Annotated in this window: 61 protein-coding genes, 1 tRNA gene and 1 riboswitch (2 of these 63 running past the window's edge); of the genes, 30 read left to right on the top strand and 32 right to left on the bottom strand. The window is 68.0% G+C overall.

Annotated elements, in window-relative coordinates; genetic code table 11:
- The 5 genes from nusB to MWU52_RS16330 form a co-directional block, all read right to left on the bottom strand.
- Window positions 1-181, bottom strand: partial view of a transcription antitermination factor NusB gene (gene nusB / locus MWU52_RS16350; RefSeq protein ID WP_246954126.1) — the 5' portion only. Its footprint begins 302 nt before the window's first position; the window shows 181 of its 483 coding nt (coding positions 1-181); its start codon is at window positions 179-181; the stop codon falls past the left edge of the window.
- Window positions 182-212: 31 nt separating this feature from the next.
- Entirely contained in the window at window positions 213-758 is a 546-nt protein-coding gene (locus tag MWU52_RS16345) for a 6,7-dimethyl-8-ribityllumazine synthase (protein ID WP_246954124.1), read from the bottom strand.
- 1 nt (window position 759) lies between these two features.
- Complete coding sequence (gene ribB / locus MWU52_RS16340) at window positions 760-1,881, bottom strand: 3,4-dihydroxy-2-butanone-4-phosphate synthase (RefSeq protein ID WP_246954122.1); 1,122 nt, start codon at window positions 1,879-1,881, stop codon at window positions 760-762.
- Window positions 1,882-1,944: 63 nt separating this feature from the next.
- A complete protein-coding gene (locus MWU52_RS16335; protein WP_246954120.1) occupies window positions 1,945-2,712 on the bottom strand; it encodes an SDR family oxidoreductase in 768 nt (255 codons plus the stop codon).
- Window positions 2,709-3,266 (bottom strand): hypothetical protein, encoded by a 558-nt coding sequence (locus MWU52_RS16330; RefSeq protein ID WP_246954117.1) that lies wholly within the window; start codon window positions 3,264-3,266, stop codon window positions 2,709-2,711. Before MWU52_RS16330 ends, MWU52_RS16335 begins: the two co-directional genes overlap by 4 nt.
- Window positions 3,267-3,322: 56 nt before the next feature.
- Here MWU52_RS16330 and MWU52_RS16325 point away from each other — a divergent pair, with 56 nt between their 5' ends.
- Window positions 3,323-3,829 carry a GNAT family N-acetyltransferase gene (locus MWU52_RS16325; protein ID WP_246954115.1) on the top strand — a complete coding sequence of 169 codons (507 nt, stop codon included), beginning with the start codon at window positions 3,323-3,325 and terminating at the stop codon, window positions 3,827-3,829.
- 30 nt (window positions 3,830-3,859) lie between these two features.
- Here the strand turns inward: MWU52_RS16325 and MWU52_RS16320 are convergent, their stop codons facing one another.
- A complete protein-coding gene (locus MWU52_RS16320; RefSeq protein ID WP_246954113.1) occupies window positions 3,860-4,237 on the bottom strand; it encodes a MarR family transcriptional regulator in 378 nt (125 codons plus the stop codon).
- Between the two features lie 184 nt (window positions 4,238-4,421).
- Between MWU52_RS16320 and MWU52_RS16315 the strand changes: the two genes are divergently transcribed.
- The gene (locus tag MWU52_RS16315) at window positions 4,422-4,790 is read left to right on the top strand and encodes a hypothetical protein (RefSeq protein WP_246954112.1); all 369 of its coding nucleotides are present in this window, start codon (window positions 4,422-4,424) and stop codon (window positions 4,788-4,790) included.
- A 193-nt stretch (window positions 4,791-4,983) separates the two neighbouring features.
- Here the strand turns inward: MWU52_RS16315 and MWU52_RS16310 are convergent, their stop codons facing one another.
- Window positions 4,984-5,217 (bottom strand): hypothetical protein, encoded by a 234-nt coding sequence (locus MWU52_RS16310; RefSeq protein ID WP_246954110.1) that lies wholly within the window; start codon window positions 5,215-5,217, stop codon window positions 4,984-4,986.
- The gene (locus MWU52_RS16305; protein ID WP_246954109.1) at window positions 5,214-5,813 is read right to left on the bottom strand and encodes a riboflavin synthase; all 600 of its coding nucleotides are present in this window, start codon (window positions 5,811-5,813) and stop codon (window positions 5,214-5,216) included. Before MWU52_RS16305 ends, MWU52_RS16310 begins: the two co-directional genes overlap by 4 nt.
- A gap of 134 nt (window positions 5,814-5,947) precedes the next feature.
- Between MWU52_RS16305 and MWU52_RS16300 the strand changes: the two genes are divergently transcribed.
- The 3 genes from MWU52_RS16300 (at window position 5,948) to MWU52_RS16290 (ending at window position 10,438) form a co-directional block, all read left to right on the top strand.
- Complete coding sequence (locus MWU52_RS16300) at window positions 5,948-7,231, top strand: capsular biosynthesis protein (protein ID WP_246954108.1); 1,284 nt, start codon at window positions 5,948-5,950, stop codon at window positions 7,229-7,231.
- 83 nt (window positions 7,232-7,314) lie between these two features.
- Complete coding sequence (locus tag MWU52_RS16295) at window positions 7,315-8,451, top strand: polysaccharide biosynthesis/export family protein (protein WP_246954107.1); 1,137 nt, start codon at window positions 7,315-7,317, stop codon at window positions 8,449-8,451.
- Window positions 8,441-10,438, top strand: coding sequence for a capsular polysaccharide biosynthesis protein (locus MWU52_RS16290; RefSeq protein WP_348645528.1), 1,998 nt, complete (start codon window positions 8,441-8,443; stop codon window positions 10,436-10,438). The genes MWU52_RS16295 and MWU52_RS16290 overlap by 11 nt, the downstream gene beginning before the upstream one ends.
- Here the strand turns inward: MWU52_RS16290 and parA are convergent.
- From parA to MWU52_RS16255, 7 genes are all read right to left on the bottom strand, one after another.
- Complete coding sequence (gene parA, locus MWU52_RS16285) at window positions 10,435-11,073, bottom strand: ParA family partition ATPase (protein WP_246954106.1); 639 nt, start codon at window positions 11,071-11,073, stop codon at window positions 10,435-10,437. The two genes, MWU52_RS16290 and parA, sit on opposite strands and share 4 nt — an antisense overlap.
- 135 nt (window positions 11,074-11,208) lie before the next feature.
- Window positions 11,209-11,284, bottom strand: a tRNA-Ala gene (locus MWU52_RS16280).
- Between the two features lie 48 nt (window positions 11,285-11,332).
- A complete protein-coding gene (locus MWU52_RS16275; protein WP_246954105.1) occupies window positions 11,333-11,554 on the bottom strand; it encodes a hypothetical protein in 222 nt (73 codons plus the stop codon).
- Between the two features lie 35 nt (window positions 11,555-11,589).
- Entirely contained in the window at window positions 11,590-14,415 is a 2,826-nt protein-coding gene (gene gcvP / locus MWU52_RS16270; protein ID WP_246954104.1) for an aminomethyl-transferring glycine dehydrogenase, read from the bottom strand.
- A 300-nt stretch (window positions 14,416-14,715) separates the two neighbouring features.
- Window positions 14,716-15,072 carry a glycine cleavage system protein GcvH gene (gene gcvH, locus MWU52_RS16265; protein ID WP_246954102.1) on the bottom strand — a complete coding sequence of 119 codons (357 nt, stop codon included), beginning with the start codon at window positions 15,070-15,072 and terminating at the stop codon, window positions 14,716-14,718.
- A gap of 15 nt (window positions 15,073-15,087) precedes the next feature.
- Window positions 15,088-16,209, bottom strand: coding sequence for a glycine cleavage system aminomethyltransferase GcvT (gcvT, locus tag MWU52_RS16260; protein WP_246954100.1), 1,122 nt, complete (start codon window positions 16,207-16,209; stop codon window positions 15,088-15,090).
- Between the two features lie 109 nt (window positions 16,210-16,318).
- Window positions 16,319-16,407, bottom strand: a riboswitch (glycine riboswitch).
- A gap of 40 nt (window positions 16,408-16,447) precedes the next feature.
- Window positions 16,448-16,852: a hypothetical protein gene (locus MWU52_RS16255; RefSeq protein ID WP_246954097.1), complete on the bottom strand. Its 405-nt coding sequence runs from the start codon at window positions 16,850-16,852 to the stop codon at window positions 16,448-16,450.
- 46 nt (window positions 16,853-16,898) lie between these two features.
- Here MWU52_RS16255 and MWU52_RS16250 point away from each other — a divergent pair, with 46 nt between their 5' ends.
- Both MWU52_RS16250 and MWU52_RS16245 read left to right on the top strand, forming a co-directional pair.
- Window positions 16,899-17,213, top strand: a complete 315-nt coding sequence (locus tag MWU52_RS16250; RefSeq protein WP_246954094.1) for a metalloregulator ArsR/SmtB family transcription factor — start codon at window positions 16,899-16,901, stop codon at window positions 17,211-17,213.
- Complete coding sequence (locus tag MWU52_RS16245) at window positions 17,210-17,734, top strand: gamma-glutamylcyclotransferase (protein WP_246954092.1); 525 nt, start codon at window positions 17,210-17,212, stop codon at window positions 17,732-17,734. Before MWU52_RS16250 ends, MWU52_RS16245 begins: the two co-directional genes overlap by 4 nt.
- On the opposite strand, the gene MWU52_RS16240 is transcribed toward MWU52_RS16245, so the two are convergent.
- The gene (locus MWU52_RS16240) at window positions 17,709-19,715 is read right to left on the bottom strand and encodes a protein-disulfide reductase DsbD domain-containing protein (RefSeq protein ID WP_246954090.1); all 2,007 of its coding nucleotides are present in this window, start codon (window positions 19,713-19,715) and stop codon (window positions 17,709-17,711) included. The genes MWU52_RS16245 and MWU52_RS16240 overlap by 26 nt on opposite strands.
- A gap of 142 nt (window positions 19,716-19,857) precedes the next feature.
- On the opposite strand from MWU52_RS16240, the gene MWU52_RS16235 reads away from it, so the two are divergent.
- Window positions 19,858-20,586 (top strand): DsbA family protein, encoded by a 729-nt coding sequence (locus MWU52_RS16235; protein ID WP_246954089.1) that lies wholly within the window; start codon window positions 19,858-19,860, stop codon window positions 20,584-20,586.
- A 10-nt stretch (window positions 20,587-20,596) separates the two neighbouring features.
- Here MWU52_RS16235 and MWU52_RS16230 read toward each other — a convergent pair whose 3' ends face one another.
- The 3 genes from MWU52_RS16230 to metF are packed head-to-tail and all read right to left on the bottom strand — an operon-like array spanning window position 20,597 to window position 22,392.
- On the bottom strand, window positions 20,597-21,007 hold the full coding sequence (locus tag MWU52_RS16230; RefSeq protein WP_246954087.1) for a PaaI family thioesterase: 411 nt from the start codon (window positions 21,005-21,007) through the stop codon (window positions 20,597-20,599).
- Between the two features lie 2 nt (window positions 21,008-21,009).
- Window positions 21,010-21,483: a PaaI family thioesterase gene (locus tag MWU52_RS16225; RefSeq protein ID WP_246954085.1), complete on the bottom strand. Its 474-nt coding sequence runs from the start codon at window positions 21,481-21,483 to the stop codon at window positions 21,010-21,012.
- A 45-nt stretch (window positions 21,484-21,528) separates the two neighbouring features.
- Window positions 21,529-22,392, bottom strand: a complete 864-nt coding sequence (gene metF, locus MWU52_RS16220; RefSeq protein ID WP_246954083.1) for a methylenetetrahydrofolate reductase [NAD(P)H] — start codon at window positions 22,390-22,392, stop codon at window positions 21,529-21,531.
- A 94-nt stretch (window positions 22,393-22,486) separates the two neighbouring features.
- On the opposite strand from metF, the gene MWU52_RS16215 reads away from it, so the two are divergent.
- Window positions 22,487-23,398: a LysR family transcriptional regulator gene (locus MWU52_RS16215; RefSeq protein ID WP_246954642.1), complete on the top strand. Its 912-nt coding sequence runs from the start codon at window positions 22,487-22,489 to the stop codon at window positions 23,396-23,398.
- Window positions 23,399-23,410: 12 nt separating this feature from the next.
- Here the strand turns inward: MWU52_RS16215 and MWU52_RS16210 are convergent, their stop codons facing one another.
- Window positions 23,411-23,575, bottom strand: a complete 165-nt coding sequence (locus MWU52_RS16210) for a hypothetical protein (protein WP_246954081.1) — start codon at window positions 23,573-23,575, stop codon at window positions 23,411-23,413.
- 22 nt (window positions 23,576-23,597) lie between these two features.
- Complete coding sequence (locus tag MWU52_RS16205) at window positions 23,598-24,242, bottom strand: hypothetical protein (protein ID WP_246954079.1); 645 nt, start codon at window positions 24,240-24,242, stop codon at window positions 23,598-23,600.
- Window positions 24,243-24,422: 180 nt separating this feature from the next.
- Between MWU52_RS16205 and MWU52_RS16200 the strand changes: the two genes are divergently transcribed.
- The 3 genes from MWU52_RS16200 to MWU52_RS16190 all read left to right on the top strand — a co-directional run bounded on the left by MWU52_RS16200 (window position 24,423) and on the right by MWU52_RS16190 (window position 28,581).
- Window positions 24,423-25,217: an inositol monophosphatase family protein gene (locus tag MWU52_RS16200; protein ID WP_246954077.1), complete on the top strand. Its 795-nt coding sequence runs from the start codon at window positions 24,423-24,425 to the stop codon at window positions 25,215-25,217.
- Window positions 25,218-25,306: 89 nt separating this feature from the next.
- Window positions 25,307-26,266, top strand: coding sequence for a deoxyribose-phosphate aldolase (deoC, locus tag MWU52_RS16195; RefSeq protein ID WP_246954076.1), 960 nt, complete (start codon window positions 25,307-25,309; stop codon window positions 26,264-26,266).
- A 5-nt stretch (window positions 26,267-26,271) separates the two neighbouring features.
- On the top strand, window positions 26,272-28,581 hold the full coding sequence (locus MWU52_RS16190) for an aldehyde dehydrogenase family protein (RefSeq protein WP_246954075.1): 2,310 nt from the start codon (window positions 26,272-26,274) through the stop codon (window positions 28,579-28,581).
- 13 nt (window positions 28,582-28,594) lie between these two features.
- Here the strand turns inward: MWU52_RS16190 and MWU52_RS16185 are convergent, their stop codons facing one another.
- On the bottom strand, window positions 28,595-29,515 hold the full coding sequence (locus tag MWU52_RS16185) for a hydrogen peroxide-inducible genes activator (protein WP_246954074.1): 921 nt from the start codon (window positions 29,513-29,515) through the stop codon (window positions 28,595-28,597).
- A 101-nt stretch (window positions 29,516-29,616) separates the two neighbouring features.
- Here MWU52_RS16185 and MWU52_RS16180 point away from each other — a divergent pair, with 101 nt between their 5' ends.
- From MWU52_RS16180 to mnhG, 7 genes are read left to right on the top strand one after another with little or no spacing between them, the layout of a single operon-like run.
- On the top strand, window positions 29,617-31,854 hold the full coding sequence (locus MWU52_RS16180) for a putative monovalent cation/H+ antiporter subunit A (RefSeq protein WP_246954073.1): 2,238 nt from the start codon (window positions 29,617-29,619) through the stop codon (window positions 31,852-31,854).
- The gene (locus MWU52_RS16175; protein WP_246954072.1) at window positions 31,851-32,270 is read left to right on the top strand and encodes a Na+/H+ antiporter subunit B; all 420 of its coding nucleotides are present in this window, start codon (window positions 31,851-31,853) and stop codon (window positions 32,268-32,270) included. The genes MWU52_RS16180 and MWU52_RS16175 overlap by 4 nt, the downstream gene beginning before the upstream one ends.
- Before the next feature lies 1 nt (window position 32,271).
- Window positions 32,272-32,634, top strand: a complete 363-nt coding sequence (locus MWU52_RS16170) for a Na+/H+ antiporter subunit C (protein WP_246954071.1) — start codon at window positions 32,272-32,274, stop codon at window positions 32,632-32,634.
- Window positions 32,631-34,130: a Na+/H+ antiporter subunit D gene (locus MWU52_RS16165; RefSeq protein WP_246954069.1), complete on the top strand. Its 1,500-nt coding sequence runs from the start codon at window positions 32,631-32,633 to the stop codon at window positions 34,128-34,130. Before MWU52_RS16170 ends, MWU52_RS16165 begins: the two co-directional genes overlap by 4 nt.
- Complete coding sequence (locus MWU52_RS16160; protein WP_246954068.1) at window positions 34,127-34,606, top strand: Na+/H+ antiporter subunit E; 480 nt, start codon at window positions 34,127-34,129, stop codon at window positions 34,604-34,606. Before MWU52_RS16165 ends, MWU52_RS16160 begins: the two co-directional genes overlap by 4 nt.
- Complete coding sequence (locus MWU52_RS16155; RefSeq protein WP_246954066.1) at window positions 34,603-34,938, top strand: cation:proton antiporter; 336 nt, start codon at window positions 34,603-34,605, stop codon at window positions 34,936-34,938. Before MWU52_RS16160 ends, MWU52_RS16155 begins: the two co-directional genes overlap by 4 nt.
- Window positions 34,935-35,282 (top strand): monovalent cation/H(+) antiporter subunit G, encoded by a 348-nt coding sequence (gene mnhG / locus MWU52_RS16150; RefSeq protein WP_246954064.1) that lies wholly within the window; start codon window positions 34,935-34,937, stop codon window positions 35,280-35,282. Before MWU52_RS16155 ends, mnhG begins: the two co-directional genes overlap by 4 nt.
- A gap of 2 nt (window positions 35,283-35,284) precedes the next feature.
- Here the strand turns inward: mnhG and MWU52_RS16145 are convergent, their stop codons facing one another.
- The 3 genes from MWU52_RS16145 to MWU52_RS16135 all read right to left on the bottom strand — a co-directional run bounded on the left by MWU52_RS16145 (window position 35,285) and on the right by MWU52_RS16135 (window position 36,649).
- Window positions 35,285-35,935 (bottom strand): DUF1523 family protein, encoded by a 651-nt coding sequence (locus tag MWU52_RS16145; protein ID WP_246954062.1) that lies wholly within the window; start codon window positions 35,933-35,935, stop codon window positions 35,285-35,287.
- A gap of 11 nt (window positions 35,936-35,946) precedes the next feature.
- Window positions 35,947-36,213, bottom strand: a complete 267-nt coding sequence (locus tag MWU52_RS16140; RefSeq protein ID WP_246954061.1) for a hypothetical protein — start codon at window positions 36,211-36,213, stop codon at window positions 35,947-35,949.
- A 130-nt stretch (window positions 36,214-36,343) separates the two neighbouring features.
- Window positions 36,344-36,649 carry a hypothetical protein gene (locus MWU52_RS16135; protein WP_246954060.1) on the bottom strand — a complete coding sequence of 102 codons (306 nt, stop codon included), beginning with the start codon at window positions 36,647-36,649 and terminating at the stop codon, window positions 36,344-36,346.
- A gap of 165 nt (window positions 36,650-36,814) precedes the next feature.
- Between MWU52_RS16135 and MWU52_RS16130 the strand changes: the two genes are divergently transcribed.
- Complete coding sequence (locus MWU52_RS16130) at window positions 36,815-38,089, top strand: acetylornithine deacetylase/succinyl-diaminopimelate desuccinylase family protein (RefSeq protein WP_246954059.1); 1,275 nt, start codon at window positions 36,815-36,817, stop codon at window positions 38,087-38,089.
- A 180-nt stretch (window positions 38,090-38,269) separates the two neighbouring features.
- On the top strand, window positions 38,270-39,391 hold the full coding sequence (locus MWU52_RS16125; protein WP_246954058.1) for a Hint domain-containing protein: 1,122 nt from the start codon (window positions 38,270-38,272) through the stop codon (window positions 39,389-39,391).
- 135 nt (window positions 39,392-39,526) lie between these two features.
- Here MWU52_RS16125 and MWU52_RS16120 read toward each other — a convergent pair whose 3' ends face one another.
- Window positions 39,527-39,937, bottom strand: coding sequence for a response regulator (locus tag MWU52_RS16120; RefSeq protein WP_246954057.1), 411 nt, complete (start codon window positions 39,935-39,937; stop codon window positions 39,527-39,529).
- Entirely contained in the window at window positions 39,912-43,829 is a 3,918-nt protein-coding gene (locus MWU52_RS16115; protein ID WP_246954056.1) for a chemotaxis protein CheB, read from the bottom strand. The genes MWU52_RS16120 and MWU52_RS16115 overlap by 26 nt, the downstream gene beginning before the upstream one ends.
- A gap of 91 nt (window positions 43,830-43,920) precedes the next feature.
- Between MWU52_RS16115 and MWU52_RS16110 the strand changes: the two genes are divergently transcribed.
- The 7 genes from MWU52_RS16110 (at window position 43,921) to MWU52_RS16080 (ending at window position 49,179) form a co-directional block, all read left to right on the top strand.
- Window positions 43,921-44,901, top strand: coding sequence for a chemotaxis protein CheB (locus MWU52_RS16110; protein ID WP_246954055.1), 981 nt, complete (start codon window positions 43,921-43,923; stop codon window positions 44,899-44,901).
- Between the two features lie 63 nt (window positions 44,902-44,964).
- Window positions 44,965-45,402 (top strand): hypothetical protein, encoded by a 438-nt coding sequence (locus tag MWU52_RS16105; protein ID WP_246954053.1) that lies wholly within the window; start codon window positions 44,965-44,967, stop codon window positions 45,400-45,402.
- Between the two features lie 165 nt (window positions 45,403-45,567).
- The gene (locus tag MWU52_RS16100; protein WP_246954051.1) at window positions 45,568-45,945 is read left to right on the top strand and encodes a VOC family protein; all 378 of its coding nucleotides are present in this window, start codon (window positions 45,568-45,570) and stop codon (window positions 45,943-45,945) included.
- Between the two features lie 104 nt (window positions 45,946-46,049).
- On the top strand, window positions 46,050-46,499 hold the full coding sequence (locus MWU52_RS16095; RefSeq protein WP_246954049.1) for a hypothetical protein: 450 nt from the start codon (window positions 46,050-46,052) through the stop codon (window positions 46,497-46,499).
- Window positions 46,496-47,059, top strand: coding sequence for a hypothetical protein (locus MWU52_RS16090; protein ID WP_246954047.1), 564 nt, complete (start codon window positions 46,496-46,498; stop codon window positions 47,057-47,059). The genes MWU52_RS16095 and MWU52_RS16090 overlap by 4 nt, the downstream gene beginning before the upstream one ends.
- Window positions 47,059-47,637: an SCO family protein gene (locus tag MWU52_RS16085; RefSeq protein ID WP_246954045.1), complete on the top strand. Its 579-nt coding sequence runs from the start codon at window positions 47,059-47,061 to the stop codon at window positions 47,635-47,637. The genes MWU52_RS16090 and MWU52_RS16085 overlap by 1 nt, the downstream gene beginning before the upstream one ends.
- 84 nt (window positions 47,638-47,721) lie before the next feature.
- Window positions 47,722-49,179 (top strand): ABC transporter substrate-binding protein, encoded by a 1,458-nt coding sequence (locus tag MWU52_RS16080; protein ID WP_246954043.1) that lies wholly within the window; start codon window positions 47,722-47,724, stop codon window positions 49,177-49,179.
- A 40-nt stretch (window positions 49,180-49,219) separates the two neighbouring features.
- Here the strand turns inward: MWU52_RS16080 and MWU52_RS16075 are convergent, their stop codons facing one another.
- Window positions 49,220-49,612 (bottom strand): VOC family protein, encoded by a 393-nt coding sequence (locus tag MWU52_RS16075; protein WP_246954041.1) that lies wholly within the window; start codon window positions 49,610-49,612, stop codon window positions 49,220-49,222.
- An 84-nt stretch (window positions 49,613-49,696) separates the two neighbouring features.
- Between MWU52_RS16075 and MWU52_RS16070 the strand changes: the two genes are divergently transcribed.
- A complete protein-coding gene (locus MWU52_RS16070; RefSeq protein WP_246954038.1) occupies window positions 49,697-50,395 on the top strand; it encodes a tryptophan-rich sensory protein in 699 nt (232 codons plus the stop codon).
- On the opposite strand, the gene MWU52_RS16065 is transcribed toward MWU52_RS16070, so the two are convergent.
- A complete protein-coding gene (locus MWU52_RS16065; protein WP_246954036.1) occupies window positions 50,392-51,171 on the bottom strand; it encodes an SDR family oxidoreductase in 780 nt (259 codons plus the stop codon). The two genes, MWU52_RS16070 and MWU52_RS16065, sit on opposite strands and share 4 nt — an antisense overlap.
- A gap of 155 nt (window positions 51,172-51,326) precedes the next feature.
- On the opposite strand from MWU52_RS16065, the gene MWU52_RS16060 reads away from it, so the two are divergent.
- A complete protein-coding gene (locus tag MWU52_RS16060; protein ID WP_246954034.1) occupies window positions 51,327-52,319 on the top strand; it encodes a Hint domain-containing protein in 993 nt (330 codons plus the stop codon).
- Here the strand turns inward: MWU52_RS16060 and MWU52_RS16055 are convergent.
- The 3 genes in view from MWU52_RS16055 to pgsA are tightly spaced (at most 10 nt apart) and all read right to left on the bottom strand, a layout consistent with a single transcriptional unit that may run on beyond the window.
- Complete coding sequence (locus MWU52_RS16055) at window positions 52,316-52,759, bottom strand: molybdenum cofactor biosynthesis protein MoaE (protein WP_246954640.1); 444 nt, start codon at window positions 52,757-52,759, stop codon at window positions 52,316-52,318. The genes MWU52_RS16060 and MWU52_RS16055 overlap by 4 nt on opposite strands.
- Window positions 52,760-52,769: 10 nt before the next feature.
- Complete coding sequence (gene moaD, locus MWU52_RS16050; protein ID WP_246954032.1) at window positions 52,770-53,021, bottom strand: molybdopterin converting factor subunit 1; 252 nt, start codon at window positions 53,019-53,021, stop codon at window positions 52,770-52,772.
- Window positions 53,018-53,275 carry the final stretch of a CDP-diacylglycerol--glycerol-3-phosphate 3-phosphatidyltransferase gene (gene pgsA / locus MWU52_RS16045; RefSeq protein ID WP_246954030.1) on the bottom strand. The gene runs 411 nt beyond the window's last position, so only the last 258 of its 669 coding nucleotides appear in the window; its start codon lies beyond the right edge, outside the window; its stop codon occupies window positions 53,018-53,020. Before pgsA ends, moaD begins: the two co-directional genes overlap by 4 nt.

Below are 53,275 nucleotides of genomic sequence, written 5' to 3'. Positions count from 1 at the left end.
CGGAGAACTCGCCCTCCTCGGTCACCATGCCGAACCGGTGATCCTCGAACTCGACGCGCACCTTGTCGACGGTCTGGCCCACCGCCTCCATCTGGAACAGTGCCTGAACGGCATAGAGCCGCGCGGCGGACTTCATCCGGCGCTTCAGAAGGCGTTTCTCGTCCTGGGTCATCTCGGCCATGGGCGCGACCTAGGGGGGCCGCCGGTTGCGGTCAAGCGACCGTCGGACCTTTCCGTGCGGCATCGTGCCGAAAGCTGCCGGGCTTGAACCCGACGCCGGACTCGGCCTTCCGCATCGACCGCCCCAGCGCGATCAGGTGCAGCGTCGCCGCCGCGGCCCCGCCCGCCGTGTCCAGGCGGTCGGCATCCGCGCGTTCCTCGGCCTGCTCCATGTTCTCGACCGTGATGATGCCGTTGCCGATGCACGCCCCGGCCAGGCCCAGCGTCGCGAGGGCCCGCGCGCTTTCGCCCACCACGACGTCGTAATGCGAGGTCCGCCCCCGGATCACGCATCCGAGCGCCACGTAGCCGTCGAACTCCGCCTGCCGATGCGCGATGCCGATGGCCGTGGGAATTTCCAGGGAACCGGGCATTTCCACCGTCTCGTGCTCGGCACCCGCGCGTTCCAGCACGCTGCGCGCCGAGGCCAGCTGCGCCGCCGAGATCGCGCCGTAATAGGGTGCGATCACGATCAGCACGCGGGGTGCGTCGCCGTCGAATGACGGCAGCGGAAGCACATTGTCGGAATGTCCGGCCATGTCAGGCCCCCTTCGGAATGGGCCGCGTGCCCGTGATCGACAGGCCGTATGCCTCCAACCCGACGATCCGCGGCGTGCCGGAATTGGTGACAAGTTCCATCTCGTGGATCCCCAGCGCCGCCAGGATCTGCGCCCCCAGCCCGTATTGCCGCAACTTCTGCGGCGAGACGCCGCCGGGATCGAGCTTCATCTCGGTGTCGCGCAACAGGACGACCACGCCCCGCCCCTCCGACGCGATCACGCCCATCGCGCCCGCCAGATCGCTTTCGCCGATACCGAGCGCATCCTCCAGCGGGTTCATCGCATGCATCCGCACCAGCACCGGGCCCGGCGCCGTCAGGTCGCCCTTGGTCAGCGCGATATGCTCGGCCCCCATCGTCTCGTCGGTGAAGACCCGCATCAGCCAGTCGCCCCCGACCTTCGACGTTACCGGCTGCGACGTGGTCTGGTTCACCAGGTTGTCATGCCGGCGGCGGTAGGAGATGAGGTCGCTGATCGTGCCGATCTTCAACCCGTGCCGCTGCGCGAAGGCGATCAGGTCGGGCAGGCGCGCCATCGACCCGTCCTCCTTCATGATCTCGCAGATCACGCCCGAGGGGTTCAGCCCGGCCAGTCGCGCGATGTCGGTCGCGGCCTCGGTATGTCCGGCGCGCACGAGGACGCCGCCGTCTCGCGCGCGCAGCGGAAAGACATGCCCCGGCGTGGCGATGTCGGCCGCGCCGCGGGACGCGTCGATGGCCACGCTGACGGTGCGGGCGCGGTCATGCGCGCTGATGCCGGTGCTGACCCCTTCGCGCGCCTCGATCGACACGGTGAACGCGGTCTCGTGACGGCTGGAGTTCTGCGACGCCATCAGCGGCAGGCCCAGCGCGTCGATCCGTTCGCCCGGCAGCGTCAGGCAGATCAGGCCGCGCCCATGCGTCGCCATGAAGTTGATCGCGTCCGGCGTGGCCATCTGCGCGGGAATGACCAGGTCGCCCTCGTTCTCCCGATCCTCGTGATCGACCAGGATGAACATCCTGCCGTTGCGGGCATCCTCGATGATGTCCTCGATGCGCGAGATCACCTCGGCATTCTCACGTTCCACCGGACCGGGCGTCTCGAAGGGGATGGGGTCTGCCATGTCGCACCTCGCTTTGCGCCCCCGTCTAGCGCCCCGGGCCCGGTCATGCCAGTGGCGCGCGCCTCACTTCGTCTGCATCCGACGGATCATCTTCATGACCATTCGGCGCGGCAGGAACGGGATCACCCAGTTCGTCGCCAGCGACAGCATCGGCTCGTTCACCACGTGCAGCTTGCCGGCCATCATCGCATCGTACCCGACCTTCGCGACCGTGTCCGGCGTCCGCCCCGCACCCTTCGTCAGCGGCGTACCGTCCAGATCGGCGCGGTCGGCGAAATCCGTCGCGACATAGCCCGGCGCCAGCACCGTCACGGTGACGCCCTTGGCGCGCAATTCGTCGTCCAAGGCCAGGCTGAAGCTCTGCATGAAAGCCTTGGTGGCGAAATAGGTCGCCTGCAAAGGCCCCGGCATCATGCCGGCGGTGGACCCGACGTTCAGGATCCGCCCGCCGCCCCGCGCGACCATGCCGGGCGCGATGGCGTGGCACAGCGTCATCGGGGCTACGACGTTCAGATCGACCATGGCAAGGTCCTCGGTCAGGTCGCGGGATATGAATTCGCCCCGCCCGCCGAAGCCCGCGTTGTTGATCAGGATGCCGATCTCGCGGCCTTCGGTCGCCGCCAGCAGCGTGGCCAGCCCCTCGGGCGTGCCCAGGTCGCAGGCGACGGGGGTGACGGCGACGCCATGCGCGCCCTCCAACTCCGCTTGCAACGCCTCCAGCTCGGGCAGGCGGCGTGCCGTCACGATCAGGTCGCCCCCCTTCGACGCGTGGTACTCGGCCAGGGCCCGGCCGATACCGCCCGACGCGCCCGTGATCAGCGCCAGCGTCATGCAGGCGTACCGAAATAGCGCGCGCCGGTCAGGTACCCGGCGGCACGGGCAGCGGCGCACCAACTCGCCTCGTACGAGGTCTCGCCGATCAGCAGCACACCTTCCGGCGGCAGGTTCCGTGCGGCCAACGTATCGCGCAACCGGTCACGCATGGCGGCCCAACTGTCGGTGAAAGGCGGGGCCTCGGCGGCCCAGTCCAGCGGCGGCAGGGCGTCGGGCGCCAGCGGAAGATGCACCAGCACGCCGCGTTCGGCGACGACCTCCGCCAGCTTGGCCGCACGGGCCGCGTCCATCTCGGCCCGCCGGATCATGCCCAGCGCGTTGGACGAGAACAACAGCGCCACGATGTCCCGCCCCGTCGCCGCCCGCACGCCGGCATAGGTGCGATAGTCGAGGCCCAGCGCCGATGCCCGCCGAACGCGCATGCGGACCACCTCGACGGGCATCGTCTTGGGAATCAGATCGGCCCGCGCCTTCCGCCATTGATGCAGGCGGCTGGAATAGCCGTGGAAATCCTGTCGCGAGTTGTGGCCGATGCCGGGGCTATGGGTCATGGGACGCTCCTGCGGGATGGGGTTGATCCAGCCACGGGACGGGGACAGACACAACCATGATCCTTCGCCGCCATCCCCGCCTCACCCTTCGGCGTCTGTCGCCGGACGACCTGTCCGCGTTCCAGGCCTATCGCACCGAGCCGGAACTCGGGCGCTATCAATCATGGGAGGTGATGGATGACGACAGGGCCCGCACCTTCCTCGCGGCCGTCGCCACCGCGCCGCTGTTTGAGGACGGCGAATGGAGCCAAATCGGCATCGCGCAAGAGGACCGTTTGATCGGCGATATCGGTCTCTGCCCGCGCGGCGACGACGTGGAATTCGGCATCACGCTCGCCACGACCGCGCAGGGCAAGGGTTTGGGGCTGATCGCGCTTTGCGAGGTGATGGCGCTTGTCTGGGCCGAAACGGACGCCCGCCGGATCATCGGGATCGCGGATGCGGAGAATGTCGCCTCGACCCGGCTGATGGAACGCGCGGGCATGAATCTGATCGTACGAGAGGACACCGTCTTCCGCGGCGAACCCTGCATGGAGATCACCTACGCGGCGTCCCGTCCCTGATCAGCCCACCGACGGTCCCCAAGGCGACAGTCAGGTAATGGCGTGCTCGGCGTTGGATTGCATCCGGCGAAGCAGATCGAAGGCCCTTTCCCGATCATCCTTCGAAAAGCCGGCGAACAATGCCTCGTTTATCCTCTCATGAAAGTCAGAAAGGTGATCCAGTCCGCGCCCCTTGTCCGTCAGTGTAACGAGCGTGGCGCGGCCGTCTGCTTGATGTCTCTGCCGAACCAGCAGACCACGGTCTTCCATACGGTCAAGTATGCGCGACGTTGCGGGCAATCCTGTTCCGACAAGGTCGGAAAGTGCACTGACGGTGAGCGCGCCGTCGCGCCACAGGCACGACAGGATCGCCCATTGCGGCAGCGACAAGTCATGTGGGTCAAGGAGTTGCGCGCAGAGCGCGTTCATCCGACCCGTCGTGAAGTTCAAAAGCCTGCCGATGGATCGAGGCGGGGCCCTCATTTTTGTTGCCATGTAAACATAACCGCAATATAGTTTACTTGTAAATCACCATACGATGCGCGGTATCAGGAAACAACACGCGGCGATCTCGCGGCGCAGGGTGTCGCGCGTCTTTGCGGGAGAGGACGAGATGGCGAAGAAGGTGCTGATGATCGGCTGGCATCCGACAGTCGTGGATTACGCGAAATATCCGGGTCTGACCTCCGAGAAATTGGAAAGCGCGCTGCGGGCGGACGAAAGGCGGCTGAACGAAGAGGGGTACGAGGCGTCGATCGGGTTCATCTTCGATGGCGACACGGCGACGGATCAGCTGACCGAGAACCTGAAGGAGAGCGCCTATGACGTGATCCTGATCGGGGCAGGTGTCCGCAAGGACGACGATCATTTCCTGATCTTCGAGAATCTGATCAACGTCGTCCACCAACACGCGCCGAACGCACGCATCGCGTTCAATACCGGACCAACCGACTCGCACGCCGCGGTCCGACGATGGACGTGATCCTCTTGGAAGCGGGGCCCCGGCTATTTCCGAGCGCGCTTCTGGATCCTGTCTTGGGGCCGGTACGAGAGACCAGCCATCCCGCGCAGCCGCGGCATTTGCCTTTTGGGCTCGTCTCAGCTGATGGAACGGGCGGGGATCGGCTTGGCCGCGCGCGAAGGGACGGTCTTCTGCGGTGAACCCTGCACCCAGATCACATATGCGATGCCCCGTCCCTGACCAGCCAGCCGACCGTCCGCGTGGCGTCATCGCGTGCGGCATCCTCGGTCGCGAAGCCCAGGCGCGGCGGATGCAGGTGCCGCCAGCCATGCGCATCCTCGGGGTCGCGGCGACATTCGACCCATCCGAACGCGGCCCCGCCGCGCAGGATGTCGACGCAGCGGTCTCCGAACCGATCCTCCAGCGAGGCGAGGACCAGCGGCTTCACGATGCCTCCGCCAGCCGCGCGACATAGCGGGCCAGCGTGTCGATCTCCAGGTTCACCGCGTTGCCGGGGGCCGCGGTGCCCCAGGTCGTGACCGCCTGCGTGTGCGGGATCATGTTGACCCCGAAGATGGCGCCGTCGACCTCGTTCACGGTCAGCGAGGTGCCGTTCAGAGCCACCGATCCCTTCGGCGCGATGAAGCGGGCAAGCGCCGGGGGGGCTTCGAACCGGAAGCGCATGGAGTCGCCCTCGGGCGTGATCGACACGATGGTCGCGACGCCATCGACATGGCCCGATACGATATGGCCCCCCAACTCGTCGCCCACCCGCAGGCTCCGCTCCAGGTTGACGCGGCGGCCTTCCGTCCAGGCCCCCAGCGCCGTGCGCGCGAGGCTCTCGGCGCTGACATCGACGTCGAACCAGCCCCCATTGGCATCCGTCCCGCGGTCCACCACCGTCAGGCAGCAGCCGTCGCAGGCGATCGACGCGCCCAGGTCGATGCCGTCCGTATCATAGGCCGTTCCGATCCGCGCGCGCAGGTCGCCCCTGCGGTCCAATGCGCGGACGGTGCCCATATCGGTGACGATGCCTGTGAACATTCGGGCCTCCGCAGATGTCGAATCCGGCCTAGCCCTGTGGGCAATCTGCCGCAAGTGCCCCAATAGTGACACAATGGGGCCTTTCCCCTGACGAAGCGCCGCCCGATAAACGTCGCGACAAGCCCGAGGTCGACATGCGTTCGGACCGCCGATTTCTGTTCCTGCAAGGGCCCCACGGGCCCTTCTTCCATCGCCTTGGCGTGCTGCTGCGCGCTGCGGGGTGCGAGGTCTGGCGCGCGGGCTTCAACCGGGGGGACGAGGCGTTCTGGCGCGACCGGGACAGCTATATCCCGGTGACCTGTCCGCCCGCGGAATGGCCGCGGACCTGCGCGGACATCCTGGACGGCAAGGGCATCACCGACCTCGTGCTCTATGGCGACGTGCGCGAGATCCATGCCTCCGCCGTCGATCTGGCGCGCGAACGGAACCTGCGCATCCACGTCTTCGAGGAGGGATACCTGCGCCCCTGGTGGGTCAGCTACGAACGCGACGGGTCGAACGCCAATTCCCGGCTGATGGACAAGCCCGTGGCCGAGATGCAGGATGCGCTTGCGCAGCATGACCTCGACCTGCCGGACGCACCGGCGCATTGGGGCGACATGCGGCACCACGTCTTCTACGGCATGCTGTATCACTGGCTCGTCCTCACGCAGGGCCGCAAATACCGCGCCTACCGGTCCCATCGCGACATCACCGTCGCGCGGGAATTCCGCCTGTACCTCCGGCGCATGCTGACAATGCCATTCGCGGCCATGCAGCGAAAGCTCGCCACCTGGCGCATCACGCATGGCGGCTTTCCCTATCACCTGTGCCTGATGCAACTGGAACACGACGCCAGCTTCCGGGCCCATTCGCCCTTCGCCTCGATGACCGAGTTCCTGGAGGTGGTGATCGACGGTTTCGCCCGCGGCGCGCCGACGCATCACCATCTGGTCCTCAAGACCCATCCGCTGGAGGATGGGCGCGCCCCGGTCCGCGAAGCCATCCGGCGCCTGATCGCACGGTATGGCCTGGACGGGCGGGTGCATTATCTGCGCGGCGGCAAGCTGGCCCATCTGATGAACGAGGCGCGCAGCGCGATCACCGTCAACTCCACCGCCGCGCAGCAGGCGCTCTGGCGCGGATTGCCTGTCAAGGCGCTGGGCCGGTCGGTCTATGCCAAGCCGGAATTCGTCAGCGATCAGCCGGTCGCGTCCTTCTTCGCCGATCCCGAACGGCCCGACAGCCGCGCCTATCGGGACTATCGCCACTACCTTCTGGAGACGTCGCAGGTGGCGGGCGGCTTCTATTCGGCGCGCGGGCGGCGGCAACTCCTGCGCCAGGTGGTCGACATGATGCTGTCCGATCTCGACCCCTATGACCGCCTGGCCACCGGACGACCGGCGCCCAGGCAGAACCTCAAACTGGTGTCCGGCTAGGACATCGCAAAACCGACCCGTGACCCGGATGGGGGCAAACCCCCGCAGGATGGACACGGGCAGATGGAAAGGCAGAGCAAGTGATGACACAGGCAACCCGGGGCGCGAAGGCGGTCGCCCTCCTCCTCGCCGTGACCCTGGTGGCGTCTTGCGGGACGCTGCCGCGATCCGGCCCCAACAAGCGCGAGATCTATGCGGGCTCCGTCCTCAACGAGGGGGACGCCTTCATCGTCGCGGTCAATTCCCGCGTGACGGCCACGACGGCCGTGACCCCGGCCCTCGGCTTCAGCGCGGCGTTCCGCAATGCCGGACCCATCGGCGCCGACACGATCCGGCCGGGCGACACGCTGGGCCTGATCATCTACGAGAATGTCGAGGATGGCCTGCTGACCAACACCGGCGCCTCGGCGTCCCTCATCGACGAGGTGCAGGTCGACAGCGCGGGCATGATCTTCATCCCCTATGCCGGCCGCATCCGCGCCGCTGGCAACACGCCCGAGGCGCTGCGCCGCATCATCACCACCCGGCTGGACGAGCAAACGCCCGATCCGCAGGTCGTCGTCCGGCGGCTGGCGGGCGACGGCGCGACCGTCAGCGTGGTCGGCGGTGCCGCGGCGCAGGGCGTGTATCCCATCGAACGGCCCACCCGGACCCTGACGGCGATGATCGCGGCGGCCGGCGGCATTGCCGTGGAACCCGAAGTCGCGCTGGTCACGGTGACCCGCGGCCACCGGGTCGAGACGGCATATCTCTCCGATCTCTACCGCGACCCGTCGCTCGACATCGCGCTGCGCGATGGCGACACGATCTTCATCGAGGAAGACACACGCGCCTTCACCGTCCTCGGCGCGACGGGCACGCAGAACCGGCTGGAGTTCGAGACCGAAGTCATCTCGGCGATCGAGGCGCTGGCCCAGGTCGGTGGTCTGAACCCGCTGATGGCCAACCCAACCGGCGTCTTCGTCTTTCGCAACGAGCCCGAACCCATCGCCGAGGCCGTGCTGGGCCGCGACGACCTGCAGGGGGCCCAGCGCATGGTCTATGTTCTGGACCTGACCGAGGTGAACGGCATGTTCAACGCCCGCGACTTCGTGATCCGGGACGGCGATACCGTCTATGTCACCGAGGCCCCCATCGTGGCCTGGAACCGCTCGGTCGCCGCGGTCTTCGGCTCGCTCGGCCAGTTCCGCCAAGCCAGCGCGGCGGTCGGTGTCAGGTAACGAACCTGCGGTTCCCGACGGGGGCCGCATCACCGCGCGCTACGTCTCGGGCGGGTTCCTTTCGCGCCGCATCCGACGGATCGCGTCGCTGGCCGGCATGGACCTGCGGCCCGGACTGCCGCGCCCCGGCGAGTACGTCGCCGCCTGGGGCCATGCCGGAACCTCGGCCCGGGCCGAGGCGGTCGCCGCCCGTCGCGGCGCCCCGATCCTGCGGTTCGAGGACGCGTTTCTTCGCTCCCTCCACCCCGGCCGTACGCGGGGTGGCGCCCGCGAGGCGCCGCTTGGCCTGGTCATCGACGACCGGGCCGCCCATTTCGACAGCCGCACGCCGTCGCGGCTGGAAGTCCTGCTCGCCACGCATCCATTCGACGATGGCGACCTGATCGCGCGCGCACGGACCGCGATGCTGGAGATGACGATGACCGGCGTGACGAAATACGCCGCCACCCGGACCGACATCGCGCCCCCCGACCCCGGATACGTCCTGGTGATCGACCAGACCCGCGGCGATGCCTCCATAGGTTTGGGCAACGCCTCCGAGACGACGTTTCGCGAGATGCTGCTGATCGCGCGGGAGGAGAACCCGGGCGCGCGGATCGTCATCAAGACGCATCCCGACACGGCCGCCGGCCACCGCCCGGGCCATTACGGCCCGGTCAACGCCGTGCATGGCGCGGTGCTGGAGACGCGCAACCTGCCGCCCGTCGACCTGCTGTCCGGGGCCACGCGCGTCTATACCGTCAGCAGCCAGCTCGGCTTCGAGGCGATGCTGCATGGCCACCGGCCCGTCACCTTCGGCCAGCCCTTCTATTCCGGCTGGGGCCTCGACGACGACCGCAATCCGCTGGACCGTCGCCAACGCAAGCTGACCCGCGTTCAGCTTTTCGCGGGGGCGATGGTCCTCTATCCGAAATGGTACGACCCGCATGACGACAGGCTGTGTGACCCGGTCGACATCATCCGCATCCTCGACGCCCGCGCGCGGGCCTGGCGCGATGACCGCGAAGGATGGTCGGCGCCAACCATGCGCCTGTGGAAGCGGGCACCGCTGCGGCAATTCCTGTCGAACGACGTGACGTTCCGCGACGCGGCGGGCCGGCGTCGGCTGGGCTGGGGCGCCGATGACGCCTCGGTCACGCCGCCGGCGGATGCACGGCTGGAGGACGGCTTCCTGCGCTCGCGGGGTCTGGGCGCGGATCTGGTCGCGCCGCTCTCGCTCGTCCTCGACCGGCAGGGCATCTATTACGACCCGACCCGCCGCTCCGACCTTGAGGATCTGATCCTCGCCGCGGCCGAACTGCCCCCCGAGGCGTTGCAGCGGGCCCGCGACCTGCGTGCGGCGATCCGGGACGGGGGCCTGACCAAGTACAACCTGGGCGGCGCAGTGCCCGACCTGCCCGACGGCCCGGTGGTCCTGGTCCCCGGGCAGGTGGCCGACGATGCGTCGATCCGCCTGGGCACATCGGACGTGGCCGACAACGCCGCCCTGCTGCGCGCGGCCCGTGACGCGAACCCCGATGCCTTCGTGATCTACAAACCCCATCCCGATGTCGAGGCCGGACTGCGCGACGGTGCGATCGACGCCCGCGAAGCCGACCTGGTCGCCGCGCGCGCCGATCCTCTGGCATTGATCGCACGTGCCGATACCGTCTGGACGATGACGTCGCTGCTGGGGTTCGAGGCCCTGTTGCGCGGGACGCCGGTGGTCACGCTGGGCGCACCGTTCTATGCGGGTTGGGGTCTGACGCGGGACCTGGGCCGGGTGCCCGCGCGGCGCAGGGCGGCACGCCCATCACTTGACGCGCTCGTCCATGCCGCGCTGATCGCCTATCCGCGCTATCACGACCCGGTGCTGCAGGCCCCCTGCCCGCCGGAGGTCGTGGTGCGGCGGCTGGCCGAGGGGTCCCTGCCCCGGCGCGGCGCGGCGAACCGCCTGCTGGCCAAGGCGCAGGGTCTGCTGGCCAGCCGTGCCCATCTCTGGCGTTAGCCGTCCAGCCGCTGCAGGATCTCGTCCGTCAGGGCCGCGATCTCGGCGGCAGCAGGCTTGGCGCCGGCGAACTCCCGAACGGCCAGCCCGGCACCCATCGCCTCAGCGAAGGCCACGCGGTTCGAGATGGCACAACCGGCCGCATCCGCATCTAAGCCCGACAGCGCCGCGCGGATCGCATGGGTCAGCCGCGTTGCCGCGCGACCGCGGTTCAGCACGGCCAGCGGCCGCTTGCCCTCCCGCGCGGCCATCTCCAGCACACCCTCCGTCGCCCAGAGATCGACCTGGCTGGCCGAGACCGGCACCACGATCAGGTCCGACGCCTTTAGCGCGGGGCGCAGGTCGCTGTCGATCTTTGGAGGCGTGTCGATCAGCACGAAATCATGACTGTCGCGGTACTTGCCCGCCTCGTACCCGATACCCCAGGCCGAAGAGGTCGAGAATGTCAGATCGCCCTGCACCCCCTTTTCGCGTTCGAACCGCGTCATGAACCAACGACCGAGCGAGCCCTGCGGATCGCTGTCCAGCAAGGCCACGGCACGGCCTCGTGCGGCCAGTTCGACCGCGATATTCGCGGTCAGGGTCGTCTTGCCCGAACCGCCCTTTTGCTGGGCGAAGGTGATGACGGTGGCCATGGGTCGCTCCGATGCTGCGATGCGGCACGAGGCATGCGCGAAATCGGACGCGGCGTCAACGCGACCGCGCCCGGTTCCGTGCGATCGGCTTTCGCCTGGGGCGGGTGCATCCGGACGGTTCGGTCAGAGGATTGATGGTGGAGCCGAGGGGAATCGAACCCCTGACCTCGTCATTGCGAACGACGCGCTCTACCAACTGAGCTACGACCCCAACGGCGCCCCATATGGCCGGGGGGCCGGGCGGCGTCAAGGACCGCGGTCACTCATCGGGCGTGTCGACGGGGGCGCCCGATGTCTCGAGCAGATCGAGCAGTCGCCGCATGTCCTCGGGCGCGATCGCCCCCTCGATCCGGACCTTGCCGATAGCGATCGAGACCTCCTCCAACTCGATCACCAGACCGGCCGCTGGCAGGTCCCCCGATGCGTCCTCGGCGACGGCGGGACCTGCGGCGAGGGCGGAGAGGAGGACGGCGCGTATCATACACAGCCAACCCCTTGCAGAAGCAGAGGTTCCGCCTATTCCGCCGCCTGGGCGTAGTCCTCCACCGGCGGGCACGTGCAGATCAGGTTCCGGTCCCCCGCCACGTTGTCGACGCGGTTCACGGGCGGCCAGTATTTGTCGACCCGGAACGCGCCCGGCGGAAAGCACGCGGCCTCGCGACCGTAGGGTCGGTCCCAGTCGCGGACCAGATCCTCCATCGTGTGCGGCGCGTTCTTCAGCGGATTGTTCTCCGCGTCGATGCGCCCCTTGGCGATGTCGCGCACCTCCTCCGCGATGGCCAGCATGGCGGTGATGAATCGGTCGAGCTCCGGCTTCGGCTCGCTCTCGGTCGGCTCCACCATCAATGTGCCGGACACGGGCCAGGACATAGTCGGCGCGTGGAAGCCGTTGTCGATCAGGCGTTTGGCCACGTCGTCCACGGTCACGCCATGCTCGGCGAAAGCGCGGGTATCGAGTATGCACTCATGCGCGATCCGCCCCCGCCGCCCCCCGTAGAGGACGTCGTAGCTGCCCTTCAGGCGCGACGCGATGTAGTTCGCCGACAGGATCGCGACCTTGGTCGCCTGCGTCAGCCCGGCACCGCCCATCATCATCACGTAGGCATAGCTGATGGGCAGGATCGACGCGCTGCCATAGGGCGCGGCACTGACCGGGCCGTCGGTGCCGAGGTCGGGATGGCCCGGCAGGTACGGCGCCAGATGCGCCTTGACGCCGATCGGCCCCATGCCGGGGCCGCCGCCGCCATGCGGAATGCAAAAGGTCTTGTGCAGGTTCAGGTGGCTGACATCCGCGCCGATCTCGCCCGGTTTCGCCAATCCCACCAAGGCGTTGAGGTTGGCCCCGTCGAGATAGACCTGACCGCCATGCGCATGCGTGATCTCGCAGACCTCGCGCACCGTGTCCTCGAACACGCCGTGGGTGGAGGGATAGGTGATCATGCAGGCGGCGAGGTCGTCGCCCGCCGCCTCGGCCTTGGCCCGAAAGTCGTCGAGATCGATATCGCCGTTCTCGGCCGCCTTCACCACGACCACCTTCATCCCCGCCATCTGCGCGCTCGCCGGGTTGGTTCCGTGGGCGGAGGTGGGGATCAGGCAGATGCGGCGGTCGTCGCCATTCGCCCGGTGATATGCAGCGATGGTCAGAAGGCCCGCATATTCGCCCTGCGCGCCGGAATTGGGCTGCATCGACATCGCGTCGTAGCCGGTGATGACACACAGCCGGTGGCTGAGTTCGTCGATCATCTCGCGGTAGCCGGTCGCATCCTCGGGCGGGGCGAAGGGATGGATGCGTCCGAATTCGGGGAAGGTGACGGGCATCATCTCGACCGCCGCGTTCAGCTTCATCGTGCAGGAACCCAGGGGGATCATCGCACGGTCCAGCGCCAGATCGCGGTCGGCGAGGCGACGCATGTAGCGCATCATCTCGGCCTCGGCCCGGTTCATGTGGAAGATCGGGTGGGTGAGGTAATCCGTCCGGCGGCGCAGCGCGTCGGGGATGTCGATGCGGGTGGCGGCCACCTGCCCCTCGATCCCGAAGGCGCGCAGGATGCGGGTCAGGACATCGCCGTCGGTCAACTCGTCGCAGGCGATACGCAAGTCGCCGTCGCCCGTTCGGCCGAGCGTGATGCCTTCGGCCCGCGCAGCGTTCCAGATCACGCCCTGCATCGCGCCGACGCGGACAGTCAGCGTGTCGAAGACCGGGCCGTCGGTCACGTCGAAGCCCGCGCCGGCAAGCGCGTCGCGCAGGGCGACGGCATGGGCGTGGACATGGGTGGCGATGTGGTGCAGGCCCTTCGGTCCGTGGAACACGGCGTAGAAGCTGGCCATCACGGCCAGCAGTGCCTGCGCGGTGCAGACGTTGCTGGTGGCCTTCTCGCGCCGGATATGCTGCTCGCGCGTCTGCAGCGACAGGCGGTAGGCCTTGTTGCCATGCGCGTCGACGGACACACCGACCAAGCGCCCGGGCATGTGGCGCTTCATGGAATCCGCGCAGGCGAAGAACGCGGCATGCGGGCCGCCATAGCCCAGCGGCACGCCGAAGCGCTGCGCCGAGCCGACAGCGATGTCGGCGCCCATCGCGCCCGGTTCCTTCAACAGACAAAGCGCCAGCAGATCGGTCGCCACGATGCCGAGCGCGCCGGCGCCGTGCAGCGTCTCCATCTGCGGGGTCAGGTCGCGCAGGCCGCCATGCGTATCCGGATACTGGAAGATCGCGCCGAACACGGAGGCCGGATCGAGGTCATCGACCGCGCCGACGATCAGCTCGATCCCCAGCGGCTCCGCCCGGGTCCGCATGACGGCGATGTTCTGCTCGTGGCAGCGTTCGTCGACGAAGAAGCCCTTGGCCTTCGACTTCGCCACGCGCTGCGCCATGACCATGCCTTCGGCACAGGCCGTCGCCTCGTCCAGAAGCGACGCATTCGCCACCGGCAGTCCCGTCAGGTCGGACACCATCGTCTGGAAGTTCAAGAGCGCCTCCAGACGCCCCTGCGCAATCTCGGGCTGATAGGGGGTGTAGGCGGTATACCAGGCGGGGTTTTCCAGGATGTTCCGCTGGATCGCCGGGGGCGTCACCGTATCGGAATAACCCTGCCCGATCATCGAAACCGTCACGCGGTTCTTGTCGGCCAAGTCGCGCATGCGGGTCAGAATCGCGTGCTCCGTCATCTGCGGCCAGGGCAGCGGATCGGCCTGCCGGATCGATTTCGGCACCGTTTCATCGATCAGCGCGTCCAGGCTGTCGGCGCCGACGGCCTTCAGCATTTCGGCCATCTCGTCGGGGGACGGGCCGATATGGCGGCGATGGGCGAAATCGTAGGTGTCGTAATCGGTCAGGGGCATGGGGTCGCTCCGATGTTTGGCGGGGACGCGGACGTGTTGGCGCTTCGCGGTCTGGGGTGCGGCCGTGACGCCCTCGCGGGCATCACCTTGCCGCCGTCGCTTTCACCTGCACGGTGAAAGCACGGGGCCGATATGGCGGCGATGGGCGAAATCGTAGGTGTCGTAATCGGTCAGGGGCATGGGGTCGCTCCGATGTTTGGCGGGGACGCGGACGTGGTGGCGCTTCGCGGTCTGGGGTGCAGCCGTGACGCCCGCGCGGGCATCACCTTGCCGCCGGACCGGTCCGCGCCTTCGCGCGGCCTAATCCACGAATTCCTTGTAGGCATCCTCATCCATCATGCCGTCCATCTCCTCGCGGGTGGTGGTCGTCATTCGGAAGAACCAGGCCGCCTCGGCATCCTCGTTCACGAGACCGGGATTGTCGGCCAGCTTGTCGTTTATCTCGGTGATCTCGCCGTCCAGCGGGGCCAGGATATCGGACGCGGCCTTCACGCTTTCGATGACGACGATCTCCTCGCCCTTGGTGACGGTCTGGCCGACCTCGGGCAGCTCCACGAAGACGACGTCGCCCAGCTGGGTCGCGGCGTGTTCGGTGATGCCGACGGTGATGACGCCGTCATTGTCGTCGAGCCATTCGTGTTCTTCGGTGTATTTCATGCTGGGCCTCTGGTTTCAGCGTTTGTAGCGGGGCTGGTGAAAGGGAAGATCGGCCACCGTCACCGGCAGCCGCTTGCCGCGCACGTCCCCATAAAGCGTGGTGCCGGCGGCGATGCCAACAGGAACGTAGCCCATGGCCACGGGCGCGCCCACCGAAGGGCCGAAGCCGCCCGATGTTACCGTGCCCACAGGGGCGGTCGCGTCTTCGGCCTCATAGAGCATGACGCCCATCCGCATTGGCGCGCGGCCCTGCGGCAAAAGGCCGGTCCGGCGGCGGTCGGCGCCGTGGTCGAGCTGTTCAAGGACGCGCGCGGCGCCGGGGAAGCCGCCCGCGCGGTCGCCACCGGTCCGGCGGACCTTCTGGATGGCCCAGGCGAGGTCGGCCTCCACCGGCGTGATCTCGGCCGTCAGGTCCTGCCCGTAGAGTGGCATCCCCGCTTCCAGCCGAAGGCTGTCCCGCGCGCCGAGGCCGATGGGCATGACCGCGTCCGACGCCAGAAGCGCCCGGGCGAAGGCGTCGGCGTGACCCACGGGAACGCTTATCTCGAACCCGTCCTCGCCGGTGTAGCCCGACCGGCTGATCCAAAGCGCGGCGCCCTGCCAGTCATGGGTGGCGACATCCATGAAACGCATCGCGGCCACGCCGGGCACGAGGGCTTCCAGCACGGTCTCGGCCGACGGCCCCTGCAGCGCCAGCAGCGCGCGGTCGTCCAGCAGCGTGACATCGTGGTCCGGCAGACCGGCCTCTAGGATCTCCATGTCGAGATGCTTCATCGCACCGTTCACGACCAGAAACAGGTGATCGCCGCGATTGGCGAACATCAGATCGTCGGCCACGCCGCCATCCGGCAGCGTCAGAAGACCGTAGCGCTGCCGCCCCTCGGCCAGGCTTACGACGTTCATGGGGATCAGCGATTCGAGCGCGGCGGCGGCGTCCGGACCGCGCAAGATCACCTGCCCCATATGCGAGACGTCGAAAAGGCCGGCCTTGGTGCGGGTGTGCAGGTGTTCGGCCATGACGCCGGCAGGGTACTGGACCGGCATCGCATAGCCGGCGAAGGGCACCATCTTGCCGCCGAGTTCGGCGTGAAGCGCCGCAAGCGGCAGGGGGATCGGGTCGGACGCATCGTCGGTCATGGCACCTCCTCGGGGCAGTGTGGCCCGCGTTTCGATGCCCCCTCTGTCCCGTTCGCCTGAGATCGCTATCCCTTCGGCGGACCCGTCCGGGCCTCTCTCCAGAGTGTCGTGGCGCGGCAAGGTCCGTTTTGCCTGAGAGTTTACCGGGGCGGTTGCTCCTTCGGCCCTGCGGATAGCAGAGTCTCCCGTGTCGCGCGCCTTTCGCGATACGGGAATTGCCCCCGCCGATCAAGACGGATCAAGCCGGGCAGCACTGGCCCGCGGGACGGCATCGCGCGCTGTCGGGGCGAAGGGTCACCACGGCACCCGGCCCGACCCCCTCGACGACATGTTGCGTCGCATTCAGCAGGATGCGCAGCGGCGCATCGGCCAGGTCGGGCACGCGCGCCCCGGATTTCAGGGCGATCTCGCGGAACCGGGCCACCGACATCGGCTTGCCGATGCCGAGGTCCAGAAGCTCCAGCACGGTGGCGTGGCCGTCGCTGGTTCGGCCGTCGCAGTCGATATGCGCCAGGGTCGCATGGGTCAGCCGCGTGACATGCCACGCACCCCGCGTGGCGCCGGCGGGCCCGGCGAAGGTCAGCAGCGCATCGGGGGGCAACCCATCCAGATCGGTCAGAAGGGTGGACAGCGTGTTAGACATGGGGAAACCTCGGCGAATGATGATTCAATATTTCAACGATGGTTGAATGATTACGGAAACGCAAGCTGTCGACCGCTTTTCGGCGCTGTCCGATTCCTCGCGCCTGTCGATTCTGCGCATCCTGGTGCGGGCCGGTCCGAAGGGGATGGGGGCCGGCGACATCGCACGCGCGGTCGGGGCATCGCCGTCGCGCGCGTCGTTCCACCTGACCGCGCTGGCCCGTGCCGACCTGGTGGCGTCGCGGCGCGAGGCGCGGCGGATCATCTATACCGTCCGCTTCGACGCCTTGGGCGAATTGCTGCGTTTCCTGGTCGAGGATTGCTGCGCCGGGGATGCCTCGCTGCGGGGGTGCTGCGGATGATTCCGCGCTTCTTCGGGTATGGCAGCCTCGTGAACCGCCGGACGCATGCCTATCCCGGCGCCGAACGGATCACCGTGACCGGATGGCGGCGGGCCTGGCGACACACGCCCCTGCGCCCCGTCGCGTTCCTGACGGCGGTGCCGGATGCCGGGGCCCGGATCGACGGGCTAACGGCGGAGGTGCCGGGCGGGGACTGGGCCGCGCTCGACCTGCGCGAGGCGGCCTATATCCGCGCGGCGCTGCCGGATGGCGCGCAGGTCTATCACATCCCCGACGGGCATCATGGCCCTGCGACGGACGCGCATCCGATCCTGCTGAGTTATCTCGACGTGGTGGTGCAGGGCTATCTGGCGGAGTTCGGCACGGATGGCGTCGCGCGGTTCTTCGAGACGACCGATGGCTGGAACGCGCCGATCCGCGACGACCGGGACGACCCCGCCTATCCGCGCGCGCAGACCCTGACGGCGGCGGAGACGGCGCTCGTCGACGATTGGCTCAGCCGGGTGCGCCCGCGCGCTTGATGGCGTCCAACACCGCCGCCTCGGTCAGAAGCTCCGGTAGGACGATGCCCTCCGGTACGCCGGGGCCATAGACCGCGTTGAACGGAATGCCGAAGCGGCCGTTCGCGCGCAGGTAGTCGGTAATGTCCGCATCGGGCCGGGTCCAATCGGCCTGCAACGCGACGGTCCCGGTCAGGGCGGCGGCGACATCGACGTCCTGCAGCACGAGGCGCTTGTTCGCCTTGCAGGTCAGGCACCAATCGGCGGTCACATCGACGAAGACGACGCGCCCCCCGGCCACCTCGGGGGCGATGCGGGCCCGGTCGAAGACGTCCCATCCGGCATCGGCGGTGGCCGCGACCGGCGCGGCCGGCAGCAGCAATGCGGCGGCCAGCATCGCGGCCAGCCCCGCGCCGCCCACCAGCGGCGCCCGCCGCCGCCAGGCCAGTCCGGTCAGAAGCGCCACTGCAAGTCCAGCGACAATCAGCGCCGTCCGTGCACCGGCCGTCGTCGCAAGCACCGTCACCAGCCAGATCGCCGTTAGCAGCAGGAGGCCGCCCAGCACCGTCTGGACGATCTTCATCCACCGACCCGGCCGCGGCAGGCGCCGGACCAGACCGGGGCGCGCGGCGACCGCAAGGTAGGGAAGCGCCAGGCCAAGCCCCATTGCGCCGAAGATCGCGGCGACCTCGACCGGCCCGTGGGTCAGCGCGTAGGTCACGGCGGTTCCGATGAACGGCGCCGAACAGGGGGTGGCCATGACGGCGGCGAAGGCCCCGGTGGCGAAGTCGCCGCCCCAGCCGCCCCGCGCTTCGGTGCGCGCCATGCCGGTCATGGCGCCCTGCCCCAGGTCGAACGCGAAGAAACCCAGCATGTTGGCCGCGAACAGGACCATCAGTCCGATCATCAGTGCAAGAAAGGCGGGATTCTGGAATTGCACGCCCCAGCCGACGGCCACGCCGGCGGTGCGCAAGGCGATCACGACGCCGGCGAGCGCGGCGAAGAAGGCCAGGACCCCCGCCGCCGACGCCAGGAAACCCGTGCGGATGCGGGCGGGGGACTTGTCGCGGGCCTGCAAGGCCGAGGCGAGCTTGATCGACAGGACCGGCAGGACGCAGGGCATGACGTTCAGGATCAGGCCGCCCAGAAGCGCCACCAGCAGCATGCCCCAGATCGCATCGCCAGGTGCGGGCCGGGGCGGCGGGGCATCCGCGAGCGTGGCGGTCATCGTGGCGGCACGGTCGCCGTCGACCAGCGTGACGTCGAGCGGACCCTCGCCGCCCGAAAGGACCGGCAGCCGGGCCCACAGGCCGCGGCCACCATCGGACAGTACGATCTCGGGCGCGTCGAAGGCGGCGAAGCCACCCTGTTCGGGGAACAGGTCGGGCTGGGCGAAGGGCGTGTCCGAACGTGCCGTCAGGGTCAAGGCGGCCTCGTCCAGGTGGACCTGCCCAAGGGTCATCCCCGCCTCGTCCCCCGTTCCCGGCACGCGCGCGATCCAGTCGGACAGCAGCGCCGCCGAGGCCGCGTCGATGCCGCCTCCGGCGGGCAGGTCGAGGGTCAGCAACAACGTCTCGGGCACGCAGATTTCGGCGCAGACGAGGAGATCCGCCGTCAGCGCCAGACGCGCCGGCTCGCCCGGACGTTCCAGCACCACGGTCAGCGGATGCACGACCCGGTCGGCATAGCCGAAGTTCTGGATCTCGAACGCCTCGAACCGTTCGGGCGCGGGATAGGCCATATCAACCGAGGCGACGTTCTCGGACCCGTCCCAGGAAAGCGCCGGCGGAAGGCCGACCTCGCCGGGAGACCGCCAATAGGTCTTCCAGCCGTCTTCCATGTCGAGCTGCAGCCCGGCGGACACCGTGCCCCGCCCTGACCCGATCCCGTTCTCAACGGTCAGAAGGCGCGCGGTCACGGCATTGCCCGACACCGGGTCGGACGTCGCACCCCAGACGGGCGCGGCCATCAAGGCGGCAAGACAGGCGAGGATCCGCAACATCGCACCCCCGATACCGCCGTCACAGGGCGAACGACAGACCCCGCATGCCGGCTGACGGGAACGTGACCGCGCCGGTCGCTTGCGCCGGCCCGCCGGGCACGGCACCCTGCGGACGACCGCGCCTTCCCGACAGGAGCTTCCGATGCGCCCGATCGCCGTCCTACCCACTGCCGCGCTGCTGGCTCTGATCGCCCTGCCAGCACCCGCCGAGACGTTCACCGAGGCCGAGATCAAGCAGCTCGCCCTCGACGCCATCCTCGAGAACCCGCAGATCGTGATGGAGGCGGCCGCCATCCTGCAGGAGCGCGACGCCGCCCGGGCCCAAGCCGAGGCGCAGTCGACCATGACCGAGAACCGCGACCTGCTGGAGCGGGACGCGAACGCCCCCGTCGTGGGCAACCCGGACGGCGACGTGACCGTGGTCGAGTTCTTCGACTACAACTGCCCCTATTGCAAACGCGCGGGCGACGAGGTCGGCAAGCTGCTGGCTGAGGATGGGCAGGTGCGGGTCGTCTACCGCGAATGGCCGATCCTGGGCGAAGGGTCGGTCTTCGCCGCGCGCGCCGCGTTGGCCGCGCGCGAACAGGACGGATATGCCGAGATGCACGAGGCGCTGATGGGCGCCCGCGGCAGGCTGGATGAATCCACGGTGCTGGAGATCGCCGAGGAGGTCGGGCTCGACGTCGCGCGCCTGCGCCGCGACATGGACGCCCCCGAGGTGCAGGCCCATATCGACACGTCGATGGAACTGGCCCAGTCGCTGGGCTTCACCGGCACGCCCAGCTTCGTGATCGGCGAGACGCTGGCCCCCGGCCTGATCGACGCGGACCAGATGCAGGACATCGTGAAAGGCGTACGCGAAGGCGGCTGATCCGACCCCGCTATCCCGCGCCGACGGGCACCATCGTGCCGAGGGCCGTGGCCACATGGACGCGACCGCCCCTGTCGTCTCCCCCCCAGACATCGGCCGCGACCGCGACGAGGCGCCGCCCGGGCCGGACCACGCGCCCCTCGGCCAACAGTCGACCGCGGGCGGGCGCCAGCAGCGAGATGCGGAATTCGGACGTCACGACCTCCGCCCCTTCGGACAGGATCGTGAGCGCGGCATAGCCCGCGGCGGAATCGGCCAGGGCGAAGGTCAGGCCAGCATGGCCCACGCCATGCTGCTGCGCGGTTTCTGGACGCACGTCGGCGACCACGCGCACGATGCCATCGCCGATATGATCGAGTGTGGCCCCCAGCGTGACCATCAGGCCCTGGCGCGCGAAGCTCTCGGTGATCCGGTCCCGCATCCCTAGCCCGCCATGATCAGGCAGGTCGTCGACCCGGTCGCGTAAAGCCTGCCATCCGCCACGCCGCGGATCACTCCCTCGGCCACACCGGTCGAGCGGCCGGCATGGCTGACGGTGCCGATGGCCTCGATCCCGGTGCCGATGGGCAGGGGGCGGACCACGTTCACCTTGTATTCGAGCGTGGTGTAGACGCTGCCCTTCGGCACCTTCGTCATCACCGCGCAAGCCATCGCCGAGTCGAGCAGCGTCCCGTACCATCCGCCATGCACGGTGCCCAAGGGGTTCGTATGATCGAAACCCGGCGTCCCGGCGAAGGTGACGCGCCCGTCCTCCACCCCGGTCACGGCATAGTTCAGGACGCGCCCGATCGGCGGGTGCGGCAGTGTCCCCTCGAGCATGGCCTGCATAAAGTCCAGGCCGGACATCGAAAGGACGACCTCGCGCGACGGAAGGTCGTCGGGTTTCTCGGTAAACATCGGCACCCCCGCTTTTCGCCGGGGAGCCTAGCGCCGCCCGCCGGGTCAGGCCACCCGGCTCAGCGCCGGGCGGGGGGCGAGGCCCAGCGCGGTGCAGACGTCGCGCGTCAGTTCGGGACGGTTGAGCGTGTAGAAATGCAGGTGATCGCAGCCTTCCTCGACCAGGCGATCGGCCAGCTCGGTCGCCTGCGCGATGGCGAACAGGTCGGCCCGGTCGTCGCGCGCGGCCACGTCGAACCCGGCACGCAGGTCGTTCGGAATGAACGCCCCGCAGGCATCGGCGAATTTCGACGCCTTTTCCCAGTTCTCAACCGGCAGAAGGCCCGGTACGATCGGGGCCGCGATCCCGGCATCCGCGCAACGATCGCGAAACCGCAGGAAGGTGTCGGCGTCGAAGAAAAACTGCGTGATCGCCTCGGACGCGCCGGCATCGATCTTGCGCTTGAGCCAGTCGATATCGGCCTTTGCGGAGCCGGCCTCGGGGTGGGTATCGGGATAGCATCCAACCCGCACGTTGAAGCCGTTGCCCGCCAGCGCGGTGATCAGTTCGACCGAATCGGCGAAACCGTCGGGATGCGCGGTGAAGTTCTTCTCCCCCTCGGGCGGGTCGCCGCGCAGAGCCACGATGTCCTCCACCCCGGCGCGGCGGAACTCGCGCGCCACCTGCATCGTCTCCTCGCGGCTGGCATCGACGCAGGTCAGGTGGCCGGCCACGCGCAGCCCGAACTCGCGCCCGATGGCCGCCACCGCGTCGCGCGTCAGTTCACGTGTGGTGCCGCCTGCGCCATAGGTGACGGACACCCAGTCCGGGGCCAGCGGCGCCAGCGTCTGGATGCAATCCCACAGGCGAAAGCTGCCCTGCAGAGATTTCGGCGGAAAGAATTCGAGCGAGATGGCAGGGCTGGGCATGGCGGGATCCTTCGATGTCACAACCCTTGTGCCGCATCCCGGTTTCGTGAGACAGGCTCATAATCCTCAATATCAACATGAGGCGTGCATGAAGCTGCACCTGGAATTTCGGCACCTCCGCACCATCAAGGCCATCAGGGATTGCGGTGGTCTGGCGCGCGCGGCGGAGCGGTTGAACATCACCCAGTCGGCGCTGAGCCACCAAGTCAAGAACCTGGAGGCGCAGATCGGCGTGGAACTGTTCGTGCGTCGGTCCAAGCCGATGACCCTGTCGCCGGCCGGCCAGCGCCTGCTGCGCCTGGCCGAACAGGTCCTACCGCAGATCGAGGCAGTCGAACAGGACTTCGCCGGCCTGAAATCGGGTCGCAGCGGCCGGTTGCACATCGCGATCGAATGCCACGCCTGTTTCGAATGGCTGTTCCCCGTGCTGGAGCAGTTCCGCCGCGCATGGCCCGAGGTCGACGTGGACATCCGCCCCGGCCTGCAGTTCCAGGCCCTGCCCGCGCTGCAGAAGGAGGAGGTGGACCTCGTCGTCTCGTCGGATCCGGAACGCCTGCCCGGTGTGGATTTCGCGCCGCTCTTCGACTACGAACCCGTCTTCCTCGCCTCCGCCGCGCATCCACTTGCCACGAAGCCCTTCGTCGAAGCGGCCGACTTCGCGGGCGAGACGCTGATCACCTATCCCGTCGACCGCCCCCGCCTCGACGTCTTCAGCCAGCTTCTGACCCCCGCCGGCGTCGAACCCGCCGCGATCCGGCAGGTGGAACTGACGGCCGTGATTCTGCTTCTGGTGGCGTCGAACCGGGGCGTCGCGGTCCTGCCGGACTGGGTCGTGCGCGAAGTGCGCTACAACTCCGACTACGTCACGCGGCCCCTGACGGAACAGGGCGTGACCCGGCGGCTCTACGCGGCGGTCCGGCAGGCAGACGCAGCCAAGCCCTACATGGCCCATGTCCTCCGCCTCATGCGGACGGAACCGATGAAGCTGCAACGCGCGATGGCTTGAAGGACCGTTCTCTCAACGACCCTCGCGCGGCAACTCGACGCCCTCGCAGGCGGGATGCTCTCGGTTCGCGGGCGTGGCGCAGAAGGCCGCGAGTTTCTGCTCCGGGGTCAGTATCTTGACGGCTTTCTCCTCGGTTTGCGCACGCAAAAGCGAGCCCGTGAATGCTGCGCCGAGCATGAGGGGAAAGAGCAATTTCATATCAGCAGTTTGCAACGCAAGGCGCCGGGGTCTGCGACACCCGCGCACCGGTGAAGGAGTCGAACACCTCGTCGAAGCACTGCCCACCGACCTGCACGCGCTTGCGGAACATTCGGTCGTCAATCCACTTCTGGCAGATCGTCACGGCAAGCTGCTGCACCGGAATGACCTGCGGCATACTGTCGACGGAGGGTGACACGCGCTCGGGCGAAGTGGCGGCATGCGCCGCCCCCACCAGCGACAGGTTGCTGCGCTCTTCATCCTGCTGAACAAGCCCGGCAATCGAAATTCCCTTGAGAAATACGCGGTCGTCGGATGACATGATCCGCAAGAACACGTCGCCCGTGCGCGGACAGATCGTACCGTCGACCGAAGTCTGGTCCGCCGTTTCGATCCAGACATGGGGCGATTGGGTGCATTGCCAGTTGCGCTGCATGAACGCCTGCAATTCGCGCGCCTCGTCGTAGGACGTGTTGCTGATGTCGTAGTAGATTTCGCGTATCCGGTCTGTCCAGTTGGGCACTGCCGACAGCAGGGCGACACCAAAGGCGGGGTAGAGGAAGAACCACTGCCACCACCGCGTGCCGTTCGGCGCCGGCTTCGCGGTCTCGGGGTGCTGTTCGGCAACGGGACCCTGATCGGTCATCGCAGATTCCTCCGGCCGGGACCCTCGGGCAGATCAGGTCCGCAGGTGATGCATTACGTAGCGTAAGTATAACCTGAATCGTTGCCACCGCCTAACCTATCATGCCAGCACGCGCGGGGGGCTGGCCCCTCGCCTCGTCCTCGGCTAAACGCGCCGCCTGACCGGACCGGAGCGTGACCCATGCAAGGCAGTGCCAATCTCAACGTGATGATCAAGGCCGCGCGCAAGGCCGGCCGAAGCCTCGTGAAGGATTTCGGCGAGGTCGAGAACCTGCAGGTCTCGGCCAAGGGGCCGGGCGATTTCGTCTCGAAAGCCGACCGGCAGGCCGAGGAGATCATCCGCGAGGAACTGACCGAAGCGCGCCCGAATTATGGCTGGCTGGGCGAGGAATCCGAGCCGGTGGAGGGCAAGGACCCGACCCGCCGCTGGATCGTCGACCCGCTGGACGGGACGACCAACTTCCTGCACGGGATGCCCCATTGGGCCGTGTCCATCGCACTGGAGCACAAGGGCGAGATCGTGTCGGGCGTGGTCTACGACCCTACGAAGGACGAGCTGTTCTACGCCGAGAAGGGCACCGGCGCCTGGCTCGACGGGCGGACCCGCCTGCGCGTGTCGGGCCGGACCACGATGATCGAGACGGTCTATGCCACCGGCCTGCCCTGGGGCGGCGGCAAGTACCTGCCCGCCGCACTGAAGGACATGGGGCGACTGCTGCCGGTTTGCGCCGGCGTGCGCCGCTGGGGGGCCGCGTCGCTGGACCTCGCCTATGTCGCGGCGGGGCGCTACGACGGCTATTGGGAGCGCGGGCTGAAGCCGTGGGACATGGCCGCCGGCATCCTGATCGTGCGCGAGGCGGGGGGGTTCGTCGAGCCAATCCGGCCGGCGCAGACCCTGCTGGAGGACGGCCAGCTGATCTGCGGGTCGGGTACCATCTTCGACAAGTTCGCCCGCATCATCCGCGACGCCGACTGAACGCGCATCCCGCTCGAGGTTGCGCTCGACCGGACCCCATGCGACGCTTTCGCGCGCCGCGAACGACGCCAGATCAAGCCGGATTTCCCGTGACCGCCACCCAGCCCGACATCGCCCGGAACGACGGGCTGCCCTTCGACCCGGCCGTGGTCGAATCCATCCGCGTGAACACGCCCGCGACCCTGCGCCGCGCCGCCACGATCCCGGCGCGCCGGTCGGTCAAGAAGGACTGGCAGGCCGCCTGGCTGGCCCGCGCGATCAGCATGATCGACCTGACGACGCTGTCGGGGGACGATACGCCGATGCGGGTCCGTCGGCTCTGCGCCAAGGCGCTGCGCCCCGTCCGCGAGGACTTGCTGGCGGCGCTGGACCTGCCGAGCCTCACCGTCGGCGCCGTCTGCGTTTATCACGAGATGGTGCCCGTGGCCGTCGACGCGCTCGGCGGGCGGCTGCCGGTGGCCGCCGTGTCCACCGGATTTCCCGCGGGCCTGTCGCCGTTTCACCTGCGCCTGCGCGAGATCGAGGAGAGCGTGGCCGCCGGTGCGACGGAGATCGACATCGTCATCTCGCGCCGCCACGTCCTGACCGGGGACTGGCAGGCGCTGTATGACGAAACGGCGCAGATGCGCGCGGCCTGCGGCGATGCGCACATGAAGGCGATCCTCGCGACGGGCGAGTTGGGCATGCTGAAGAACGTCGCGAAGGCGTCGATGGTCTGCATGATGGCCGGGTCGGATTTCATCAAGACCAGCACGGGCAAGGAAGCGGTGAACGCCACCCTGCCCGTCAGCCTGACGATGATGCGCGCGATCCGGACCTACGAGGCGATGTCGGGCTTCAAGGTGGGCTACAAGCCGGCAGGTGGCGTGTCGAAGGCGAAGGACGCGATCACCTACCTGGCCCTTCTGAAGGAGGAACTGGGCGATCGCTGGCTGCGCCCCGACCTGTTCCGCTTCGGGGCCTCGTCGCTGCTGGGCGACATCGAACGCCAGCTGGAACATCACATCACCGGCCGCTACTCGGCCGGCTACCGCCATTCGATCGGGTGAGGCCCATGTCCGTGTCAGAGATCTTCGAGAGCATGGAATGGGGCCCCGCCCCCGAGAGCCGCGCCGAGGCGGATGCCTGGCTGGATGGCCACGACCGCGTCTTCGGCCACTACATCGCCGGCAAGCGCACCAAGCCGGGCGAGACCTTTGCCACGACCAACCCCGCCACCGGTGCGGACCTGGCGCAGGTCACGCAGGGCAGCACGGCGGACGTCGCCGCCGCCGTCAAGGCCGCGCGCCGGGCGCAGAAGGGGTGGGCCGCTGCAAGCGATCACGACCGCGCCCGCGTCCTTTATGCCATCGCGCGCGGGTTGCTGAAGAACGCGCGCCTCTTCGCCGTCTTGGAAACGCTGGACACCGGCAAGCCCATCCGCGAGAGCCGCGACATCGACGTGGCCCTGGCGGCGCGGCATTTCTATCACCACGCCGGCCATGCCGAGCTGCGCGACGAGACGATGCCCGACGCGCAGCCCTGGGGCGTCTGCGGACAGGTCGTGCCGTGGAACTTCCCGCTTCTGATGCTGGCCTGGAAGATCGCGCCGGCGCTTGCGATGGGCAACGCGGTCGTCCTGAAGCCGGCCGAATGGACGCCGCTGACGGCGCTGGCCTTCGCCGATATCTGCGACGCGGCGGGCGTGCCGCCGGGCGTCGTCAACATCGTCACCGGCGACGGCGAGACCGGGGCGGCCCTGGTCGCCGCCGAGATCGACAAGCTGGCCTTCACCGGCTCGACCGAGGTCGGCCGCATCCTGCGGCGCGAGACGGCGGGCCGCGGCATCGGCCTGACGCTGGAGCTGGGCGGCAAGTCGCCCTACGTCGTGTTCGAGGATGCCGATATCGATGGCGCGGTCGAAGGGCTGGTGGACGCCGTCTGGTTCAACGGCGGACAGGTCTGCTGCGCCGGCACACGTCTGTTGGTCCAGGAGGGCATTGCCGAGGATTTCCTGGCCCGTCTGCGGACCCGCATGTCGCGCATCCGCGTGGGCGACCCCTTGGACAAGTCCGTCGACATGGGCGCCATGGTCCACGCCGATCACAAGCGCAACGTCGAGGCATTGCTGGCGCACACGGCCGGGACGGTCCATCGCGGCGAGGCGCCCGAGGGATGCTATCTGCCGCCTGTGCTGGTGACCGACCTGCATGGCGAGGACCCGGTCATGCAGCGCGAGGTCTTCGGCCCCGTCCTGGCCGCCACCACCTTCCGCACGCCGGCCGAGGCGGTGCAACTGGCCAACGACACGGCCTATGGCCTGGCCGGATCCGTCTGGTCGCAGGACATCGACGTGGCGCTGGACACCGCCCCGCGGATCCGGGCGGGCGTGATCTGGGTGAACGGCACCAACATGCTGGATGCAGCCGCACCGTTCGGCGGCATGAAGGAAAGCGGCTTCGGGCGCGAGGGCGGCATCGCCGGCCTGCATTCATATCTACGCCCCGCGACGGGGCGCGCCTTGCCCGCGCCTCGGCGGCATGAGGGCGCCGGATCGGCCCCCGATGCCATCGACCGCACGGCCAAGATGTATATCGGCGGCAAGCAGGCGCGCCCCGACGGCGGCTATTCCCGCGCCGTCATCGGACCGAAGGGGCCGGTCGGCACAGTCGGGGTCGCCAACCGCAAGGACCTGCGCAACGCCGTCGAGGCGGCGGCTGCCGCATCCGGCTGGGGCCGGACATCCGGCCATCTACGGGCGCAGATATTGTACTACCTGGCAGAAAACCTGTCGGCCCGTGCTGACGAGTTCGACGCCCGCCTCGCCGCGCAGACCGGCGGCAAGCCCGAGGCCGAACAGGCCGTGCGGCACCTGTTCCGCTGGGCGGCCTGGGCCGACAAGCATGACGGTCGGACCCTGGGTGTGCCGATCGGAGGTCTGGCGCTCGCGCTGAACACGCCGGTGGGCATCATCGGCGCCTTCGCCCCCGAGGAGGCACCCCTTCTGGGCCTGGCCCAGATGCTGGGCGCGGCCCTCGCCTGCGGCAACCGCCTGGTCGTCGTGGCGCCCGAGAGCGCGCCGCTGACGGCCACCGACCTCTACCAGGTGCTGGACACGTCGGACGTGCCGGCGGGCGTGGTGAACATCCTGACCGGCGACCATGCAGAACTGACGGCACAGGCGGCGGGGCATGCGAATGTCGACGCGGTCTGGAGCTTTTCGTCCGCCGACATCTCCGCCACGATCGAACGCGAGGCGGCGGCCGACCTCAAGCGGACCTGGGTCAATCACGGGCGCGGGCGCGACTGGACCGCGACCGACGCGGGGCCATGGCTGCGCCACGCGACCGAACTGCAGACGATCTGGGTTCCCTTCGGCGTCTGAACGGACGCGGGGTTCAGTCGATGACCCGCACTTCGGGCGCGGTCTCGGCCAGCGTCCGGCGGATCGCGCCGGCCAGCTCCGCATAGGCCGCGCCCTGCGCCGCCGTCCGCCGCCAGACCATTCCGATATCGCGGCCCGGCACAGGCGCGGACAGGGGCCGTGCGGTCACCAGCGCCTCGCGCGTGACCTCCGAGCGAACGTAGAGCGCGGGCAGCACCGACAGGCCCAGTCCCGTGGCCACCATCTGCCGCAACGTGTCGAGCGACGTCCCCTCGTAGTCGAGCGACAGGTCGGCGCCCGTCTCCTCGGCCAGGTCGGCCACCGTGTCATGCAGGCGATGCCCGGCCTCCAGCGTCATGACTGTCTCGCCGCGAAGGGCGGACCGATCCACCACGTCCTGCTGGGAGAGCGGGTGATCGGCCGGCATCACGACCAGCAGCGGCTCGTGAAACAGCGGCGCGACCTGAACGCCCGGCGCGTCGAGCGGCGTCGGGAAGAACAACAGGTCGAGCAGCCCGTCGCGCAACCGGCCCAGGAGGTCGGCGGCCACTCCCTCTCGCACATAGAACTTGAGCGCGGGATATCGAGCATGGAGCGCGGGAATCACCAAGGGCAGGAAATACGACCCTAACGAGCCGACGATGCCGACGCGCACCGTGCCCGCGAGCGGGTCGTTGCCCGCGCGCGCCACGGCGGCGATATCGGCCACGTCGCGCAGGACACCGCGAGCCCGCGCGGCGACCTCGGCCCCCACGGGGGTCAACGTGACGCCGGACCGGGACCGCTCGACAAGCTGCGTGCCCAGCTTTCCCTCCAACTCGCGCAGTTGCGCGCTGAGCGTGGGCTGTGTGACATGGACCGACTCCGCCGCGCGGCGGAAATGCAGGGTGTCGGCCACGGCGACGAGGTAGCGGAACTGCTGCAGGGTGGGCATCGCGGTACCGATAGAACAGGACTATTGAAAACATGGTAGCGTGAAGGGTTGAACAATCAAACCCTGCTGCTATCTGACCCCCGACGACGCGAAGGACGGTCATGGCTGCGACGGATACGAACGGACGGACGCTCGGCGGGCCGGCGGGGATCATCTCGATCCTCGTTCCGCTGGCGCTCTTCGCCTGGTTTGCGCAGCACATTCCGGCGGTCGCCGCGGGACAGGTCCTGGTCTGGCGCCTCGACTGGGTTCCGTCGCTGGGCGTCGGGTTGGGCATCCTCCTAGATGGGTTGTCACTCAGCTTCGCGCTCCTGATCTCCGGGATCGGCGCGCTGGTGACGCTCTACGCCTCCAGCTATCTGGGCGGGCATCCACATTACACGCGCTTCGTCTGCTACCTTCTGGCCTTCATGGGCGGCATGCTGGGGCTCGTCCTGTCGGACAACCTGCTGGCGCTGTTCGTCTTCTGGGAGGTGACCACCATCTCCTCCTACCTGCTGATCGGGTTCGACGCCGACCAGGCCAAGGCACGGCGCAACGCCCTTCAGGCATTGCTGGTGACGGGAACCGGCGGGTTGGCCTTCCTGGCCGGGATCCTGCTGATCGGCACCGCGACGGGCAGCTTCGACATCTCGGCGATCGAGGGGTCCCTGGCCGACCATCCGCTCTATCTGCCGATCTTCCTGCTCGTGGTGGCGGGCGCGTTCACCAAGTCGGCGCAGGTCCCGTTCCATTTCTGGCTACCGAACGCGATGGCCGCGCCGACGCCCGTCTCGGCCTATCTGCATTCGGCAACCATGGTGAAAGGCGGTGTCTATCTGTTGGCCCGGATGAACCCGAGCCTCGGCGGCACCGACATCTGGTTCTGGACGCTGACGATCTTCGGCGGGGTCACGGCCGTCTTCGCCAGCGTGGTCGCGATCCGGCAGACCGACATCAAGCAGGTGCTGGCCTACACGACGCTGATGGCATTGGGCACGCTCGTGATGTTCATCGGCGTCGGCACGCCCTATGCGATCGAAGCGGCGATGGCCTTCCTGCTGGTCCATTCCTTCTACAAGGCGGCGCTGTTCTTGATGATCGGCGTGGTCGATCACGGGGCGGGCACGCGCGACGCGACGGTGCTGCGCGGCCTCGGACGGGCGATGCCGATCACGATGCTGGCGGCGATGCTGGCGGCGCTGTCCATGGCGGGCCTGCCGCCGTTCTTCGGCTTCATCGGGAAGGAGTTCCTGTACAAGGCCGCGCTGAACCTCGATGCGGGCATGCTCTGGGTCACGGGCTGTGCCTTCGCGGCCTCGGCATTGATGTTCGCTGCCGCCGGAATCGTCGCCTGGCGCCCCTTCGTCGGTCAGAAGGCCGACACCCCGATCGCTGCGCATGAGGGGCCTTGGTCCATGCTGGCGGGGCCGGTCCTTCTCGCCGCGCTCGGCTTGTTCTTCGGCCTGTCTCCCGACCATGCCGAGGCGCTGGTGGCGCCGGCGACGGTTGCGGTGACCGGCGCGCCGGCCCAGGTCGACCTCTACCTCTTCAAGGAGGTGAATGCCGCGTTCCTGCTGTCGCTGGCCACCTTCGGCGCGGGGCTGGTCCTCTATTGGATCCATCCAAGGCTACGTGACGGCTTGGCACGGGTCCCGGCACGGTTCGATCCCGGCTGGGACCGGCTGATGGATGCCGTGGCGGCCGGATCGCACGGCCTGACCGCGACGATCCAGACGGGACGGCTGCGGCGCTACGTCTTCGTCACCTTCGCGACGCTTGTTCTTGCCACGGCCGCCGCAGCATGGCGCGGGCTGCCCGCGCTGGAGATGCCGAACCTCGACAATCTGCGTGTCAAGCACTGGTCGGTGCTGATCTTCATCATGACGGGTGCGCTGGTCGTCGCCTTCACCAATTCGCGGATGACGGCCGTGGCGGCGCTGGGCGTGGTGGGCATCGGCGTGGCGCTGATCTTCATCATCTTCGGCGCCCCCGACGTCGCCATCACCCAGCTTCTGGTCGAGGTGCTCCAGGTCGTGCTTGTCGCCGTCGCGATGCTCAAGCTGCCGCATCTCAACTGGGAGCGCGCGCGCTTCCGGCCATGGGACCTGCTGCTGGCGATCGCACTGGGCGCGTTGACGACAGTGATCCTGCTGGCCGTGCTCGACGCGCCGCTCAATCCGCGCCTGACCGAGTATTTCGAGGCGGCGTCGGTCCCCCTCGCCTATGGGCGCAACATCGTGAACGTGATCCTTGTCGATTTCCGCGCCCTCGACACCTTCGGAGAGATCGCGGTGGTCGCCGTCGCGGCGCTCGGTGCGTTCGCCCTTCTGCGCGGCACGAGGAGGCCCAGCCCATGACGTCGCTGATCGTGCGGGCGGCGACCCGCGTCCTGGTGGGGCTTCTGCTGATGTTCTCGATCTTCATGCTGCTGCGCGGGCATAACGAGCCGGGCGGCGGGTTCATCGGCGGGCTGATCGGGGCGACGGGCTTCATCCTCTATGCGATCGCGCATGGCTGCCGCGCCGCGCGCGAGGCGCTGCGCATCGACCCGCAGACCATCGCCATGGCGGGGCTGGGCGTCGCGCTGATCTCGGGGCTGGCGGGGATCATACCGGGCGATGCGCCCTTCACCGGGCTGTGGCTGTTCCTCGGCGCGACCGAGGACGAAAAGGGCTTGCCGCTCTCGACTATCCTGGTCTTCGACATCGGCGTCTATCTGGTCGTCCTCGGCGCCGTCCTCACCCTCGTCTTCGCGCTCGAGGAGGAGGTCTGACATGGAATTCCTCGTCGCCCTGATGGTCGGTGCGCTCGTGGCGGCGGCCGTCTATCTGATGCTGGCGCGCAACGTGCTGCGCTTCCTGTTCGGCCTGGTCCTGATCTCGAACGCGGCGAACCTGCTGATCTTCGCGTCCGGCGGGCTGACGCCCGAAGCCCCGCCGCTCGTGCCCTACGGCGCGCCCGCGCCCGATCCCGGCGTCGCCAACGCCCTGCCCCAAGCCCTCGTTCTTACGGCCATCGTGATCGGCTTCGGCCTGTTCGCCTTCGCGCTGGTGCTGATCTATCGCGGCTATCAGACGATGGGCACGCTCGACAGCGACGAGATGCGCCTGGCCGAGCCGGAGGACGCCGCGAAGTGACCGGCCTTCTGCTGCCCCTGCCCATCCTGATCGCCTTCGCCACCGCGATCCTGGCCTTCTTCTTCCGCAAGGGGGCCGAGGCGCGCTGGATCTCGGTCGCGGGCTCCGCGCTGATGCTGGCCGCCGGCGCCGTGCTGCTGGCCGAGGTTCTGGCGAGCGGCCCCGTGGCCGCGCAGATGGGCAACTGGCCCGCCCCCTTCGGCATCACGCTGGTCGCCGACACGCTGGCCGCGGTCATGGTCGTGATCACGGGCCTGACGGCAGTGGCCGTGTCGGTCTATGCCACCGCCGACGTCACCCGCGAGATGGAGGACCTGGGCTATCACTCGCTCTTCCAGACGCTGATCGCCGGCGTGATGGGCGCGTTCCTGACGGGCGATCTGTTCAACCTCTATGTCTGGTTCGAAGTGATGCTGATCTCGTCCTTCGGCCTTCTGGTGCTGGGCGGGCGGCGCGTACAGATGGATGCCGGCATCAAATATGTCACGTTGAACCTGATCTCGACGATCCTGTTCCTGTCGGGCATCGGCCTGCTTTACGGGGTGACTGGCACGCTGAACCTGGCGGACCTGCATTTCGCGGTGCAATCGGCCGATCCGGGCCTCGTCACCGTGATCGCGACGATGTTCCTGATCGGGTTCGGTGTGAAGGCGGCGGTGTTCCCACTCTTCTTCTGGCTGCCGGCGGCGTATCACACGCCGGCCTTCTCGGTCTCGGCTGTCTTCGCGGGGCTGCTGACCAAGGTCGGGGTCTATGCGCTGATCCGGATGTTCACGCTGGTCTTCACGCAGGACACGGGGTTCACCCACGGCTTGCTGCTGTGGATCGCCTGCCTGACCATGGTGACGGGGGTGCTGGGCGCGGCCGCGCAATCCGACTTCCGGCGCATCCTGTCGTTCCATATCGTCAGTCAGATCGGATACATGGTGCTGGGCCTAGCGCTGCTGACGCCGCTGGCGATGGCGGGCGCCGTTTTCTACCTGGTGCATCATATCATCGTGAAGGCGAACCTGTTCCTGGTCGCTGGCGTGGCGAACCGCGTTGCGGGCGGGAACGAGCTCGATCGGATCGGCGGGCTCTACAAGGGGGCGCCTTTCTTGGCGTTCCTGTTCCTGATCCCGGCCTTCAGCCTGGCGGGCTTCCCGCCGCTGTCGGGCTTCTGGGCGAAATACGTCTTGGTCAAGGCATCGCTCGACCTGCAGCTTTGGGTGGTGGCGGCCACGGCGCTGGCGGTCGGCCTGATGACGATCTATTCCATGACCAAGATCTGGGGACGTGCCTTCTGGGCCCCGCACCCCGGCGGACAGGTGCCGACCCTGGCGTCGCTGCCGGCGTCCGCCCGGCTGTCGCTGCTGCTGCCGATCGTGGGGCTTGCCGCGATCACGGTGCTGATCGGCCTGTTCCCCGAGCCGTTCGTGGCCGTCGCCACGCGCGCCGCCGAGGAGTTGCTGGACCCCTCGGCCTATCTGACCGCCGTCCTGGGGGAACGCCCATGAGCCTGTTCCTGCTGAACCTGCTGCTGGCCGTGGCCTGGGCCGCGCTGACGGGGCAGTTCACCCTGCCGGGCCTCGCCATCGGCTTCGCCGTCGGGTTCCTCGCCCTGTGGGTGGTGCAGCCGCTGTTCGAGAACCGCGGCGGCGGCTATTTCCTCAAGGTCTATCGCTGGCTCAAGCTGCTGGTCCTGTTCCACTGGGAGTTGGTCGTCTCCTCCATCTCGGTCGCCTGGGACGTCCTGACCCCGCGCCACAGGGCGCGGCCGGGTGTGATCACCATTCCCCTCAAGGCCAAGGGCGAGGCGGAGGTCCTGCTGGTCACCAACCTGATCTCGCTGACGCCCGGCACGCTCAGCCTCGACGTGACCGAGGATTGCAACACCCTGGTCGTGCACGCCATGTTCGCCGACGACCCCGCCGCGATCGCCGCGCAGATCGAGAACGGCATGGAACGCTGGGTGCGGGAGGCCCTGTCATGACACCCACACTGACCGAACGCATGCCGATGCTGGACTTGGCCGTGCAGGCCGCCCTCGTGCTGGTCATGCTGGGGGTCATCCTGGCGATGATACGCCTCATCAAGGGTCCAAGCCTGCCCGACCGCGTCGTGGCGCTGGACACGATGACCGTGTTGATCGTCACGTTCTGCGGGCTGTTCGCGATCGACACCGGGCAGACCGCGTTCCTGGACGTGGCCGTGGTGTTGGCGCTGATCGGGTTCCTCGCCACAGTGGCGCTCGCGCGCTTCGTCGAACGCAAGGTCCGGCGCCCCGAGGCCCAGCAGATGCACCGGGCCGGAGACGGCCGATGATCCTGGAACTCGCCCTCTCGGCCCTCGTCTTGCTGGGCGGCTTCTTCGCCTTCGTGGCGGGGCTGGGCATCCTGCGCCTGCCGGACGTCCTGATCCGGATGCACGCGACGACCAAGGCGGGCACGCTGGCCTCGGGGCTGGTGATGCTGGCCGTGGCGGCGGGCTTCGGCGACGCGTCGACGGTTGCGCGGGCCGTGGCCATCGTCATCTTCCTGCTGGTGACGGCCCCGGTGGGCGCGCACATGATCGGGCGAGCCGCGTTCCGGTCGGGCGTTCCGCTCTGGCCGCCGACCAAGGTCGACCCGGACGCGCGCACCAAGCTGGGCGTGCGCGACGACGTCTGAGTTCAGCGGCGCGACCCGCCCGCCCAGGAGGCAAGCCAGGCGCGGACACCACGACGACGCCGGGCGACGGCCTCGCCCGCGTCGTCCCATGCCTCGCCCGCATCGGCGAGGGCCGGGTCGATCCGGTTTCGCCGGAACCGGAGCAGGCGAACCGTGATCGCCCATACGAGCGCGAGCAGCAGCGTCAGGAAGATGATGTTGAACCACGGAACGATCGTGACCTCGGGGCCTTCGACGGGTCGAAGGCCGATGGCATTCGGATAGATCGACAGAAACTCGATCCGCCAGCCGTAGTGCTTCAGCGCGACCCATTCCGGGGTCACGTCGGAATCGTAGTCGTTCGCCTCGGCCTGCAGGTTGGCGGAGTCGAACTTGAAATAGGGCGGCCAGCCCCAGCCCGTGTCCTGGTTGCGATAGACGCGGGCGCGGCGGTCTTCGTTCACCGCGTTGATGAAGCGCACGTCGCGGCTGTCATTCGCGGCGTTGCCGACATCGGCATCGGCATAGAACAGGCGGTTGTAGGGCGTGGGATCGATGCGCACCACGTCGGTATCGGTGACCCGAACGATATCCGTCTGCGGTAGGGTATAGTGCAGGAACGCCGCCACGACGGCGAGCCAGGCCAACAGCAGACCCCATTTGACGAACCGCATGAACCTTCCCCTCAGGCGAAATTGACCAGGTAGATTATGATGCATATGGCGGCGATGGGCACGACATACACCCCCCACAGCAATCTGCGCCGCAGGCTGCCCTGATAATCGCGGATGCCGATCTCGACATAGGTGTGTTGCGGCAGGGGCGGCCGTTCCCGTTCCCACTCCGCCTCCAGGCGGGCCCGCTCGCCGGCACGGAACCAGAAGACCAGGCACCAATAGATGACGGTCAGCGCCACCAAGAGGATCAGGGCCAGCCTGGCAAGTCCGAACATGGTGCGCCTCCGTGATCTCGCATTCCCGTCGACAGCATAACCGCAGGCCCACCGCGCTGCGACCCGTACCCTGGCGGGAAACGCGATCCACCGGGCTTCGGCCTCACCTCGCCGGCGATGGCTGGCGTCGCTACCACTCCGCCTTCTTCCAGCCGCGCGGCAGGTTCGCCAACGAGAGCACCATCACCGGCAGCCAGATCAGCGATGCGCGGGCGGACAACAGGACGAAATGCCAGGGCCTTTCGGCCAGGACGACGCCCCCCGCCGCGCCGTAGAGCAGGAAGAACCCGACACCCGCGACGATCGCCAGCACGACCGCCGATATCGCACCGATCGCGAACAGCCAGCCCAGGCCCTCGGGCAGCAATCGTCCGAGGGCCCAGGGCACCAGCCAGGCCAGAACGGCCAGTCCGACAAGGGGTGCGATCAGGTCCATGGCCAACCCTCCGAATGACGGCGCCGATCCGCGCGCCGCACCGCGCCGCCCCCATCATCCAGCCGGGGACCGATCTTGGCAACGGGACCTGTCGGCATCGCGCCCGGCATTGGAACGCCGCGCATTTGCGGTCAAGCTGGCGCGGCGAAGGCCGAGGAGGGGCGGATGGATCGACTACTGGACGAGATCGGAGCGCGGCGGGACGATCTGGTCGATCTAACGCAGCAATTGATCCGGATCCCGACGCTCAACCCGCCGGGGTTGCACTACCGCGACATCTGCGCGCTGGTGGGCGAGCGGATGGGCCGGCAGGGCTGGGACGTCCGGATGATCCGGGCCGAGGGCGCGCCGGGCGACAGCGACCGGCACCCGCGATGGAACGTGGTCTGCCGCCTGGAAGGTCAGCGGCCGGGCGAATGCGTCCATTTCAACAGCCACCACGACGTCGTCGCCGTGGGCGAGGGCTGGACCCGCGATCCGTTCGGCGGCGAGCTGGCCGAGGGCCGCATCTGGGGCCGGGGAGCCTGCGACATGAAGGGCGGGCTGGCGACCAGCATCGTCGCCGCCGAGGCCTTCACCGCCATCTGCCCCGATTTCGCCGGCGCGATCGAGATCAGCGCCACGGCGGATGAGGAATCGGGCGGCTATGGCGGGGTGGCGTATCTGGCCGGGAAGGGCTTCTTCGACCCGGCGCGTGTGCAGCACGTCATCATCCCCGAGCCGCTGAACAAGGACCGCATCTGCCTGGGCCATCGCGGCGTCTGGTGGGCGGAAATCGAGACAAGGGGGCGGATCGCGCATGGGTCCATGCCGTTCCTCGGCGATTGCGCCGTGCGGCACATGGGCGCCGTGCTGGAGGAGATGGAGGCGACGCTGTTTCCCCTGCTGGCGGGCAAGCGCACGGCCATGCCGGTGGTGCCCGAAGAGGCGCGGCAATCCACGTTGAACCTGAATTCGATCCATGGTGGCGAGCCGGTGCAGGACGCAGACTACACCGGCTTGCCCTCGGCCTGCGTGCCCGACCGCTGCGTGCTGACGATCGACCGCAGGTTTCTGGTCGAGGAGGATATCTCCGAGGTGAAGCAGGAGGTCGCGCGGATGCTGGAGGGGATCCGCGCAAGCCGGCCCAACTTCACCTACGAGATCCGCGACCTGTTCGAAGTCATGCCCAGCATGACGCCCGAGGACGCGCCGGTCGTGCGCATGGTGCAGGAGGCCGTGACGCGCGTGCTGGGCCGATCCGCCGAGTTCGTCGTCTCGCCCGGAACCTACGATCAGAAGCATATCGACCGGATCGGACGGCTGAAGAACTGCATCGCCTATGGGCCCGGGATCCTGGACCTCGCCCATCAGCCCGACGAATGGATCGGCGTGGACGACATGATCGACAGCGGCCGGGTGATGGGGTTGGCGCTGCATTCACTGCTGGTGGCGAAGTAGTTCGCCTTTTCCTGGTCCGTGATGGACACGGGCGCCACGAATGGTCGGACGGTCACGGTCACCGTCCGTGCGAACGGTCGCGCACGGCCGCCGCGCCGGTTGGCGGACCCATCGGGCGTCTGCTAGCCTTTGGGCGGCAGGTGGCCCGACGATCCGTGATGCGCGACGAGGCGGAATGACATGGCGATAGAACCGATCCGGATATTCTCGGCCGCCAACCTGACCAACGGCTCCGGCGGGCAGGCCATCCGGCCCGGCGACACGAACGGCAACCTGTCGGGCGACGGCCCGTTCTCGGTCGGGGGCGGCACCGGAACGATCGTCGGCATCGACGATACGGATACCGGAAGGCGCGGCGACACGGAGTTCAATTTCGACGACGGCACCCGCGCGAACCAGGTTCTGAACGCGGATCTGACGCTGACCTATAACGATGGCTCGGGCGAGGTGACGAATACCTTTCCGACGGGCAGTCAGGTCCAGGCGGAATTCGCCGTCACGTTCTCCTCGGGGTTCACGATCATCGGCGTGCGGTTGGAAAACCCGGACGGGCCACCCAACCTGATCACCGCGGGCTATACCTTCGTCGACGCGTCCGGCAATCCGACCGTCCCGCCGCCCGGCACCAATCTGGGGTCGGTCACGAACGTCCAGGGCAACGGGACCAGCTCCTATGGCAATGTGGCGTGCTTCACGCCGGGCTGCATCATCGACACGCCGACAGGCGGCCGCCCGGTCGAGGACCTGAAAGTCGGCGATCTGGTCCTGACCGCGGACAACGGCCCCCGACCGATCCGGTGGACGGGGCGCCGGTATCTGGACGCGGCGACCCTGGCCGCGAACCCGAACCTGCACCCGATACGGATCGGCACCGGTGCGCTGGCCCGAAACGTCCCGGCACGGGACCTGATCGTGTCGCCACAGCACCGCATTCTCGTGCGCTCCCGGATCGCCATCCGCATGTTCGACGCGGACGAGGTGTTCCTTCCGGCGCGGCAGCTGCTGGGGGTCGATGGCGTCGAGATCGCCGCCGACCTGACATCGGTGATCTATCTGCATTTCATCTGCGACGCGCACGAGATCGTCCGGGCCGAGGGGGCGCTGACCGAGACGCTCCATACCGGATCGGAAGCGATGAAGGCGATGGGGTCGTATGCGCGCGCAGAGATCGACGCGATCTTCGGCGGTGCCGCCGATCTGGACCGACCAATAGCACGACCCGTGCCCGGACGAAGACAGGCCAGCCGTTTCGTCGAACGGCACGTGAAGAACGGCAAGGCGCTTTACTCGGCGGAACTCTAGTATCTCGACCCCAGGGCCAGATCGACGGTGTCGGATCGACATGCCCTGCCGTTCGGCCGTGTCATCCGAGGCTGTTCCGACGGGTCTACGGACCCATGAATGTAAACGGCCCCGCCAGGACCTGCGAAGACCCGATTAGCGGCCCGCCTTGCCTGCGGCCAAGGGGCGGTTTTCAAGGCGCTGCACGGCGCTTTCGTCCAGCAGATCTGCCAAGGTGGCCATGATCCGGACCCGATCGAACGGTTTGCCCAGCCGGGGACGATCGCGGAACCGCTGTTCCAGCTGCTCGCCCAGCTGCTCGTATCCGGTCAGGAAGGCGAAGGGGATGGCCGCCGCAGCAAGACGGTCGGCGACGGGGGCGCTCGTCCGGCCAAGCCCGAGATTTACGTCGAGCAGCGCCGCATCGGGGGGGTCTTCCGCGATGGCGGACTGGGCGGCGTCGGCGTTGGCGTGGGGCCCGCTGATCGTATGGCCCTCGCCTTCGAGCATCATGGCCAGATCGAGACCGATCAACGCCTCGTCATCCAGAACCAGGATCCGCCCCATGTTCCCCCACTTCGGTCGCGGCCATGGTCGGCAATGCCATTCGACATTCCAAGCCGTCGCGCTCAAACCTCATTTCGATCTCGCCGCGCAATTCGGCACGCAAGACCTTTTCGATGAGGAAACTCCCGAACCCCTCACCATCCGGTTCAACGACCGTCGGACCATTCCGTTCCTTCCACACGAGTCTGCGGCCATCGCTGTTCGCGGTCGTGACATCGATTTCGCCATCCTCGGTGCTGAGCGCCCCGTATTTCGCGGCGTTGGTCAGCAACTCGTGAATTCCCATTCCGACGCTCACCGCCTCGCGCGGGGTGAAATTCAAGGTGTCGCCCTTCACCTTGATGCGATCCTCCAACTTGTCGACATAAGCTGCGGCCTCGACCTCGATGATCTCGGTCAGGGTGGTGCCGCGCCAGTCGGAATTGGTCAGCAGGTCATGAGTGCGGGATATGGCGCTGAGCCGTTCGTCGAGACGCTGGCGGTATTCGTCGGGCGTCGATGCGCCGGCGACGAGGAACCGCGCGATGGCCGAGACCGTCGCCAGCGTGTTCTTGACCCGGTGCTGCAACTCGCTGAGCAGGACGCGCTGGCGGTCCTCCAGCTCACGGCGCTCGGTCACATCGGTGAAAACGAAGACTTGCTGGTCGTCGCTGGCGCCCTGTCGTAGCCGGTCGAGATTGACCTGGTAGGTCAGCGGCTCCCCCTCGTGGGTCAGACGAACATCGAAGACCTTCGGCAGGTCGTCTTCCTGGTTCGCGGCGATCTGGTCGTCGATGATCCGGCCGACGTCGTCCGACAAGTCATCGCGGAACGCCCGCAGGGTGTCGCCGCTGCCGGGCAGGCCGGCCAAGCCGCCTTCGGCCCAGACGATATTTCCGCGCTGGTCGATCTGGACGAAGTGGACGGGGTTCTGAGTGGCTGCCATGCGCAGCCGCGCCTCGCTCTGCGCCAGGTCGCGGGACAGGGCGTATTCCTCCGTCACCTCGCGCACGCAGGTGCCCACGGCGAAGACCTCGCCTTCGGATTTGACGGGGTAGTAGTCGACGACCCAATGGCGCAGACGGTCGGGATCCTTTGGGGTATAACCCTCGACCTGGAGGCCACGGATGGCCTCGCCGGTTTCGAAGACCTTCATCTGCTGGGTGGCGATGCGCTTGTCGATGTCGGGGATCAGTTCGTCCTGGCGCTTGCCGATATGATCTTCGACAGAAAAGCCGTTGATGTCCGCCAGTTCGCGATTGATCCGCAACCAGCGCAGCTCCTTGTCCATCAGGGACAGCCCGACGGGCGTGGTGTCGTAGAGCGTTTCCAGCTCGCCGTATTGCCGGGCCAGGTCGCGTTCGTTCCGGGCCAGCTGCTCCTCGTTCCGCTTGCGGTCCGAGATGTCGTAGAAGGCCAGGACATAGCCATCCAGCCGGTCGTCGGTCGTCCGGTAGGGCCGGACCCGAAGGATGAACGTCTCTTCGGTGGCCGGGATCGACACCTCGCGCTCGATCATCTGAAGCGTGCGCTGGACATCCTCGGCATCGGCCTCGAGTTCGGGATATTCGATGCGCGAGGACAGATCCCGGATCGGCCGGCCGATGTCGCGATCCTTGATCCCGAAAAGGCGCGTGGTCGCGGGCGTGAAACCGCGGACCGAAAGCGAGCGATCGAGAAACAGCGTCGCCATGTCGGTGGACTCGAACAGGTTCTTCAGATCGCTGTTCGCGCGGACCAGCCGGCGGTTGTTCTCGGTCAGCTCGGCGTTGACGGTCTCCAGCTCCTCGTTGATGGATTGAAGCTCCTCGCGCGAGGTCGCCAGCTCCTGGTTGGAGTTATGCAACTCCTCGTTCATCGACGTCAGCTCCTCGTTGGAACTGTCGGCCTCCTGTTTCGAGGTCTCGTGCTCGTACTGCAACTGGACCAACTGCTCGCGCACCGAGGCCAGCTCCCGTTCGAGCATGAAGCGGTCCTCGGACCTGCGCGCCTCGACGGACGCGGCGGCATCTTCGGCGCCGCGAAACCGGACCGGGTGCAGTACCACGAGCAGCTGTTCGGCGCAGTCCTCGACGGGCGACACCGAGATGTCGTAGAGCCGGTTCTCGGCGCCGTCATTCACCACGATGTTGTGGACTTCGACCGACTCGAGGGAGGCGGCTGCCTCGGCGATGGCACCGCGGACGGGCAGGCGCAGTTCCCCGGCGAGGAACGCCTCGATCCGGGTCGAGGGGATGCCGGCAGCCGGGCGCGCAAACCGGGCCATCTCGCGCGACAGGTAGGTAACCGTGCCCTCGCGCCCGACCAGTGCGAAGGGGCCGGCGTAGTTGTCGAGGAAGGCACGTTCGGCCTGACGCTCGCGGCGCCCGTGGCCACCCCGGCCCGGGCCCCCGACCTCGCCCGGCGGCAGGATCGCGGGCGGCGAAACGCGGGCAAAGCCTTCCTTCGGCCGGCGATCGGCCAGCGCCGCATATTGGCCGCTCGCATTGTCGTTGCGACGGAAGATCCTGTGGGACTTGTCGATGACCTCGAACAGCTCGTCCTTGCCGGCCAGCCCCTCGGAGGGCCCGAGCATCAACCCGCCGCCGGACTTGAGCGCGAAATGGAACCGGGGGATGACGTGCTTCTGCAGGTCCGAGGACATGTAGATCATCAGGTTCCGGCACGTGATCAGGTCGAGCCGGGAATAGGGCGGATCCCGGACGAGGTTGTGCGGTGCGAAGACGCAGATCTCGCGCATCAGCGGGATCGCGCGCCAGCCCTTGTCCTCCTCGCGAAAATACTCCTCGAGCAGCGGCATGGGCAGGGTCTCAACCGCACTGGGACGGAACAGCCCCTCGCGCGCGTGACCGAGCGCGGGGATATCGATATCGGTGCCGAAGACCTGGATCGGGATCCGGATGTCCGCCGCGCGCGTCGCTTCGACCAGCAGCATCGCGACGGAATACGCTTCCTCGCCCGTCGAACAGCCGGGCACCCAGGCCCGGATCGCTTCCGGACCCTTCGCGATCAAGGGCTTTATGATCCTCTCGTTCAGCGCCTCGAAATTCTCAGGGTCGCGAAAGAAGCGCGTCACGCCGATCATGAAGTCCTGCAGCAGGCGCTGGGCTTCCTCCTCGTCCTCCTCCAGCCGGTCAATATAGGTATCCACAGCACGCAGACGTCCGAGCGACATGCGCCGCTCGATCCGCCGCACCAGCGTGCCGGGCTTGTAGCCCGAGAAATCGTGGTCGCGGGTTTGCTGCAGCAACTTGACGATTTCGGGCAGGCGACCCTCGATTTCGGACTGGATCGCCTTGCGCTCCTCCTCGCTGTTGAGGCGGATGCGGTGGTGGATGATGTCGTCGAGACGCGCCGGTATCTCGGACGCGCGCAGGATGAAATCGACCTGGCCGGTGGCGGCCGCGCTGTTGGGCATGCCAGGAAAGCGCGCGTTGCCGCTTTCCTGGACGATGGCGATGCCGCCCGCGGCCTTGATCGCGCGCAGTCCCTCCGTCCCGTCGGAGCCTGTCCCCGACAGGATCACGCAATAGGCGTTGCGGCCATGCTGATCGGCCAGCGACCGGAGGAACCGGTCGATCGGCGCCTGCAGATGGCCCGGAGAGGGGCGGTCGGTCAGCCTCAGGGTCAGGCCTTCCACCGTCATCTCGGACCCCGGCGGATTGACGTAGATCGCGTTCGGCTCCAGCTCCATCCCGTCCCGCATCTGGCGGACGTTCAAGCGCGTGTGGGCCTGCAGCAGTTGATCCATGATCGAATCGTGGTCCGGCGACAGGTGCTGCACCACCACGTAGGACGCACCGCTGTCGGGCGAAATCTTCTCGACCAGTTGTTGCAACGCCTCGAGCCCGCCGGCCGAGGCGCCGATCCCGACAACGGGATGGTCTGTCGTCTCGTCGATCGCGTCGTCCATTGCCCCCGCCGATCCCTCCGATGGAGGTCGTCATCTCGTAACGCCAGGTTATAGTCAGGTTTCTTCACGAGTAAACGCAGGGAAGACCGCGATGGACAGCTCCCGCGACACGGTCGTCATCGGCGGATCGGCCGGGGCCTTCTCCGTCCTGAAAGGTCTGCTGGGCCAGTTGCCGGCCGACCTGGGCGCGGCGGTCTTCGTCACGCTGCATTTCACCGAAGGGGACCGGGGGCATGCGGCCGAACTGCTGGCCGCCGCATCCGCCCTCCCCCCGCGCGTGGCCAGCGAGGGGCAACCCATCGAGGCCGGCACCGTCACCTTCGCCCCGCCAAACCGGCATCTTCTGCTGGGGGAACATCACGTCCACGTCCGGCGCGGCCCGCGGGAGAACGGCTTTCGGCCCGCGGTCGACCCGATGTTTCGCTCCGCCGCGGTCTATCGGGGCACGCGCAGTATCGCGGTCGTGCTGTCCGGCCTGCTGGATGACGGCGCCGTCGGGCTGGAGGCGGTCGCGCGACAGGGCGGCCTCGCGATCGTGCAGGACCCGGCCGACGCGGATTTTCCCGACATGCCGCTGGCGGCGCAATCCGCCGTGCCGGGCGCCACCCTCCGGGCCACCGCCGAGATCGCAGGTGAAATCGCGCGTCAGGTCGGCCGCCCGGTGGCGGCGCCGACGCGGGCGCCGGACAAGATGATGATGGAGTTGAAGATCGCCGGTCTGGAAGGAGCCAGCATGTCCACCGAAGACCAGCTCGGGACGCTTTCGCCCTATAACTGCCCCGACTGCAACGGCGTCCTGTGGGAGGTCGACGACAGCCCCGTAACGCGATTCCGGTGCCATACCGGGCACGCCTACACGATCGCCACGCTGGACGACGCCCAGCAATCCGCGCTGGAGCGGTCGCTCTACGACGCGCTGCGCGCCAATCGGGGCCGCGCCGACCTGCTGCGCCGGATGGCCGAACGGACGGACACGCAGCACCTGCGCGAGCGTCACGAGACGGCGGCGAGGAAATGCGAGGAAGACGCCCACCTTCTGGAGCGGATCATCCTGGGCGATCGGGCCGGGTGATGTGGCGCGCGGCGCCCTTGCGAATACGGGCGAGATGGCCATGACTGCAAGAAGGAACATATGATGACGCATCCGCGCCTCGCTCTCCTGTCGCCTGTGCTGGCCGTGGCCTTCCTTTCGGGCTGTGGCAGTTCGCCCGAGGCCGATCTGATCTTCAGCCTTCCCGAAGACGTTCAACGCCAGGCCCAACTGGCCTGTCATGCCGAGCAGGGGATCAACGTCCCCGAGGCCATCAGCGTCCTGCGGATGAGGAGCGATCGCGTCTCGGTTTCTACTTTGAACGGCCCGGACGTGTCGCTGGCCCAAGCGCGCGCGATCAACCGCTGCGCTTTGGCACGGCTGACCAGCGGGCAGCCAATCGACGCGGGGCAGACATTCGACGCGCCCCCCCCGGCCACGCCGGCCGTCGGCGACGCGGCCCGGGTCGCCGTCACGGCGGGCGGCTGCGTGCCGGGGAACGGCCCCATGCAGCGCGGCACGCTGATCTGCCCGGGCCATTGACGGTCGGGGGACCGCGGACGTCCGTTCGCCATACCGCCGGGCCGGGCCTTCCCCTGCGCCCGGACCATCCGCAGGGCGATCCCTTGACCTGAACCATGGTCGAGCTTGCAGGTTGCAGGCGAAGGCGATGCATCGGGCACCGCCGATAGCCGCACGGGATCCGCCATGACCTTCACGAAAGCCGGGATCATCCTTTTCACGGCGCGATACGATGCCTGCGTCGATTTCTACCATCGCATCCTGGGGTTGGAGATCCTGCACCGGGTCGACCAGCCCGGCGAAAGGCTCACGACCCTGATGCTGGGCGGAACCTACCTGATGATCGAAACGGGGGGTGTGGCGCATGATGGCGCAAAGCCCCTCGACATCTCGCCGATCAAGTTCCGCTTCAACGTGCCCGATGTGAAGGCGACGTCCGACATGTTGCGGGACCGCGGGATCGACATTCGCGTCATCGACCATTCATGGGGGACGACAGCCGAATTCCACGACCCCGACGGCAACCGATGTGCCCTCCGATCGGATGCCGGATTCGGCATCTGAACGACCGCCCCGCCTGTTCAAGATTTCTGCGACCTCCGCCAAACGTGAGTTGCCAGATGGCATTGCCGCAGCGTCAACTGATGGCAACCCGCAGAGGAGACGTCATGCGCCGAGCTATTCCCCTGATCCTCGCCCTTGCCGCGCCACCCGCGCTCGCCGCCGAGGGCGAACGCATCCAGGTCACCGGCGAGGTGATCGACACCTGGTGCTATTTCTCGGGCGTGATGGGCAGCCCCGACGCCGTGGTCGGATCGGCGCATCATACCTGCGCGCTCTGGTGCAGTGCGGGCGGCATCCCGGTGGGCCTGCTGGCGCCGGACGGGACGGTCTACATGGTGCTGAAGATGGACGGCTCGGACGAGACGGCGGGCGGCGACACGAACCTGCACATCGCCTCGCACACGATCGAGGCGGACGGGATGGTCTATCGCCGCGACGGGCTGAATTACCTGGTGGTCGAGACGATCACCGCCGACCGCGACATCGTCAACGCCACGCATGAGGATTTCGGCGTCATCCCCGGCTTCGCCATCCCCGAGGAGGCCGCGCAATGATCCGCCTCGTCCTGATCGCCGGCCTCGCCGCCCTGCCCGCCGCGGCGCAGGATTTCTCCGAAGGGTCCGAGGCGAAACCCTGGAACCTCTATGCCGAAGTGCCGGCGCGGTTCATGGCGACCGTGTCCGACCCGCTTTGCGAACTCGCCGGACAATGCGCACCCGATTGCGGTGGCGGCGACCGGCAACTGGTCCTGGTGCGCGCCGTCGACGACGTGATGGTCTTTCCGCTGAAGAACAACCAGCCGGCGTTCACCGGGGCGGTTGCCGAACTCGCACCGTTCTGCGGCCAGGCGGTCGAAGTGGACGGGCTGCTGATCGACGACCCCGAGATCGGCGCGACCAACGTCTACCTGGTGCAGCGCATCCGGCCCGAGGGGGCGGAGGAGTGGATCACCGCCAACCGCTGGACGAAGGACTGGGCCGAGGCGCATCCCGATGCGGCGGGCTCGGGCCCGTGGTTCCGCCGCGACCCGCGCGTGCAGGGCGAGATCGAGGCCGAGGGCTATCTGGGCCTGGGGCCCGAGGTCGACGCGGCCTTCATCGCGGACTGGTTCTGATGCGGCTGGCGGTGCTGCTGACCGCGCTGGCCCTGCCGGCGGGCGCGCAGCAGGCGACGTTGCAAACCGCGCTGCCGGACACGGCCTTCCCGACCGATTTCGGCGGTGCCTATGCGTTGACCGACCACCACGGGCGGACGCGCACGCAGGCCGATCCCGACGGCAACCTGCAACTGATCTTCTTCGGCTATGCCAGTTGCGAGGCGATCTGCACCGTCGCGCTGCCGATCATGTCGGAGATGGGCGAGGCCCTGGCGAAGCAGGGCATCCCGGTCACGCCGCTGGTGGTCACCGTCGACCCCGAACGCGACACCGTCGACACCATGGGCCCCGCGCTGGCCGAATTCGCCCCCGGCCTCACCGGCCTGACCGGGTCGGAGGCGGATCTGGCCGCCATGCGCGACCTGTTCCATGTCGAACGGCAGGCCCTGTTCGTCGATCCCGCGGGCAGCACCGTCTACGCCCATGGCAGCCATATCTTCGTGATGGACGGCGAAGGCGGGTTTCTGACGCTGCTGCCGCCGATCCTGTCGACCGAGCGGATGGTGGAGATCGTGGCCGGCTACGCCGCTGGCTGACGCCGCGACGCGCCGCCCGCGCGCACTTGCCCCCCCGGCCCCGCCCCGCCTAACCTGCGCGGCAGGATACGGGAGGGAGACCCCATGCTGATCAGAACCGCCGCCGCATGCATGCTGCTCGCCACCACGGCGATGGCGCAGCAGACCGACATCACCATCGGCATGGCGCTCGAGCCGCCGAACCTCGATCCCACGGGCGGGGCCGCGGCCGCCATCGACGAGGTCGTCTATGCCAATGTGTTCGAGGGGCTGACGCGCTTCGGGCCGGACGGCGACATCCAGCCGGCGCTCGCGACCGACTGGGACGTGACCGAGGACGGCTTGGTCTGGACCTTCCGCCTGCAGGACGGCGTGACCTTTCACGACGGCACCGCGATGGATGCCGAGGACGTGGTGTTCAGCCTCGACCGCGCAAGGGCCGAGGAATCGACCAACGCACAGAAGGCCCTGTTCGACGGGATCGAAAGCGTCGAGGCGGTGGACCCGACCACGGTGCGCATCACGCTGTCGCAACCGAACGGCAATCTGCCCTTTAACCTGGCCTGGGGCGACGCCGTCATCGTCGCGCCCGAGACGGCGGAGGCCAACGCCACGGACCCCGTCGGCACCGGACCCTTCACGTTCGAGAACTGGGCGCAGGGCGACAACGTCACCTTGACCCGCAACCCCGATTACTGGGGCGAGGCACCGGCGCTGGAGCGGGCGACGTTCAAGTTCATCTCCGACCCGAACGCGGCCTTCGCAGCGATGATGGCGGGCGATATCGACGCCTTCCCGAACTTCCCCGCGCCCGAGACGCTGTCGAGTTTCGAGGCCGATCCGCGGTTCAGCGTCATCGTCGGCTCGACCGAGGGCGAGACCATCCTGGGCATCAACAACGCCAACGTATCCGACCCGAAGGTCCGGCAGGCGATCGCGCATGCCATCGACCGGCAGGCCATCGTCGACGGCGCGATGTTCGGCTTCGGCACGCCGATCGGCACGCATTTCGCGCCGCACAACCCCGACTATGTCGACCTGACGGATCGGTCCGCCTACGACCCCGACCGCGCCCGCGATTTGCTGGCCGAGGCGGGGGCGACCGACCTGAAGCTGCGCCTGGCGCTGCCGCCCCCGTCCTATGCGCGGCGCGGCGGCGAGATCATCGCCAGCCAGCTGCGCGAGGTCGGGATCGAGACCGAGGTGACGAACCTCGAATGGGCGCAATGGCTGGAGCAGGTGTTCAAGGGCAAGGATTTCGACCTGACCATCGTCAGCCACACCGAACCCGCCGACATCAACATCTACGCCCGGCCCGACTACTATTTCCAGTATGACGACGCCGAGTTCCAGGCGCTGATGGAGACGCTGGACCAGACCTCCGACGCGGAGACGCGCAGCGATCTGCTGCGCCAGGCGCAGGAGAAGATCGCCGACGACTACGTCAACGCGTATTTGTTCCAGCTGGCCAAGACCGGGGTGGCCGACGCCCGGATCGAAGGTCTATGGGAGAACGCACCGACGCAGGCCAACGACCTGACCGATGTCCGCTGGACCGAGTGACGATGGAATCGCGCCGCGCCGTCGGATGCGGCGCGACAGATCAGGTCCAGGCCGGCGCAACCGTCTGCGGCGCATAGGTGCCGAAGGTCCATTCATGGCCCTCGGTGTCCCGCCCACGCCAGCGACGGGTGCCGAACTCGGTCTCTTCGGGGGGATAGACCTCGGTCGCGCCTGCGGCCATCGCCTTGGCATGATGGGAATCGACATCCTCGACGACGACGTAGAGGCCGGGCGAGCCCGTGGCGGGGGCGGCATCCACGCTGCCGATCATGACGACGGCGTTGCCGTGGCGCATCTCGCCATGCACAAGTCGGCCATCGGGGCCATCGAAGGCCTGCACGGTCTCCAACCCGAACGCATCGGTCAGGAAGGTCATTGCGGGCTTCGCGTCGACATAGCTCAGATAAGGGACGATGGAGGGGGAATCGGTCATGTCGCTCTCGCTCGGTGTGATCCGTCCGCAGCTTAACATATCGGTGGATATGGCCGAACGCCGCGCGCGGCCTACCTTGGCGCCATGACCCTTCGCGCCGGCCTCGTCCTCCTCACCGCCCTCGCCTTTGCCGCCTCGCCGTTCCTGGTGCCGGGTTTCGGCGGCTACGAGCCGTCGCAGTTCCCCGTGCGCATCGAAGACCCGCCGGTCCAGCCCGCGGGTTACGCTTTCGGGATCTGGGGTGTGATCTATGCCTGGCTGATCGTCATGGCGGCGTTCGGCGTCTGGAAGCGGCGCGACGACCCGGCCTGGGACGCGACCCGCCTGCCGCTGGTCGTCAGCCTCGGCATCGGCGCAATCTGGCTGCCCGTGGCGGAGGCTTCGCCGGTCTGGGCCACCGTCCTGATCTTCGCGATGCTGGTTCCGGCGCTGATTGCCCTGCTGCGCACGCCCGGGTCCGACCTGTGGCTGCTGCGCGCGCCGGTCGGGCTCTATTCCGGATGGCTGACGGCGGCGTCCTGCGTTTCGCTGGGCCTGCTGCTGGCGGGGTACGGGGTGCCGCCGCTCGGGGCCGTCGGCTGGGCCATCGCGGCCTTGTCGCTGGCCCTGGCCGTCGCCGTGGCGATGCTGCGTGCGCGGGCGTCGCTGATGTACGGGCTGGCGGCGGCCTGGGCCCTGATCGCGGTGTTCGTAAAGAACGGCGCAGACCTCGTGGGCCTGTTCGCCATCGGGGCGGCCCTGTTCGTGGCCGCCCTGACGCTTCGCAGGCTCAGCCGCGCCTAGATCGTCGCGTTGGTGGCGCCCCCGTCCAGCAGGATGTTCTGCCCCACGATGAAGCCCGCATGCTGCGAGCACAGGAACGCGCAGGCGGCGCCGAACTCCGCCGCCGTGCCGTAGCGCCGCGCGGGGATCGTCGCCTGCCGCTGCGCGCGCGCATCGTCCATCGAGATATCCTGCTGTCGGCTTACACCTTGGTCCAGACTGGTCGCGCGGTCGGTGTCGTGGATGCCGGGCAGAAGGTTGTTGATTGTCACCCCCGACGGCGCGACCTGCCGCGAGGTGCCCGCGACATAGCCCGTCAGGCCGGTCCGCGCCGCGTTCGACAGGCCCAGCACCGGGATCGGCGCCTTGACCGATTGCGAGGTGATGTTGACCACCCGCCCCCAGCCCCGGTCGGTCATGCCCGGCAGCAGCGCCGTCATCAACGCGATCGGCGTCAGCATGTTGGCATCGAGCGCCGCGATGAAGTCGTCGCGGGTCCAGTCCGACCACATGCCCGGCGGCGGGCCGCCGGCATTCGTGACCAGGATGTCGGGCTGCCCGACGGCGGCCAGCACCTCGGCGCGCCCGTCCTCGGTCGTGACGTCGGCGGCGACGGTGACGACGTCCACGCCGAACCGATTGCGCAGGTCGGAAGCGGACGCCTCCAACGCGTCGGCCCCGCGCGCGTTCATCACCAGGTTCACGCCCGCCTCGGCCAGGGCGGCGGCACAGCCGAGCCCCAATCCCTTCGACGACGCGCAGACCAGCGCGCGCTTGCCCTTGATCCCAAGATCCATTTCCGCACCCTCCCTGACGGTCACGACTCAGCCCCCTGTCTATCGCCCAACGCTGCCGGGCGACACCGCTCTTGCCCTCGGCCGCCCCCGGAAAACCCGTTCAATGGCCATGTCGCGGCCCTGATTTCGCCCGTCCGGCACATCAGGCTTGGAGAATGACGACGCCCGTGCCCTCCCTCGCGGTCCTCAGCCGCTGCCCGGTCTACCTGGCCGCCGATCTGACGGTCGAGATCGGTGCGATGGCGGGCGATGCGATCGGGGACATGGGGCAGGTCGTGACCGGCGACGTCTATGTCCTTCAGTCGGACGCGCGCATGATGGAACTCGTCCTTACCCTCCGGGATGGCGTCAGCATCGTGGGCGACGAGTCCTCCGTCGGCCAGCCGGGCCAGGTCGTCCACGCGCTTGCCCGACATCAGGTCATGGGTGAACGCGGCGGCGCCTTCGAACTTCTCGTTCTCGCGATCGAAGGGCGGCGTCTGGTGCTGCCGCTGGGCGCGCTGTCGTCAGCGGATGAATACACGCTGATCGCCTCTCGCCCGGCCGCGGCGGAACTCGCCCAGGTCTCTCAGGTCAGCTTCACGCGCGGCACTCACGTCACACTCGCCGACGGCCGGCAATCCCCGGTCGAGAATGTGGGGGCCGGCGAACGCGTGTTGACGCGGGACCACGGCCCCCAACCCGTCCGCTGGTGCGGCACGCAGACGACGGGCGACAAGGGAACGCACCCCGTCGTCGTCATCGCCGCCGGGGCGTTGAACAACGCGCGCGAGCTGGTTCTGTCGCCCGATCATCGCCTGTTCATCCAGCAACGCGGCGAGGCCGTCGGACCGGGCCGGACCGACATGCTGGTCCGGGCCCGGCACCTGGTGAACGGCGACACGATCACATGGGGCGAGGTGGGCAATTTCGACTTCTTTCAACTGCGCTTCGACGCCCATGAGATCATCTATGTCGAAGGGATCGCGGCCGAAAGCTTGCTGGTCACGCCCCACGCCCTCGTCGGCCCGGACGAAGCCCCCCGCCGTGACCCGCGCCAAGAATGTGCGGGCACCGCCCGGATGCCGCATTCCGGACCGGAGCGGCAGACCAGCGATCCGGTTGGACTGTACGCGACCGGGATGTCGCCTCGCACCATGCGCGGCTAGTCCATCCAGCTGTTCAGCGCGGCTTCGTCTGCCTCCGTGGCGGCGACCCATTCGGCGCCGTCCTCCGTCACTTCTTTCTTCCAGAAAGGCGCCCGCGACTTGAGGTAGTCCATCAGGAAACTCGCCGCCTGAAAGGCCGCCTCGCGGTGTCGGGACGCGGTCGCGACCATCATGATCCGGGCGCCGGGTGCCAACTCGCCGTGGCGGTGCAGGACTACGATGCCGGTCAGCGGCCAGCGGTCGGCGGCCTCCTCCGCAATCCGGGTCAGGGCACGCTCGGTCATGCCGGGATAGTGCTCGATCGTCATGTGGCGCAGCGTTCCGCCCACATTGCGGACCCGTCCGGTGAAGGTCACGACGGCGCCGATCTCCGGTCCGTCCTCGAGGCGCGCGGCCTCGGCGCCGAGATCGAAGTCTTCGGGCGCGACGACGACGCGGATGCTGGTGCCGTTAACCACCGGTCATCGGGGGAAAGAACGCGACCTCGCGCGCGTCGCCCAACGGCGCCTCCAGGGGCACCAGCGTCTGATCGACCGCGCAGCGCACGGCCGACATGTCCGAGAAGGCGAGGGCATATCGCTCCTCGCGCGCGCGCAACTCCTCGATCAGATCGGCCACGGAGTGCGCCTCGGTCTCGACTGTCTCACGGCCCTGACCGATCCGCTCCCTGAGCCAAGCGAAATAGAGGACCTGCACCTTCATGTCGGCTTGTCGGCGAGATGGGGGCGTGCCTTGGCGAAATAGTCCCACCCCGTCGCCGCCGTCAGCGCGGCCGCCAGCCACAGCAGGACCACGCCCGCAAAGAAGGTCGCGTCGCGCCACCACAGCAGGCGCCCAAGGCCCAGATCGTCGGGCAGCCCGCCCGACAGGATCGCGCCGATGGACGCCTCGTCCATGCCGAAGACGCGTTCGGCAAAATGATGCTCGAATATCCCGGTCGAGAACAGCACCGCGAT

Origin of the sequence: Jannaschia sp. S6380 (assembly GCF_023015695.1) — a bacterium.
In the GTDB taxonomy this organism is placed as follows: Bacteria; Pseudomonadota; Alphaproteobacteria; order Rhodobacterales; family Rhodobacteraceae; genus Jannaschia.
The sequence above is the reverse complement of the archived record's forward strand: the minus strand, read 5'-3'. Positions and strand labels throughout refer to the sequence as shown.

Excerpts from the sequence above, each read along its gene's own strand:
- MWU52_RS16345 (WP_246954124.1), bottom strand. The coding sequence starts at position 758 with ATGGCCGGACATTCCGACAATGTGCTTCCGCTGCCGTCATTCGACGGC.
- ribB (WP_246954122.1), bottom strand. The coding sequence starts at position 1,881 with ATGGCAGACCCCATCCCCTTCGAGACGCCCGGTCCGGTGGAACGTGAG.
- MWU52_RS16335 (WP_246954120.1), bottom strand. The coding sequence starts at position 2,712 with ATGACGCTGGCGCTGATCACGGGCGCGTCGGGCGGTATCGGCCGGGCC.
- MWU52_RS16330 (WP_246954117.1), bottom strand. The coding sequence starts at position 3,266 with ATGACCCATAGCCCCGGCATCGGCCACAACTCGCGACAGGATTTCCAC.
- MWU52_RS16325 (WP_246954115.1), top strand. The coding sequence starts at position 3,323 with ATGATCCTTCGCCGCCATCCCCGCCTCACCCTTCGGCGTCTGTCGCCG.
- MWU52_RS16320 (WP_246954113.1), bottom strand. The coding sequence starts at position 4,237 with ATGAACGCGCTCTGCGCGCAACTCCTTGACCCACATGACTTGTCGCTG.
- MWU52_RS16315 (WP_246954112.1), top strand. The coding sequence starts at position 4,422 with ATGGCGAAGAAGGTGCTGATGATCGGCTGGCATCCGACAGTCGTGGAT.
- MWU52_RS16305 (WP_246954109.1), bottom strand. The coding sequence starts at position 5,813 with ATGTTCACAGGCATCGTCACCGATATGGGCACCGTCCGCGCATTGGAC.
- MWU52_RS16300 (WP_246954108.1), top strand. The coding sequence starts at position 5,948 with ATGCGTTCGGACCGCCGATTTCTGTTCCTGCAAGGGCCCCACGGGCCC.
- MWU52_RS16295 (WP_246954107.1), top strand. The coding sequence starts at position 7,315 with ATGACACAGGCAACCCGGGGCGCGAAGGCGGTCGCCCTCCTCCTCGCC.
- parA (WP_246954106.1), bottom strand. The coding sequence starts at position 11,073 with ATGGCCACCGTCATCACCTTCGCCCAGCAAAAGGGCGGTTCGGGCAAG.
- MWU52_RS16275 (WP_246954105.1), bottom strand. The coding sequence starts at position 11,554 with ATGATACGCGCCGTCCTCCTCTCCGCCCTCGCCGCAGGTCCCGCCGTC.
- gcvP (WP_246954104.1), bottom strand. The coding sequence starts at position 14,415 with ATGCCCCTGACCGATTACGACACCTACGATTTCGCCCATCGCCGCCAT.
- gcvH (WP_246954102.1), bottom strand. The coding sequence starts at position 15,072 with ATGAAATACACCGAAGAACACGAATGGCTCGACGACAATGACGGCGTC.
- gcvT (WP_246954100.1), bottom strand. The coding sequence starts at position 16,209 with ATGACCGACGATGCGTCCGACCCGATCCCCCTGCCGCTTGCGGCGCTT.
- MWU52_RS16255 (WP_246954097.1), bottom strand. The coding sequence starts at position 16,852 with ATGTCTAACACGCTGTCCACCCTTCTGACCGATCTGGATGGGTTGCCC.
- MWU52_RS16250 (WP_246954094.1), top strand. The coding sequence starts at position 16,899 with ATGATTACGGAAACGCAAGCTGTCGACCGCTTTTCGGCGCTGTCCGAT.
- MWU52_RS16245 (WP_246954092.1), top strand. The coding sequence starts at position 17,210 with ATGATTCCGCGCTTCTTCGGGTATGGCAGCCTCGTGAACCGCCGGACG.
- MWU52_RS16240 (WP_246954090.1), bottom strand. The coding sequence starts at position 19,715 with ATGTTGCGGATCCTCGCCTGTCTTGCCGCCTTGATGGCCGCGCCCGTC.
- MWU52_RS16235 (WP_246954089.1), top strand. The coding sequence starts at position 19,858 with ATGCGCCCGATCGCCGTCCTACCCACTGCCGCGCTGCTGGCTCTGATC.
- MWU52_RS16230 (WP_246954087.1), bottom strand. The coding sequence starts at position 21,007 with ATGCGGGACCGGATCACCGAGAGCTTCGCGCGCCAGGGCCTGATGGTC.
- MWU52_RS16225 (WP_246954085.1), bottom strand. The coding sequence starts at position 21,483 with ATGTTTACCGAGAAACCCGACGACCTTCCGTCGCGCGAGGTCGTCCTT.
- metF (WP_246954083.1), bottom strand. The coding sequence starts at position 22,392 with ATGCCCAGCCCTGCCATCTCGCTCGAATTCTTTCCGCCGAAATCTCTG.
- MWU52_RS16210 (WP_246954081.1), bottom strand. The coding sequence starts at position 23,575 with ATGCTCGGCGCAGCATTCACGGGCTCGCTTTTGCGTGCGCAAACCGAG.
- MWU52_RS16205 (WP_246954079.1), bottom strand. The coding sequence starts at position 24,242 with ATGACCGATCAGGGTCCCGTTGCCGAACAGCACCCCGAGACCGCGAAG.
- MWU52_RS16200 (WP_246954077.1), top strand. The coding sequence starts at position 24,423 with ATGCAAGGCAGTGCCAATCTCAACGTGATGATCAAGGCCGCGCGCAAG.
- MWU52_RS16190 (WP_246954075.1), top strand. The coding sequence starts at position 26,272 with ATGTCCGTGTCAGAGATCTTCGAGAGCATGGAATGGGGCCCCGCCCCC.
- MWU52_RS16185 (WP_246954074.1), bottom strand. The coding sequence starts at position 29,515 with ATGCCCACCCTGCAGCAGTTCCGCTACCTCGTCGCCGTGGCCGACACC.
- MWU52_RS16180 (WP_246954073.1), top strand. The coding sequence starts at position 29,617 with ATGGCTGCGACGGATACGAACGGACGGACGCTCGGCGGGCCGGCGGGG.
- MWU52_RS16175 (WP_246954072.1), top strand. The coding sequence starts at position 31,851 with ATGACGTCGCTGATCGTGCGGGCGGCGACCCGCGTCCTGGTGGGGCTT.
- MWU52_RS16170 (WP_246954071.1), top strand. The coding sequence starts at position 32,272 with ATGGAATTCCTCGTCGCCCTGATGGTCGGTGCGCTCGTGGCGGCGGCC.
- MWU52_RS16160 (WP_246954068.1), top strand. The coding sequence starts at position 34,127 with ATGAGCCTGTTCCTGCTGAACCTGCTGCTGGCCGTGGCCTGGGCCGCG.
- MWU52_RS16155 (WP_246954066.1), top strand. The coding sequence starts at position 34,603 with ATGACACCCACACTGACCGAACGCATGCCGATGCTGGACTTGGCCGTG.
- mnhG (WP_246954064.1), top strand. The coding sequence starts at position 34,935 with ATGATCCTGGAACTCGCCCTCTCGGCCCTCGTCTTGCTGGGCGGCTTC.
- MWU52_RS16145 (WP_246954062.1), bottom strand. The coding sequence starts at position 35,935 with ATGCGGTTCGTCAAATGGGGTCTGCTGTTGGCCTGGCTCGCCGTCGTG.
- MWU52_RS16140 (WP_246954061.1), bottom strand. The coding sequence starts at position 36,213 with ATGTTCGGACTTGCCAGGCTGGCCCTGATCCTCTTGGTGGCGCTGACC.
- MWU52_RS16135 (WP_246954060.1), bottom strand. The coding sequence starts at position 36,649 with ATGGACCTGATCGCACCCCTTGTCGGACTGGCCGTTCTGGCCTGGCTG.
- MWU52_RS16130 (WP_246954059.1), top strand. The coding sequence starts at position 36,815 with ATGGATCGACTACTGGACGAGATCGGAGCGCGGCGGGACGATCTGGTC.
- MWU52_RS16125 (WP_246954058.1), top strand. The coding sequence starts at position 38,270 with ATGGCGATAGAACCGATCCGGATATTCTCGGCCGCCAACCTGACCAAC.
- MWU52_RS16120 (WP_246954057.1), bottom strand. The coding sequence starts at position 39,937 with ATGGGGCGGATCCTGGTTCTGGATGACGAGGCGTTGATCGGTCTCGAT.
- MWU52_RS16115 (WP_246954056.1), bottom strand. The coding sequence starts at position 43,829 with ATGGACGACGCGATCGACGAGACGACAGACCATCCCGTTGTCGGGATC.
- MWU52_RS16110 (WP_246954055.1), top strand. The coding sequence starts at position 43,921 with ATGGACAGCTCCCGCGACACGGTCGTCATCGGCGGATCGGCCGGGGCC.
- MWU52_RS16105 (WP_246954053.1), top strand. The coding sequence starts at position 44,965 with ATGACGCATCCGCGCCTCGCTCTCCTGTCGCCTGTGCTGGCCGTGGCC.
- MWU52_RS16100 (WP_246954051.1), top strand. The coding sequence starts at position 45,568 with ATGACCTTCACGAAAGCCGGGATCATCCTTTTCACGGCGCGATACGAT.
- MWU52_RS16095 (WP_246954049.1), top strand. The coding sequence starts at position 46,050 with ATGCGCCGAGCTATTCCCCTGATCCTCGCCCTTGCCGCGCCACCCGCG.
- MWU52_RS16090 (WP_246954047.1), top strand. The coding sequence starts at position 46,496 with ATGATCCGCCTCGTCCTGATCGCCGGCCTCGCCGCCCTGCCCGCCGCG.
- MWU52_RS16085 (WP_246954045.1), top strand. The coding sequence starts at position 47,059 with ATGCGGCTGGCGGTGCTGCTGACCGCGCTGGCCCTGCCGGCGGGCGCG.
- MWU52_RS16080 (WP_246954043.1), top strand. The coding sequence starts at position 47,722 with ATGCTGATCAGAACCGCCGCCGCATGCATGCTGCTCGCCACCACGGCG.
- MWU52_RS16075 (WP_246954041.1), bottom strand. The coding sequence starts at position 49,612 with ATGACCGATTCCCCCTCCATCGTCCCTTATCTGAGCTATGTCGACGCG.
- MWU52_RS16070 (WP_246954038.1), top strand. The coding sequence starts at position 49,697 with ATGACCCTTCGCGCCGGCCTCGTCCTCCTCACCGCCCTCGCCTTTGCC.
- MWU52_RS16065 (WP_246954036.1), bottom strand. The coding sequence starts at position 51,171 with ATGGATCTTGGGATCAAGGGCAAGCGCGCGCTGGTCTGCGCGTCGTCG.
- MWU52_RS16060 (WP_246954034.1), top strand. The coding sequence starts at position 51,327 with ATGACGACGCCCGTGCCCTCCCTCGCGGTCCTCAGCCGCTGCCCGGTC.
- moaD (WP_246954032.1), bottom strand. The coding sequence starts at position 53,021 with ATGAAGGTGCAGGTCCTCTATTTCGCTTGGCTCAGGGAGCGGATCGGT.